Origin of the sequence: Bradyrhizobium valentinum, assembly GCF_001440405.1 — a bacterium.
Taxonomy (GTDB): Bacteria; Pseudomonadota; Alphaproteobacteria; order Rhizobiales; family Xanthobacteraceae; genus Bradyrhizobium; species Bradyrhizobium valentinum.
The window spans coordinates 1-42,364 of record NZ_LLXX01000034.1 but is presented as its reverse complement, the minus strand read 5'-3'; the positions used below and the strand labels follow the sequence as shown (position 1 = coordinate 42,364).

Sequence of the window (42,364 nt, the reverse complement as noted above, 5' to 3'; positions counted from 1 at the left end):
ACCATCGTCGGCTGCTTTGACGAACCGATCCTGCTGCGCCCCGGCGGCTTGCCGCGCGCGGAGATCGAACGCGTGCTGGGCCGCGCGCTGGTGCAGCCGCCGGCAGACACTGAGAGCGACAGCGGGCAACCGCTGGCGCCGGGCATGCTGGCGTCCCACTACGCGCCGCGCGCGCGCGTGCGCCTCAACGCACAATTGCTGGAGCCCGGCGAAGCATTGCTCGCGTTTGGCCTCGGAGCAATTTCGGGAATTGACGCAGCGTCCACGGTGATGAATCTGTCGGAGCGCGGCGATCTTGCGGAGGCCGCCGCCAATCTGTTCGGCCATCTTCGCGCACTCGACGGCAAAGGCGTGCACACCATTGCGGTGATGCCCATTCCGGACGAGGGATTGGGTGAAGCCATCAACGACCGGCTGCGCCGCGCAGCCATGGGGCGAGAATTGAACGGGCGGGAATGAAAGAGAAGAAGAAAATGAATATCGTCCAAGAATCCGTTCAAGGGTCTTCGCAAGCTTCCGTGCCGCCGCTCCCCGCCGAGCTGATCGCAAAATTTCGCGCTATCGTCGGCGACAAATACGCGGTGACCGATGCGGCCGATATCGCGCCTTATGTCACCGAGGAACGCGATCTGTTCCACGGCCGTTCGCCGCTGGTGTTGCGGCCCGGCTCCACGGCGGAAGTGTCCGCGATTTGCAAGCTCGCCAGCGAACACAAAATCGCGCTGGTGCCGCAGGGCGGCAATACCGGCCTGGTCGGCGGCCAGACCCCGCATAATGGCGAGGTCGTCGTCTCGATGCGGCGGCTGGACAAGATCCGCGAGATCGATCCGGCCTCCAACACGATGACCTGCGAGGCCGGCGTCGTGCTGCAGATCGCGCAGCAACGTGCGGCCGAAGCCGGTCGTCTGTTCCCGCTATCGCTCGGCGCGGAAGGAAGCTGCACCATCGGCGGCAACCTCTCCACCAATGCGGGTGGCACCGCTGCATTAGCGTACGGCGTGGCGCGCGAGATGGCGCTCGGGCTCGAGGTCGTGCTCGCCGACGGCCGGATCCTGAACGGGCTGTCGAAGCTGAAGAAGGACAACACCGGCTACGATTTGCGCAATCTCTTCATCGGCGCCGAAGGCACGCTCGGCATCATCACCGCGGCGACGCTCAAGCTGTTTCCGAAGCCGCATGCGGTGGAGACCGCCTATGTCGGTCTCAAATCGCCGGCAGAGGCGCTGAAACTGCTGTCGATCGCCCAGAACGAGGCGGCCGGCAGCCTCACCAGCTTCGAACTGCTCGCCGACATCGCGGTCGATTTCAGCCTGCGCCACGGCATCGACATCCGCGATCCCCTGACATCAAAGCATCCCTGGTACGTGCTGATGGAATTGTCGTCTCCACGCGACGGCGCCCGCGGCGCGCTGGAATCCATCCTCGCTAAGGGCATGGAGGAAGGCATCGTCGACGACGCCGTGATCGCGGCAAATCTCTCCCAGCGCGCCGGGTTCTGGAAGTTGCGCGACGAGATGTCGGCGGCGCAGAAGCCGGAAGGCGGCTCGATCAAGCACGATATATCTGTACCGGTTGCGGCCGTGCCCGCTTTCATCGAGGAGGCCAACGCGGCGGTGGTGAAGCTCATTCCGGGCTCGCGGCCGGTGCCGTTCGGCCATCTCGGCGACGGCAACATCCACTACAATGTCAGCCAGCCGATCGGCGGCGACACCGCCGACTTCATGTCGCGCTGGCATGAGGTGAACGAGGTGGTGTTTGCGATCGTGCTGCAGATGGGCGGATCGATTTCGGCCGAGCACGGCATCGGCGTGCTCAAGCGCGACGAACTGCCCGACGTCAAGGACAAGGTCGCGATCGAATTGATGCGCGGCATCAAGACGATGCTCGATCCCCTCGGCATCATGAATCCGGGCAAGGTGCTGTGACCGTATCAGCGACGAAGCCTATTCCCATGCTCGCCATCGCCGACATCGCGGATGCCGACGTCCCCACCGTGATCGCGCTGTGGCAGGCCTGCGGCCTGACGCGGCCGTGGAACGATCCGGCTGCCGACATCGCGCTCGCCCGGCGCGGGCCGCACTCAACCGTGCTGATCGGCCGCGACGATAATGCGATCGTGGCGACCGCGATGGTCGGCCATGACGGCCATCGCGGCTGGGTCTATTACGTCGCCACCGATCCTACCCTCCGCGCCAAAGGTTATGGCCGCGCCATCATGAATGCGGCCGAGGACTGGCTGCGCGCGGCCGGCGTTCCCAAGCTGCAATTGCTGGTGCGGCCGGAAAACTCTGGCGTCGCTGCGTTCTACCAGTCGATCGGCTTCGGCGAGCAGCAGATCCTGTTTTTCACCAAATGGCTCGACGGCCGCGAGCCGCCGAGCTGAAGGATTTCCATGACCATCTCCGATCGTGTCCGCGTCAAGAACGTCAGCGTGCTCTCCGACCGGCACTATCGGTTGAGCGAAGTCGAGTTCGACTATCGCCGCGGCAACGGCGAATGGCAGACGCAGAAGCGGGAAGTCTTCGACCGTGGTCATGCCGCGACGCTGTTGCCGTACAATGTCGCAAACCGCACCGTCGTGCTGACGCGGCAGTTCCGCCTGCCGGCCTACCTTGCCGGTCATGACGATCTTCTGATCGAGGCCGCCGCCGGCATGCTCGACGACGAGACTCCCGAGAAGCGGATTCGCGCGGAAGCGGAAGAGGAAATCGGCTATCGGCTTCACGATGTGCGCAAGGTGTTCGAGGCCTTCATGAGCCCGGGCTCGGTCACGGAGAAGCTGCACTTTTTCGTCGCCGAATACGAAGCAGCGATGCGCATCAATAGCGGCGGCGGCATCGCCGAGGAAGGCGAAGACATCGAAGTGCTGGAACTGGCGATCGACTCCGCGCTCGCCATGATTTCAGACGGCCGCATCGCCGACGCCAAGACCATCATGCTGCTGCAATACGCGGCGCTGCATATTTTCCGGTGAGGACCAAGGCAAGCGTCAACTCCTCATGGTGAGGAGCGCGTAGCGCGTCTCGAACCATGAGGCCCGGCTGGTGGCCTCAATCCTTCGAGACGCCGCTACGCGGCTCCTCAGGATGAGGTGCGACATTGCGAGAGAACGAGATTGAATCCCCCTCAAAACAACGAGCCCTGCCCGTCATCCTCCGGCACCACCGATGCCGCCTTGCGCGGCGCAGCACGCTTGGCAGGCTTCGGCTCCTCCGCCGCGCGCTCCTCGTCCGTGATCGGCAACAGCAGTTGCTCGTCGTCATTGACCACGCGATTGACGCGGGTGGAAATTTCGTGCCACGCGAACTCGCCCTCAGTCGGCCCGCGCAGCAGCGGCATCACATCCTCGGCGTCGTGGGTGCGCCCGTCGAGCCAGCGCTCGAATTCCTCAGGCGCGATCGTCACCGGCACGCGGTCATGCAGCGTGGCAAGGTCGCGGCTGGCCGGCGCGGTGACGATGGCGACGCTGTCGGTCTCCTCGCCGTTCGGCCCCATCCAGGTCTCCGCGAGCGCGGCAAAGCCGACCGGCCGGCCGTCGCGGCGATGGATGAAGAACGGCCGCTTGCGGCCGCCGGCATCCTGCCATTCGTAATATCCGTCCGCCGGAATCAGGCAGCGCCGCCGCTTGATGGCATATTTGAAGGCAGGCTTATCGAGAACCGTCTCGGAACGCGCATTGATCAGAAGCGTGAATTTACGGGGATCCTTCACCCACGAGGGCACCAGTCCCCAGCGCATCAGCCGGAAGTGGCGACCGCCATTTTCCAGGAGGACAACCGGAACGGGCTGACTAGGCGCGATATTATACCGCGGCGGGAAATTGGGCTGCTCGATATAGCCGAATATCTGCCGAAGCGCCGCCGGCGGCGAGGTAATGACGAAACGTCCGCACATTATCTGACCAAGATAAGCCGCCGTTTAATGGCTGTTAACCCCAGATGTTAACAGTGGGACAGATGACCTCCACGGCCGCCACCCAATTGCAATCCGATTTTCCGATGCCGCCACCGACGGGCCGTATAGACGAGGCCCGCGCGGAGCAGTTGCGCGCCGCCAACATCAATCCGCGCACCGGGCTCGCCACCGACTACCTGAATCATTTCAACGAAGCCATCATGCTGCTCGAAATGGTTCCGGACATGCCGGAATGCGCTGAGGATTTCCTCACCTGGACTCCGCTGTCCTACGCCGAGCATTTTTGGGCCTCCAACTTCAAGGCCCGCGACCTCGCGATCGAGGCCTATGAATGTGCCGACCCTAAGGTCCGTGCCAATTTCGACCATCTCACTGCGACCATGACCTCGATCCTGACCGCGGTGGGCAAGGCGATGCGCGAAGCCCAGCAGGACAGGACCCGCGCCACGCTGGCCGAGCAGGCCACCGCCTGGGTCAAGCCGCTGGTGGCGCTGGCTGGCGGCATCATCAACGGTAACGCCGAGGTCGACGTCGAAGCGGTGATGTCGAACTAACAGCCTCCCGCTTCACGCCACCCTGCCGCATTAGACCTGCGCGGGCCGATCGGGCATGATCGCTTCCACCGCAAGTTCCCTGCTTACCTGGATCACCCCTTGGCTTCCCCAGTTCAGCCGACCCGCCCCGAGCTCGCCGTCAGCGGCGCGATCTTCCGCGACGGCAAGGTCCTCCTGGTCCGCCGCGCCCGCTCGCCGGGCAAGGGTTTTTACTCGTTCCCCGGCGGCCGGGTCGAATTCGGCGAATCCCTGCACAGCGCGCTCCACCGCGAGGTGGACGAGGAAACGGGCCTAAGAATCGAGATTTTGAGCCTGGCAGGCTGGCGCGAAGTGCTGCCCGGGACCTCTGGCGGCGGGCATTACGTGATCATGTCGTTCGCGACCCGCTGGGCGGGCGGGGAGCCGGTCCTGAACGACGAGCACGACGATTTCAAATGGCTGGCGCCGGATGGGCTTGGCGATCTCAAGGTCACCGGCGGCCTCCTGGAGGTCATCGAGGCCGCCCGGAAGCTGGTCTAGGCGGTCGTTCCAGGGCTTCACGCCTTGCCTCGGGCGTCTTGAGGGGGCATATCGGCCCCAATGCTCAAGCACGCCCTCGCCGCCCTCATCCTCATCTCGGCATGCCATGTGGCCCCCGTGCGGGCCCAGGATGCCGCCGCGCCGTTTGACGGCGAACTGCAGCGGCTGGCCGAGATACTCGGCACCCTGCACTATCTCCGGGGCATTTGCGGCGCCAATGAAGGGGCGAAATGGCGCAACGAAATGCAGGCGCTGATCGACGCCGAAACCCCGTCGGGCGACCGCCGCGCCCGCATGATCGCCGGCTTCAACCGCGGCTATAACGGCTTTCAGCAGACCTACCGGACCTGCACGCCGGCCGCTTCGGTCGCGATCCGCCGATATATCGAGGAAGGTTCAAAGATCTCGCGCGACCTCACCGCGCGCTACGCGAACTAGGCAACCATGGACGCAATCTATTTCGACCTCGACGGAACGCTGACGGACCCCAAGCTGGGCATCACCCGCTCGATCCAATACGCGCTGCAAAAGCTCGATCATCATACAATTCCGACCGCGGACGAACTGACCTGGTGCATCGGCCCGCCGCTGCGCGCGAGCTTCGTGCAATTGCTTGGCGGCGATCACGCCGCCGATCGCGCGGTGGCTCTCTACCGCGAGCGATTTTCCGACATCGGCCTGTATGAGAACGGCGTCTACGACGGCATCAGCGAGGTGCTGACGTCGCTATGCGCTTCCGGCCACCGGCTGTTCGTCGCCACAAGCAAGGCGCACGTGTTCGCCGACCGCATTATCGACCATTTCGGCCTGCGCAGCCATTTCGAGCGCGTGTTCGGTGCCGAGCTCGACGGCACGCGCGCGGACAAGTCGCATCTGCTGGAATACGCGCTGAAGGAGACGTCGGTCGATCCGGCCAAAACCCTGATGATCGGCGACCGTAGCCACGACATGGTCGGCGCGAAAAACAACGGCATGAAGGGCATCGGCGTGCTGTACGGCTACGGCAGCCGGGACGAGTTGCTAGAGGCCGGCGCGCACCATATTTGCGCTACTCCGGGCGCGATCCTCGGTTGCATTACGTGAAACGAGCGGGAATTTTTGGCACCGCCTGAAATTCGGCAGCGCCGTTAACCCTTCTTAAAGATGTGGCCTAGGCGGGCTCGCGGCGCATGCTACAGCTTATCGCGTTAGGCTGCGATCCGCCCTGGTTCGCGCGCAGATTTCGTTGAGCTTCATGAGCCGCCCAGCCTCCTTCTCGATCGCCCGCGACCCGCTTCCCGATCACGAACAGAAGCAGACTGCCCTGTGCTACCTCAACGAGGCCTGGGCGGAAGCGCGGCACGAGGGCGTCGATGGCGACTGCCTCGCACAGGCGAGCCTGTTCACGGCGCTGGCCGAACTGGTCTCGACCTATGGCGAGGACGCGGTAGCGAAATTCGCAGAAGGTCTCTCGGCTCGCGTGCGCAACGGCGAGTTTTCGCTGTCGCTGGCGAAGCAATGAACTTGCACAAATGTCATCGCCCGGCTTGACCGGGCGACCCAGTACGCCGTGGCTTCTCGATTCAATCGCTATCGTCTCTGGAATACTGGATCACCCGCCTTCGCGGGTGACGACGACTATGGTTGGCGCGACGCCGCGCCCCTAGCACAGCAGAAACTCTCACGCCTTCAGCGTCTCCAGGAACCGCACCGGCTCGCCGGTGGAAGGCGTCGTTACCTCACCCTGCCACATCACACGCCTGCCGCGCACGAATGTGCCGACAGGCCAACCGGTGACACGCATGCCGTCATAGGGCGTCCAGCCGGCGCGCGAGGCTACCCATTTGTTGGTGATGGTCTCAGAGCGCTTCAGATCGACGATGGTGAAGTCGGCGTCATAGCCTGCCGCAATGCGGCCCTTGCAGGCGATGTTGTAGAGACGCGCGGGGCCGGCGCTCGTCAGATCGACGAAACGGGCCAGCGACAGCCGCCCAGCATTGACGTGGTCGAGCATCAAGGGCACCAGCGTCTGCACCCCGGTCATGCCCGAGGGCGAGGCCGGATAGGTTTTCGCCTTTTCCTCCAGCGTATGCGGGGCGTGGTCGGAACCAAGCACGTCGATGATGCCCTGCTCGATGCCGTACCAGATACCGTCGCGGTGATCGGCCGAGCGCACCGGCGGGTTCATCTGCGCGCGGGTACCGAGCCGCTCGTAGCATTCGGGCGCCGCCATGGTGAGATGATGCGGCGTCGCCTCGCAGGAGGCGACATCCTTGTGGTCGCGCAGATAGTCGATTTCCTGCTTGGTCGAGATGTGCAGGACGTGGATGCGTTTTCCGGTTTCGCGCGCAAGATTGACCAGCCGCTGGGTCGCCATCAGCGCCGCGGTCTCGTCGCGCCATACCGGATGCGAGCGCGGATCGCCCTCGACGCGGAGCGGCTTGCGCTCGTTGAGGCGGTATTCATCCTCGGCATGAAAGGCGGCACGGCGGCGGATCACCTGGAAGATACGGCGCAGGCTCTCGTCATCCTCGACCAGCAGCGCACCGGTGGAGGAGCCGATAAATACCTTCACGCCGGCGCAGCCCGGTGCGCGTTCGAGTTCAGGTAGATCCTGAACGTTCTCGCGCGTGCCACCGACGAAGAAAGCAAAGTCGCAATGCATGCGGTGACGGCCGCGCTTCACCTTGTCGGTGAAGTTGGCTTCCGTGACGGTCAGCGGATCGGTGTTCGGCATTTCGAACACAGCCGTGACGCCACCCATCACGGCACTGCGCGAACCGGTTTCAAGATCTTCCTTATGCGTCTGGCCCGGCTCGCGGAAATGCACCTGCGTGTCCATCACGCCGGGCAGGATGTGCAGGCCCTTGCAGTCGATCGTCTCAGCGGCGGAGGCTTGTCCCAGCCCGCCGACCGCGGCGATCCGGCCGTTGGAAATGCCGATGTCGCGGATGCCCTCGCCGTCCTGATTGACCACGGTGCCGGATTTTAGAATGGTATCAAATCGTTGATTCATCGGAGCTTCAAAGATCCTTGGACGCCCGCGTCAGGCTTTCGCACAGGCCTTGTTGGCGGCACTTTAGCGCCTTAACTTCGCATGGGATATCCGTCACCTGCGTTTCCCCAGGAACTTCAAAAACACGTCAAAAGAGGCCGATTTAGCTTATGAAAGCAGCGTTTCTTCCTGATAGGGGCGTGGTCAAGGTCAGCGGCGAGGATGCCCGCAGCTTCCTCAACGGCCTCGTCACCACAGACATCACGCTGCTCGAGCCCGGCCTTGGCCGGTTCGGCGCGCTGCTGACGCCGCAGGGCAAGATCACGGCCGACTTCCTGATCACGGAAGCGCCGGCCGGCCATGGCGGCGGATTCCTGATCGATACGCCCCGCGCGCTGGCGCAGAACCTCGCCGACAAGCTCGGCTTCTACAAGCTGCGCGCCAAGGTCGCGGTGGAAAATATCTCGGGCAGCATGGGCGTGCTGGCGGCATGGGACGGCGAGCCTGCGATGAAGCCCGATCTGGCGTTTGCCGATCCGCGGCTTGAGGCGCTGGGCTGGCGCATCCTCGTGCCCGAAGAGCTCAAGCAGAAGGTGGCCGATCTGATCGGCGCCGATCTCGTCGACAGCGATGCCTATGAGGCCCATCGCATCGCCATGGGCGTGCCGCGCGGCGGGCTCGATTTCATGTACAGCGACGCGTTTCCGCACGAGACGAATATGGATCGCCTGCACGGCGTCGACTTCGACAAGGGCTGCTATGTCGGCCAGGAGGTGGTGTCACGGATGCAGCATCGCGGCACCGCGCGCACACGGATCGTGCGGATTACGCTCGAAGACTTTTCGCCAGAGACGGGCGTTGCCGTTCTCGGCGGCGACAAGCAGGTCGGCGCCATGGGATCGACCGCCAGCGGCCATGGCCTCGCGCTGGTCCGGATCGACCGCGTTGCGGACGCACTCGATGCGGGACATTCGTTGACGGCCGGCGGCCTTGCGATCCGGCTGACCGACCCGAACGACGTTCGCACCCCACCGAAGCAGACCGTCGCATGAGCAAATCTGCGCGCCTGCACCCCGACGGCAAGATACGGTGCCCGTGGCCCGGCGAAGACCCGTTCTACATGGCCTATCACGACACCGAGTGGGGGGTGCCCGAATATGACGACCGGGCGCTCTATGAGAAGCTGATCCTCGACGGCTTCCAGGCCGGGCTGTCGTGGATCACGATTTTGCGCAAGCGCGAAAATTTTCGCAAAGCCTTCGACGACTTCCAGCCGGAGAAGATCGCGCGTTACAACGCTAAAAAGATTCACGCCCTGATGAACGATGCTGGCATCGTGCGCAACCGCGCCAAGATCGAAGGCGCCGTCAACAGCGCCAAGGCCTATCTGAAGATCATGGAAGAAGGCGCGGGCTTCTCCAAGTTCCTGTGGGACTTCGTCGACGGCAAGCCCCTCGTCAACCAGTTCAAGACCACGGCCAGCGTGCCGGCGTCGACGCCGGTCTCTGTCAAGATTTCAAAGGAGCTCGGCGCGCGCGGCTTCAAATTCGTCGGCCCGACCATCGTCTACGCCTTCATGCAGGCCACCGGCATGGTCAACGACCACCTGGTCACGTGCTTCTGCCACGAGACCTGCGGCGGCAAACTTCGCAAGCCGCGCCTCAAGGCCAAATGACGGCGAGAAAATCGTCCAGCATCGCCAATCGCGCCTGGCAGCGGATGCTGTCGGGGCGGCGGCTCGATCTGCTGGACCCCTCCCCGCTCGATATCGAGATCGCCGACATCGCCCATGGCCTGGCGCGCGTTGCGCGCTGGAACGGGCAGACCAGCGGCGCGCATATTTTCTCGGTGGCGCAGCACACGCTGCTGGTGGAAACCGTCATGCGCGAGCAGATGCCGCGCGTCGACGTACGCTTCCGGCTCGCTGCGCTGCTGCACGACGCACCGGAATATGTCATCGGCGACATGATCTCGCCGTTCAAGGCGGTGCTCGGCGGCGACTACAAGGTGGTGGAGAAGCGCCTGCTGGCGGCGATCCATATTCGCTTCGGCCTGCCGCCAATTCTTGCCGATGAAATCACCAAAGCCATCAAGGCGGCCGATCGCGGCGCGGCCTATCTCGAAGCCACCCATCTGGCAGGATTTTCACACGCCGAGGCGAAGCGCCTGTTCGGCAGAGATCCCGGCCTGCCCGAGGCCACCGTGCGCGACTATCTGACGCCGTGGACCGCGGCCCGGGCCGAGAAGCAGTTTTTGGCCCGATTCAAGCTGCTCCTCGCTTGAACGGCTCACGCAAACCTGCTTTCACCGACGCACCCGCGGGCCTATAATTGCGACAAAGCCTGCCAAAGAATGCTTCCAGGGATCGCCATGCTTCACGTCTGTTCGCTTGCCGCACTTCCCGAGATCGTCAAAGCCACTGGCGCCAGCCACATTCTCACCGTGATGGCCAATGTCGATCAGGTGCTCCGTCCAGCATCGGTGCTCGAGGCCAACCATCTGAAAGTGTCGATGGACGACATCACCGAGCACATGGACGGTTTTGTCGCGCCGGCAGATCATCATATCGAAAGGGTGCTGAACTTCGTCCGCAATTGGGACCGCAGCGCGCCGATGGTGGTGCATTGCTATGCCGGCATCAGCCGCTCGACGGCAAGCGCCTTTGCGGCCGCCTGCGCGCTCAATCCGCACCGCGACGAGATCGAGATCGCGAGGCAGATTCGCGCCCGCTCCCCGATCGCCTCCCCCAACCGGCTGATCGTCAGCCTCGCCGACAAGGCGCTGGGACGCGAGGGCCGGATGCTGCGCGCACTCGACGAAATGGGCCCCGGCAGCATGACCGTCGAGGGCCGGCCGTTCCGCGTCGATCTGGAATAGCGGCAGATTTGAACTTTTAGCGGACAAAGGCGCACACAGGATTGCAACCGGGCTGCCGACGTGGCCGGTTAACGGTCTGACGCGCCCGCCTGGAGGCTCCATGTTCGACGACCCCTTCGTTTTTTTCGCGCTCGTGATCGCGATCGTCGCCCTCATCTTCGCGCGCAAGGCCATGAATGAGGTGGCGGAGTTGCGCGCGCGCCTGGAAGCCATCCAGGCGGCACCGGCGACAGCGGCAGCGCCCGTGCCTCCGCCGCTCACGCCATTTGAAGCGTTCGAGCAGACCTTGCCGCCGGCCTCGGCCGAGGCCGCACCGACACCGCCGCCCATCGTCCCGGACGTAGAATCCACAGCGCCCGTTGCGCCTTCCGAGACCCCAGAGCAGGCCGCGGGCGGTGCGCCGCCACCGCCACTGCCGCAGCCCGACCGCGGCTTCGAGGAGACGATCGGCACCCGCTGGGTGGTGTGGGTCGGCGGGCTGACGCTCGCGCTCGGCGGATTCTTCATGGTTCGATATTCGATCGAGGCCGGCCTGCTCGGCCCGGGTGTGCGCACGATGCTGGGGGGCGTGTTCGCGCTCGCCTTGCTGCTGGCTGGTGAATGGACGCGCCGCAAGGAGAGCGTGTCTTCCATTGCGACCCTGCCGATCGCCAACATTCCGGCCATTCTGACCGCTGCCGGAACGGCAGTAGCGTTTGCTACGGTGTACGCCGCCTATGCGCTGTATGGCTTCCTGGTGCCCGCGACTGCGTTCATCCTGCTCGGGCTGGTGGCGCTCGGCACGCTGGCCGCAGCGCTGCTGCATGGCCCGGCGCTCGCCGGCCTTGGCGTCGTCGGCGCCTTCGTAACCCCGATCCTGGTCTCATCCGACAAGCCGGACTTCTGGGCGCTCTACATCTATCTCGCGATCGTCACCGCCGCGGCCTTCGGTCTTGCGCGCGTCAGGCTGTGGCGCTGGCTCGCCGTTACCACCATCGCGTTTGCGCTGCTGTGGACCTTCCCCTGCCTGCAATGCGGCCCATCGATGGTCGGCCCGCATGCGTTCCACGTGCTCGCCGGTTTCATTCTCGCCGCGCTGCTCGTGGTATGCGGTTTCATGTTCGGCCCGCCCGCCGACGAGGGGCAGGTCGAGCCGATCTCATCCGGCTCGCTTGCGGCCTATCTGCTCGGCGCAACCTTGATCGTGCTGAACAGCTTCCATGCTGACGCTGCGATGATCGTGTTCGGCCTGCTGGTGGCCGGCAGCCTCGTGGTCGCCTGGCGCAGCGATGCCGCCGCCGGCGCCGTCGGAGCCGCCGCCGCGTTGGTCTTTGTAGTGTTCGCCGAATGGGCCGTTCGCGCCAATCCCGACATGCTGGTGCTGCCCGGCGGCCCGTTGTCAGACATCGGGCCGAATGTCACCGACGGATCGGTGTCGCTGCACCTGATCTCGGCTGCGATCTTCGCCGTCGGCTTCGGCGTGGCGGGATTCCTCGCGCAGAACCGCTTCATTGGACCGATCATACCGGTGATCTGGTCGGCCGCCGCAGTCTTCACGCCGCTGGCGCTTCTGGTCGCGCTCTACGCCCGCATCGCGCATCTTGACCGCTCGATTCCGTTTGCGATTCTCGCGGTCGTGCTGGCTGTGGCCTATGCCGCCGCGACCGAGATCCTCAGCAAACGCGATGACCGTCCGGGACTACAGGCCTCGATCGCGCTGTTTGCGACCGGCACGCTCGCAGCGCTGGCGCTCGCGCTTACCTTTGCGCTGGAAAAAGGCTGGCTGACAATTGCGCTGGCTTTGATGTCGGCAGGCACCGCCTGGATTTCGACGCAGCGGCCGATCCCGTTCCTGCGCGCGCTCGCTGCCGTCCTCGCCGGCATCGTGGTGCTGCGGATCGGCTACGAGCCGCGCATTGTTGGCCAAGCTGTCGGCACCACGCCGATCTTCAACTGGCTGTTGTGGGGCTACGGCATTCCCGCTCTCTCCTTCTGGGCCGGCAGCATCTTCCTGCGCCGTGGCGGCGATGACGCACCGCTGCGGACGGTGGAGGCGGCGGCGATTCTGTTCACGGTGCTGCTCGCGTTCATGGAGATCCGTCATGCCGTCAATAATGGCGACGTCTATCGCCAGAGTGCCGGTCTGACCGAGGTCGCGCTGCAGGTCTGTGTCACGCTGGCGATGGCGATCGGACTGGAGCGCCTGCGCATCCGCACCGGCAGCGTCATCCACAATGCCGGCGCGATCCTGCTGACGGCCTTCGCCGGCCTCGCGGCGCTGTTCGGGCTGTTGCTGCTGGAAAACCCGATTCTCTGGCACATCGACGTCGGCGGCATCGTCATCAACCTCCTGCTGCTCGGCTACGCCCTGCCCGCGGTGCTCGCGCTGCTATTGTCCTATGCCGTTGCCGGCCGCCGACCGGTCGCCTACGCCAACACGATTGCGGCCGGAGCGCTCGTTCTCGCGCTTGCCTATGTGACGTTTGAGATCAGGCGAATCTATCACGGCCCGGCGATCTCTGTCGGCCCGACCACCGGTGCCGAACAATACACCTATTCGATCGCGTACCTGGCGTTCGGCGTCGTACTGCTCGGCGTTGGCATTCTTTTCAACTCGCAACGCGCACGGCTGGCGTCCGCGATCGTCATCGGACTAACGATCCTGAAAGCCTTCCTGATCGACATGTCGGCACTGACCGGCGTCTATCGCGCGCTGTCGTTCATGTGTCTCGGCCTAGTGTTGGTGGCGATCGGCTGGCTGTACCAGCGGATCCTGTTTCGCAGGCAAGCGGCAGCGCCGGCCGCACCAACAGGGAGTTGATCAACTAGAGCGTTTTCACGCGAAAGCCTGCCCCGGACTTGATCCGGGGTGGAAACCTGTTCGCGTGACGAAAACGCGTCAAGTCAAGAATCTAGCTCTGGTTCGATACCATCGAAACCGCGCTAGGCGGCACGGACCGATTCGAGGAATTTGGCGACCTCGATCTTGAGACGGTTGCTATCGCCAGACAGCAACTGCGCCGCGGAGAGAACATGCGACGAGGCGGTCTCCGTCTCGGTCGCGCCGCGCTGCACATCGGTGATGTTGGCGGAAACCATCTGTGTCCCCATCGCCGCCTGCTGTACGTTACGAGAGATTTCCTGCGTCGCCGCGCCCTGCTCTTCCACGGCGGCCGCGATCGCCGAGGAAATTTCGGACAGCTTTCCAATGGTGCCCGAGATTTCCTGGATGGCGCCGACCGAATCCTGGGTCGCAGCCTGGATGCCAGTGATCTGCTGACCGATCTCGCCGGTCGCCTTGGCGGTCTGTTCGGCCAGCGCCTTCACTTCGGACGCGACAACCGCGAAGCCGCGGCCGGCTTCGCCGGCGCGTGCCGCCTCGATGGTGGCGTTGAGGGCAAGCAGGTTGGTCTGGCCCGCGATGTTGTTGATCAGCTCGATCACGTCGCCGATGCGGGCGGCGGCCTTGGACAATTCACCGACCCGATCGTTTGTCCGGCTAGCCTGATCCACGGCGTCGCTCGCCATCCGCGCAGACTCTTGCACCTGGCGGCTGATCTCATTGATCGAGGACGCCATTTCCTCGGTGGCGGACGCGACCGACTGGACGTTGGTGGAAGCCTCCTCCGATGCCGCCGAGACGGTAGTCGCGAGTTCCTGCGCACGCTCCGCGGTCGAGGTCAGCGTGTCAGCCGAAGCCTCGAGCTCGGTTGAGGCCGACGAAACGGTTTCGACGATCTCGCCGATCATGGCTTCGAAGTCGCGTGTGATGCGATCGACACGGCGGCCGCGCTCGATCTTGGCTTCGGCGTCGCGCGCGGCGGCTTCGTCGGCTGCCTTCTTGGCAACGAGCGCATCCTTGAACACCTGCAAGGCGTCCGCCATCGCGCCGATCTCGGTCTTCTCACCACGGCGCGTCACTTCGGCGGTCAGATCCCCGCTTCCGAGCGCCTGCATCGGCTTCACGATGGAAGCAATTCCGCTCGAGAGGTCGCGGACCAGATAGATCCCGACGCCGACACCGCAAATCACGACGGCAGCGACGATGCCCAGAACGGTCCAGAACGCGAAATTGTAACCTTCCGCGGCCTGCCGGGTCGCGGTGTCCGCACGTGTATTGTTGAGGTTGATGGATTTTTCCAGGAGCGCATCGGATTCGGCAGCGATGACCGCGACCTTCTTGGAGATGGCCTCGCTGGCCTCATGCGGAATCCGTCCCACGCTCTGACGCGACAACTCGATCACGTCCTGAACGCCGGTCATGTATCTGTCCCAGGCACGCGTCCAGTTCTCGTATATCGAGCGCTCTTCGGAAGTCGAAATCAACGGCTCGTAAGCCTTGCGGTCTTTCGCGATCCTTTCGAGGATACCGGCCAGCCTCTTGTCGTTGGCAGCCTTCGCCTCCAGAGTTTCCGCCATAACATGGGCACGGAGCGCAACACGAAACAGATTGATATCCGCGCGCAGTTCACCGAGCACCCGGACGCTCGGAAGCCAGCTCGAGGCGATCTCCACCGTATGGGCGTTGATCGCTTGCATGCTGCGGATCGCCAGCAGGCCCAAGCCGGACATCGCAATCAGCATGAATGCGATCACAGCGATGACCTTGGCGCGGATGGACAGTGCGGACATGGCTGGCTCTCTCAAGCGTTGGAGACAGGCGCCGCAGATTATGAAGGATTGCCGTCAATCTTCGATGCGCCGGGAATATTCGGCAACGGTACGCATCGGGTCGCAAGCGATGGTTAATTCGGAAGTCCGTAAGAATACCCGGGCGCAGGGCGAACGCCGGATTGAGCACTAACTAACGGATTCCGCGACAAGGCGAATCCTGAACACCGGCTTCTTGGCTTCGTCCAGAAGCTCCATCTGCCATTCGGCGTTCTGTTTCAGGCTGCGCGAAAGGCTGCCGAGGAGGTTGCCGCAAACCTTGGTCATCTCGGTCCAGGCGGCCTCGCGGCTTTCGAATTCGGATCCCTGATCGGACGCACCTGCGTAGCGACCGTGGCTGATCCGAAAAAAATATAGCGGCATGATCGATCTCATGTGTTGGGCCGCCTCCCGGCCTTCTCTGCCGGTCACCACTTTGGGATGAGATTCGCTACCAGGGCGTGAATCCGCTAGCCCGTATGACTACGGGATCGGGTGCGCCGGATGAGGCTGGATGTGGGATGATTCAGCGGCCGCGCGATGGCTCTCGGACCGGCCGCACGCCCATTCGATCTCGAGCTTATTTGCCGTCCTGGCCTAGGCGCCGTTTCCGCGATCAATCGGTCGAGCGGCGCAGCTCCGGGGCGCTCTCGGCCTTCGCCGGTTCAGACTTGGCCTGCTCCGCCTTCGGCTCGGATTTCACCGGCTCGAGTTTGGCGCTTTCGACCGCCGGCGTTTCGACCCGCGTCGTTACCTCGGCACGTGCGTCAGTCGCCGCGCGCGCCGGCTCCTCCCGACGATGCAGCGAACGCGGCCGCGCCACAGAGCGCGCCATCAGCATCTGCGAGGCGCCCTGATGGCGGAAATCGCAATAGGCAAAGCCCATGCCCGAGACGGAGCCGCGGAACGAGCGATCGTCGCGCTTGTCGAGATTGAAGCACGGCTCGAACGGAAGACCCTTGATCGAAGCGCAAACGGCCTGGCCGCGAATCTGCAACGTGTTGCCGGGCAGGCGCACATGACGGATCGGGCCCGAGCCACTGAACTGGATAGAACCGGCTGCACCGAGATCATCGAGGATGCGGCCGGCGCCACGGGTGCCGTCGAAACAGGTAAAGGCGAAAACCTTGCCGGTCACAAACCGGCGCGCCTCGTCAGCATTCATGCTCCCGGCCAGCGCAGGAACGATCATCGCACTGGCCGTGACGGCCCCCAGAACCAAACGCGCAAGCATGCAGCTACTCCAACTTAACAAGAGCGCGGGCGCCCGCCTTGGCTTGAGCATGAAAACCGGGACCCCAATCTGCCGGACCATGCTGCAGGCCTCTTTACCCGCTGCTTACCATATCAACCGTGGCAACATTGGAGCAGGTTAGTTGGCAAAGTCTGAACGCCGTTAGACAATTTTTACCACGATTCGACCGCGGACCTGTCCAGCGAGGATTTGCGCGCCCGCCCCGATGACCTGGTCAAGGCCAATTTCGTGAGTAATTTCAGCGAGTTTACCCTTGTCCAAATCGCTGGCAAGGCGGTTCCATGCAAGCTTGCGCTGGGGCAACGGACACATCACGGAATCGATGCCCAGAAGGCACACTCCACGCAAAATAAACGGCGCGACCGAGGACGGCAGATCCATACCTGCGGCAAGGCCGCAGGCCGCGACGGCACCGCCATATTTCGTCATCGAGAGCAGGTTGGCGAGTGTGGTCGACCCGACGCTGTCGACGCCGCCGGCCCAGCGCTCCTTGGCCAACGACTTGGCGGGTCCTGCGAGTTCGGCACGGTCGATCACCTCGGCTGCGCCGAGGCCTTTGAGATAATCGGCTTCCGACATCCGCCCGGTGGACGCGATGACGTGGTAGCCGAGTTTGGAGAGCACAGCGGTGGCGACCGAGCCGACGCCACCGGCGGCACCGGTCACCACGACCGCGCCGCTCGAAGGCGTCAGGCCGTGCTTCTCCAGCGCCAGCACCGACAGCATCGCGGTGTAGCCGGCGGTGCCGATCGCCATCGCCTCACGCGTCGAAATTCCATCGGGCAGCCGCACCAGCCAGTCACCCCTGACGCGCGCCTTCTCGGCATAGGCGCCGAGATGGGTCTCGCCCATGCCCCAGCCGTTGCAGACGACCTTGTCGCCCGCCTTCCACTCCGGATGCGAGGATTGTTCGACGGTGCCCGCAAAGTCGATACCGGCGATCATCGGGAAGCGCCGCACCACAGGGGCCTTGCCGGTGACGGCCAGACCATCCTTGTAGTTCAGCGTCGACCATTCGACCGCAACGGTGACGTCGCCTTCCATCAACTCGGCTTCGTCGAACTGCGTCAGCGCGGCGGTGGTTCCCTTCTCTGCCTTGTCGATCCTGATGGCTTTGAACGTTCCCATGGCAAACCTCCCCGGACTGTTCTGTGTCGGGAGTGTTTACCGCATCAGGCGGGTTGTGCAACCGGGCGCGCGACCGGCTGCTCGACGATCGGCAGGTTGATCAGCGCCGACAGCACACCAAACATGATCGAGAGCCACCAGATCGGCGTATAGGAGCCGAACTGCTCGAACACGACGCCGCCGAGCCAGACACCAAGGAAGCCGCCGACCTGATGGCTGACGAAGGCGAAGCCGTACAGCGTTGCGAACCACCTGGTGCCGAACATCAGCGCCACCAGCGCCGAGGTCGGTGGCACCGTCGAGAGCCAGGTGAGGCCAGTAACTGCGCCGAATACGATCGCCGAGAAGGTGGTGATCGGAAACGAGATGAACGCCATGATCGACAGTGCGCGGGCAAAATAGATCAGCGAGAGGATGTAGCGCTTCGGATACTTGTTCTGCAGCCAGCCGACGCTGAGCGATCCGATGATGTTGAAGAGGCCGATGGCCGCGACCACCCAGCCGCCGGTCTGCGCTGAGACGCCACGATCGGCGAGATAGGCCGGAAGGTGCACCGTGATGAAGGCGAGCTGGAAGCCGCAGGTGAAGAAGCCGAGCACCAGCAATACATAGGAGCGATGGCCGAACGCCTCCGCCAGCGCCGTCTTGAACGATTGCTGGTCCGCGGCGGGAACGTTCGACGACGATGACGTCGTCGCCGGTGGCGTCGCGATCGCAAGCGACAGCGGTATTATCAAGAGCATCAGCAAGGCGAACACCGTCAGCGCCGCCTGCCAGCCGAAATTGTCGATCATCGCGACGCCGAACGGCGCGAACAGGAATTGCCCGAACGAGCCGGCCGCAGTGCCGGCGCCGAGCGCAAAGCCGCGCCGTTCGGGCGGCAGCAGCTTGCTGAATGCCGACAGCACCAGGTTGAACGAACAGCCTGATAGACCGAAGCCGATCAGGACGCCGGCGCCGAGATCGAGCGAAAGCGGCGCCGTGGAATAACGCATCAGGAGCAGACCGCCGGCATAGAGCAGCGCGCCGACGATCATCACCCGCAGGATGCCGAAGCGATCGGCGATGGCACCCGCGATCGGCTGGCCGAGACCCCACAATAGATTCTGCAGCGCCAGCGCGAGGCCGAAAACGTCGCGCCCCCAAGCGAACTCGCGGCTCATCGGCTGGACGAAAAAGCCGAGGCTCGAGCGCGGCCCAAAGCTTAGCAGCGCGATCGCGCAGCCGCAGATGATGATGACAAGCGGGGTGCGCCAGGCGCCAAGGCCGGAGGATGGACGAAGCTCACCGCTGGTAACAGCCATCTATTTCCCCCTTGGACAATCCGCGCCCGGGACCGCCAGGCGAAACGTTACGGTGAGTTAATGCAGATGCATGAAAAGCCCAAGGGGGCGCCATAGAAAAATTTTCCGCTGCAGGGCAGCTCTGCAAAATTAGCGAGGGCAATGAGTACAATTTTGCAGGGGAACGGTTCGCCACGATGTCGTCCCTGCGAACGCAGGGACCCATACGCCGCGGCGGACGGAATGGACAGGAGGGGAGACGGCTTTACTTGAGCAAGCTATGGCGGTGCGTTCGCTGACGCGGAGCGTCTGCCATCGCGCTTCATCGAAAGATCACGCGGTATGGGTCCCAGTGTTCGCAGGAACGACGGACGTTACCGTTTCGCGCTGGCCTGCTCGGCCGAGCTTTGTGCGGCTTCGGCGAGCTTGGCGGAGATCGCCGCGGTCTCGGCGGCCGTGCCCCAGCTCGGCGCATCGCTGCCGTTGCCCCAGGCGCGCGGCCGGTAGAACGTGTGTACGCCGGTCTTGTACGTCTTCTTCATTTCATTGACCCAGGACGGGCGCACCCAATAAGCGTGGTAGTGCGTCGACTTGTCGACCTCCGGCAGCCAGAGCTGGCCGTCGAGCATCGCTTTCGCGATTCTTTGCGCGCGCTCCCACATCTCAGGCTCGCGAATGACGTCCTTGTTGTTGTCGCAGGCAAAGGTGAACTGGCACGCCAAATGACGGTGCTTGTTCTGGTAGACCACGCCGCACACAGTTTCGGGATATCTACCGGAGAAGGCGCGGTTCAGCACCACCTGCGCCACCGCGATCTGGCCCCGCACCGCTTCGCCGCGGGCTTCGAAATAGACGGCTTCAGCCAGGCACTTCTCCGACTTGGCGCGCGACTTTTCGTCGAACAAGCCAAGACGCTCGGCCGGCGTCTTGGCACGCTGGTTGTCGGCGTTGACTTCGCCCTTCGGCGCGACGCTCTCGCCCATGTCGCCGGCTCGCACCGGACCGTCGGCGTCGACCGGCAGCGAGGCCATCACCTTCATGTCGGGATCGGGACGCGCGGCCGGCATCACGATGACAGGCTCTTCGCCGGGCTGCCATCGCTCGATGCTTTCGGGCGAGCCGAGCGAGGAGCCAAAGAACAGGCTCGAGGTCTTGAACGAGAAGCCATCACGTGGGGGCGCAGGAGCAAGCGCGGGCGCTTCCCGAGGAGGCTTGAGATCGTCAACCGGTTTGGTTTCGAGTGAGAGCGACATATCGTATTGTTCAAGCGGCGGCGCGCTCAGGGCGGCCTGCAGCTCGGGATCGAGCGGCGCGCGCTCGACCGACGGCATCGTTTCGGTGGTCTTGGCGCCCTTGACCGAGGCATTTGATGTCGCGGGATCCTCGATCGCCGGCGCGCGCTCGGCAGGGATTGCGGTCTCCGCAGGCGGTGGCGGTGTCACGATGAGCCGATCACCTTTCAGTGTGCGATCGACCTTGGGAAAATCGGCGGCGTGATAACGCGGCGGCGAAGCGACGAGCGGGTTGCGCGTCACAGATCCCGTGATGTCGATGCCTTGATTGTCGAGGCGGGCCAGTCGGTAGGTGGCAGTTTGCGGCGAGAAGGTTCCGATCGGACGGCCGAAGGAGAACGTTGCGACCTGGATAGTGCCGGCGGAGGAGAACACCCGCTTCTGCCAGCGCTCGGCGACGCCGGGCTGGCGCGCCAGCAGCGAGGCTATATCCTGATATCCGATCTCGGTCGGCATCAATGCGAAGACGCAGAGACCGAGACCGAAGGACGCAAATCGCGCGCCCTTCGGCTGGTTACGCAACACAAACATCGGTACGCTCACGCAACGCTTACAAGGATCGAACGTCAGTACATCCGTGCAATTCGACCTTTTTTGTTGGTATCGAATTTAGGTTGCCGGGGAGTTAATCGGCGTGGCCTGCGTGTTACACGCAAGAGATCGCGCGGATTTCGCCTGACGCATGAGAAGGGTTGGTAAACAGGCACGTGATGAAAGTGGTAAACATCTCGTCAACGAAGATGATGAAGAAAATCGGCGCGTCCGTGTGACGACTGGAACTCATGATCGCGACCGTCATTCCGGGGCGATGCGAAGCATCGAACCCGGAATCTCGAGATTCCGGGTCTGGTCCTTCGGACCATCCCGGAATGACGCCTCGCGTTATGTGCAAAAGAAAATGGCCGGGAAAATCCCGACCACTCCAATCTCTCTGGCTGCGAAGCTTACGCCTGGCTTGCGACCGTCTTGCCGAGCGCGGCCTGCGCGGCGGCAAGACGTGCAATCGGCACCCGATAGGGCGAGCAGGAGACGTAGTCGAGACCGATCTCGTGGCAGAACGCCACCGATGCGGGATCGCCGCCATGCTCGCCGCAAATGCCGACCTTGAGGCCGGGCCGGGCTTTGCGGCCGCGGGTGACGCCGATCTTCACGAGTTCACCGACGCCATCGCGATCGACCGAGATGAACGGATCGATTTCCAGGATTCCCTTGCTGACATAGGTGCCGAGGAAGCTTGCGGCGTCGTCGCGGCTGATGCCGTAGGTGGTCTGGGTCAGGTCGTTGGTGCCGAACGAGAAGAACTCCGCGGTCTGCGCGACGTCGCCGGCCATCAGGCAGGCGCGCGGCAACTCGATCATGGTGCCGACCTGGTAGGCCAGCTTCTTGCCGGTCTCCTTCATCACCGACTGCGCGGTGGCGTCGATCCGCGCCTTGACCAGGTCGAACTCGGCCTTGGTCGCGATCAGCGGCACCATCACCTCGAGGCCTACCGCCTTGCCGGTGCGCTTTTCCGCTTCGACCGCCGCCTCGAAGATCGCGCGCGACTGCATCTCGGCGATTTCAGGATAGGCAATGGCGAGGCGGCAGCCGCGGAAGCCCAGCATCGGGTTGAACTCGGCGAGATCGCGGGCGCGATCGGCGAGCTTGCGCGGATCGGTGTTCATCGCGCGCGCGACTTCCTCGATCTCGGCTTGAGTGTGCGGCAGGAACTCGTGCAACGGCGGATCGAGCAGGCGGATGGTGACGGGCAGCCCCTTCATGATCTCGAACAGCTCGACGAAATCCGCGCGCTGCATCGGCAGCAGCTTCGACAGCGCGGCACGGCGCGACTGCTCGTCCTCGGAAAGGATCATCTCGCGTACGGTGCGGATGCGGGTTTCCTCGAAGAACATATGCTCGGTGCGGCACAGGCCGATCCCCTCGCCGCCGAATTTTATCGCGGTGCGCGCATCTTCCGGCGTGTCGGCGTTGACGCGAACGCCGAGCTTGCGAACCTGATCGGCCCAGCCCATCAGCGTGCCGAATTCGCCCGACAGCTTCGGCTCGATCATCGGCATCCGGCCGGCCAAGACCTGGCCGAGCGAACCATCGATGGTGATGACATCGCCGGTCTTGAAGGTCCGGGAGCCGACGCTCATCGTGCCGCGGCCGTAGTCGACGCGAATGGCGCCGCAGCCGGAGACGCAGGGCTTGCCCATGCCGCGCGCGACCACCGCGGCGTGCGAGGTCATGCCGCCGCGGGTGGTCAGGATGCCTTCGGCGGCGTGCATGCCGTGAATGTCTTCCGGGCTGGTCTCGACCCGCACCAGAATGACGTTGCGGCCGTCGGCCTGCAGCTTGGCGGCTTCATCCGACGAGAACACGATCTCGCCCGATGCGGCCCCCGGCGAGGCCGGCAGGCCCGTCGCGATCACGTCGCGCTTGGCGGCGGGATCGATGGTCGGATGCAGCAATTGATCCAGCGAAGCCGGATCGATCCGCATCACCGCATCCTTCTTCGAGATCAGGCCTTCATTGGCGAGCTCAACCGCGATGCGCAGCGCCGCTTTCGCCGTGCGCTTGCCGCCGCGGGTCTGCAGCATCCACAACTTGCCCTGCTCGACCGTGAACTCCATGTCCTGCATGTCGCGGTAGTGCTTTTCGAGCAGTGTGTAGAACCGCGTCAACTCCTTGAACGCCTCCGGCATCGCACTTTCCATCGACGGCTTGTCGGAGCCGGATTCCTGGCGCGCTTCCTCGGTAATGTCCTGCGGCGTGCGAATGCCCGCCACCACGTCCTCGCCCTGCGCGTTGATCAGGAATTCGCCGTAGAGCTTGCTCTCGCCGGTCGAGGGATTGCGCGTGAACGCGACACCGGTCGCGGACGTCTCGCCCATATTGCCGAACACCATGGCCTGCACGTTGACCGCGGTGCCCCATGACTCCGGGATATCGTGCAGGCGCCGGTAGGTCACCGCACGCGTATTCATCCACGATGAGAACACCGCGCCGATCGCGCCCCACAATTGCTCGTGCGGATCCTGCGGAAAATCCTTGCCGGTCTCGCGCGCCACCGCTTCCTTGTACTTGCCGACCAGTTCAACCCAGTCGTCGCCGGTGAGATCAGTGTCGAGCGTATAGCCCTGGCCGTCCTTGAAGGTGTCGAGGATGTCCTCGAAGTGATGATGCTCGAAGCCCAGCACTACGTCCGAATACATCGTGATGAAGCGGCGATAACTGTCGTAGGCGAAGCGACGATCGCCCGATAGTTCGGCGAGCGCTTCGACCGTGCGATCGTTGAGGCCAAGATTGAGCACGGTGTCCATCATGCCCGGCATCGAGGCGCGGCCGCCGGAGCGGACCGACACCAGAAGCGGATTCTTCGAATCGCCGAACGCCTTGCCGGTCAGCTTGCCGACGTGATCGAGCGCCTTCTCGACCTGCGCCTTCAATGCGGGCGGATAGGATTTGTCGTGCGCGTAGAAGTACGTGCAAACCGAGGTCGGAATGGTGAACCCGGGAGGCACCGGCAGGCCGAGATTGGCCATTTCGGCGAGGTTGGCGCCCTTGCCGCCGAGCAGGTCGCGCAGGCCCGCTTTGCCCTCCGCCTTGCCGTCTCCGAAGGTATAGACCCACTTTCCGGATTTTGCCGCCTCGGTGACGGGCTTGCCGACCACAGGCTTCTTGGCGGGCTTGGCCTTGGCGACCGGCTTGGCCGGCGCCTTCTTCAGCGCCTTGCGGGCGGAAGGAGCAGCAGCGGCTTTTCGGGCCGATGGCTTTGATTTCGCTGCAGATTTCGCTGCAGCCTTCTTGGACTTCGCGACGGCTTTGGCCATGGATTCCAACTATCCGAAAAAGGGAGAAAGATGCGCGCCTTACACCATTTTGAGGGGTTCCGCGCAAGCTGCGAAACCCTGCTTTCCTTCGCTAGAACCGAAACATCTTGAGCACACCGAGACCGACCAGCCCGACGAAAATCAGGTAAATCGCTACGATGTAATTGAGGAGCCGCGGCATGATCAGGATGAAAATCCCTGCGACAAGGGCGACGATCGCAGGCAGTTGCGCGGCGGTGATGGTCATTGGAATCTCCGGCTGATGGGGAATCGAATCGAGGGTGGCAACTTAACCGCTGGCGCGGTTCCGGAATAGCAAGACGCTTACCGGTTCAATGGGTTCCAGCCTCCGCAACAATTCCCCAGAAATGCCTCTGATGAGGCCGCGGTTTTCAGGAACAATGCAGCACGGGATGAATTGGCCCGCATTGTGTGCGCTGGCGGAAGCCGGCGCCTCTTCTCGCGAAGGAGTTGACCATGCGGAACAGACTATTTGCCATTGCGGCGATCGCCGGCGCGATGGCTGCCCCGATCGCGGCTCAGGCGCAGACTACCATCGGCACCGCCGGCGGCAGCACGGTCGTCATCGGTGAACATGAAGGCATCACCGCCGACCAGCGTCCGGCCTTTCGCGAATACATTGTACGTGAACGCGTGCCGAACTACACGATTTCCGAGCGTGTGACGGTTGGCGCCGTGCTGCCGGAAACCGGCGTGACCTATTACGACGTGCCGCAATCGTTTAGCGTGACGCCCTATCGCTACACCGTGGTGAACGGCCAGACAATATTGGTCGAACCGCGCTCACGTCGTATCGTTCAGGTGGTCGATTGACCTTCAGTAGCCTGAACGATTAGTCCGGGCGCCGCGCAAGCGGATGTGCGCGAGATACGACCGGACAAAGACCCCGCCCGGCGTCCCCTCCGGGCGGGGTTTTGTTTGTTGTACGCGGCTGACACGTGCAGCCTAACGGCGTAGCAACCATCAGACCCTCATGGTGAGGAGGCGCGTTAGCGCCGTCTCCGGACGATGCTTCGCATCGCCGGGAGAACCATGCGGCCCCAGCCGGGGCCTTCATCCTTCGAGACGCGCGAAGACGCGCTCCTCAGGATGAGGTCTGGCAGGCTGGCAGGTGTGGGCGGACAAATCGCTTTGCCTACCTTGCAACTATTCCCTGATCTCCAGTCCCGGCTTCTTCACCACGAGCCGGTGGATCTTCTTTCCCGACGAGGCGCTGACCGCCTCTTCATCGAGCAACACCGTCGTCGTCTTCAATTCCGCCAGCACCAAGGCGGCATCGAACGCCACGTAAAGCCGTCCCTGTGCATCGCGTTGATCGGCGCCCTCGGTGACGCGCCAGCTCAGATAGAGAATGCCGCTGGGCTTGACGATATCGAGCAGACGGCGAACCGATGCCGCAATCTGCTTGCGGTCGAGATGCATGATCACGGTTTCGCACAGGACGTTGTCGAACGTGCCGACGCCGCGCAGGTCGGGCAATTCGGCATGTGCGAACTTGAGCGATGGATATCGCCGGCGTGCCTCGTTGAGCAGGCCTTCCGAGGCATCGAAGCCCACGGCCGAAAAACCGTTCGCGTGGAGCCAGGCGACCTCGCGGCCGCAGCCGCAGCCGATATCGGCCGAGGTGCCGCCGCGCACGAAAAACCGCTCGACGATTTCCTGCAGGTCGACGGGCGCCGGCTGATCGACCCAGTCCTTCGCGAACGCCGCCGCATCCAAGTCGTAAGCGGCGAGCGTCTGACGATCCATGATCTAGCCTTCGATCTTCGAAAAATCCGCAACCGCACGGGTCGCCGCACGGATTTCATTCAGAAGCTTTAGTCGGTTCTCGCGCACCTTGGGTTCATCGTCATTGACCTTGACCTTGTCGAAGAACGCATCGACGGCCGGACGCAGCTTTGCCATCGCGCTCATCGCGGTGGCGAAATCTTCCCTGGCAACAGCGGCTGCGGCCTCATGCTTAACCTGATCGATCGCCTGAGCGAGCGCCTTTTCCTCAGGCAAATTGTACAGCCCGGCATCCGGCGCGCCGTCGAACGTGCGCTTGTCCTTTTTCTCCTCGATCGAGAGGATGTTACTCGCACGCTTGGTCCCCGCAAGCAGGTTTTTGCCGTCGTCGGTGTCGAGGAACTTGCCGAGCGCCTCGACGCGACGGACCAACGAGACAAGACCGACCTCCCCACCGCGAAGATGGAGCACCGCCTCTACCAGATCATGGCGCCTACCCTGGTCGCGAAGCTGAACGGTAAGGCGATCCTCGAAGAAATCTTGGAAAGAGTCGCCGATGTCGGAAATAGGTTCGTCGGAGAGATCTGCACGAATTCTCTTGATGTGCCCTTCGAGAAGGCCCCGAGGATATAAATCCACTCCACGCTCAATCGCGATACGAATGATGCCCAACGCCGCTCGTCGCAATGCGTATGGGTCTTTGCTTCCCGTCGGCTTTTCATCGATCGCCCAGAAGCCAACCAGCGTATCGATCTTGTCGGCCAGCGCGACCGCTAGACTCACGGGATCAGTCGGCACGCGATCGGCGGGCCCTTGCGGCCTGTAGTGCTCCTCGCTCGCCGCGGCGACGGAGGCGTCTTCGCCCTGCGCCAGAGCGTAGTACTTCCCCATCAAGCCTTGCAGCTCAGGGAATTCGCCGACGACTTCGGTGAGCAGATCGGCTTTCGCCAGATGCGCGGCGCGCTTGGCCTTTTCGACATCGGCGCCGACCAGCGGCGCGATCTCGGCGGCCAGCCGCTCGATGCGCTTGATCCGCTCGGCTTGCGTGCCGAGCTTTTCGTGAAACACGATCTGCTCGAACTTCGGCAAGCGAGCTTCGAGCTTCGTCTTCAGGTCGGTCTCGTAGAAGAATTTCGCATCGCTCAGCCGCGCGCGGATGACGCGCTCGTTACCGCCAATGATGGTCTTGCCGCCGTCCGTAGCCTCGATGTTGGCGGTGAGGATGAACTTGTTGGTGAGCTTGCCCGTCTTGTCAGGATCCTTGGGATCGCTGACCACAAAACATTTCTGGTTGTTGCGGATGGTGGCGCGGATCACTTCATCCGGGATCGTGAGATACTCCTCGTCGAAAGACCCCATCAACGCGACCGGCCATTCGACGAGGCCTGCGACCTCGTCCGCCAGCGCCTGGTCCTCGACCAGCTCAAAGCCCTGCGCGAACGCCAATTGCTTGGCGTCGGCCAGGATAATGTCCCTGCGCGCCTGAAGGTCGAGCACGACCTTTGCCGCCTTCAGCTTGGCTTCGTAATCCTCGAAACGGCGCACGGAGATCGCAGCGGGCGCCATGAACCGATGGCCGAAGGTGGTCTGACCGGCCTCGATGCCGTCGACGGAAAACTTCACCACGTCGGGCTCTTCGGTCTCGGGCCCAAAGGTCGCGATGATCGAATGCAGCGGCCGCACCCAGGAGAGCGAGCCCGACTTGGTCGACCGTTCGCCCCAGCGCATCGATTTCGGCCACGGGAAAGTCCTGATGATGACCGGCAGAATCTCGGCGAGCACGTCGATGGTGGCGCGTCCCGGCTTTTCGATCAGCGCGATGTAGAAATCGCCCTTCTTCGGGTCGGTTTGAATCTTGGCATCTTCGATCCGGGCAAGCCCGGTCGCTTTCAAGAATCCCTGCATCGCCGCATCGGGCCCGCCGACGCGGGGGCCGCGGCGCTCTTCCTTCAGGTCGGATTGCCGCATCGGAATGCCGTGCACGGTCAGCGCGAGCCGCCGCGGCGTCGCGAATGCTTTTGCGCCTTCATAGACCAGGCCCTCGGCGACGAGCTTGTCGGTGACCATGCGGCGCAGATCGTCCGCCGCCTTCGCCTGCATGCGCGCGGGGATTTCCTCGGAGAACAGCTCCAGCAGAAGATCAGGCATCAGACCGCCCTGCCCGCTTCGGTGTGAACCCAGGCTTCGCCGCAGGCTTTTGCCAGTTCGCGCACGCGCATGATGTAGCTCTGCCGCTCGGTCACCGAGATCACGCCGCGGGCGTCGAGCAGATTGAAGACATGGCTCGCCTTGATGCACTGGTCGTACGCCGGCAGCGCCATCAGATGTTCTTTCTGATTGCTGGTCTCTTTCCATCCGGCCGCGAGATATTTCCGGCAGGCTTCTTCCGCCATCGTGAACTGCTTGAATAGCATCTCGGAATCGGAATGCTCGAAATTGTGACGGGAATATTCCTGTTCGGCCTGCAGGAACACGTCGCCGTAAGTCACTTTATCGGCACCCTCTCGACCATTGAAATTGAGATCGTAGACGCGGTCGACGCCCTGCACATACATCGCCAGGCGCTCCAGCCCGTATGTCAGTTCACCCGCAACAGGCGCGCATTCGACGCCCGCGACCTGCTGGAAGTAGGTGAACTGGCTGACTTCCATGCCGTCGCACCAGCACTCCCAGCCCAGTCCCCAGGCGCCGAGCGTCGGGCTTTCCCAATCGTCCTCGACAAAGCGGATGTCGTGCAGGCTCGAATCGATGCCGATCGCGGCCAGCGACCTCAGGTACAGATCCTGAAGGTTCGGCGGCGACGGCTTCATGATCACCTGAAACTGATAATAGTGCTGCAGCCGGTTGGGATTTTCGCCGTAACGGCCGTCCTTCGGCCGGCGCGAGGGCTGAACATAGGCTGCGTTCCAGCGCTTGGGCCCAAGCGCGCGCAGCGTCGTCGCGGGATGGAACGTGCCAGCGCCCATTTCCATGTCGTAGGGCTGCAGGATCACGCAGCCCTGCTCTGCCCAGAACCGCTGGAGAGCAAGGATGAAGCCCTGGAACGAACGTTCCGGGCGCATATGGGCAGGCAAAGCGTCCATCGGCAGAATCGGTCTCGCGAGGGGGTTTTGAAGCGCGCGGGACCGTATCGACGCGGAGGCAGGGAATCAAGGCGATGGGGCCTTGTATTCCTCGTGGTGAGGAGCGCGGCAGCGCCGCGCGTCTCGAACCATGAGGCGAGGCCCCGATTGTGCGGCCATCCTTCGAGACGCGGGCTCACGCCCGCTCCTCAGGATGAGGGCCGGCGGCTAACCCGGCCGATAAGCTCCCGTGACGGGGTCGCGGCGCAGCGTCGGAATATCGGCCGTCTGGGCCGCCTCGGTGACGCGCGCCAGGCGCGCCTCCTCCAGTTCCCTGTTGATGCGGACGGCGGTCTTGTAGGCCCAGCGGACCACGGCAAGCCCACCCAGGGCACCCGCGAATGCGATCAGCGGCGGCATCGGTCGATCCTTGTCGTTCACGTGTCAGCCCCCAATGCCCACATTGTCGCCCAAGCGGGCCTGCGCCGCAATTCCGCTTTTGGGACTAAATGGCGCGGCTCGTTGACCTCCAGTTGATCGCTAGAACCCGAATCTGGCCCAAATTGCCCGGGTTTCGAGCGCCGAAATCAGTTCATCCGGCAATCCGCCGATACCGTCGAAGGCGGCCAACGAGCCCGCCCCCGGCGACCTCCGGCCCAACAGCCCGGCCAGCATCCCACTTGCGGGCGCGATGACGGGCGTCAGCACCTTCTCGCCATAGCGCTCGCGCAGCGTCGAGCGGAGATCGCCGATCTTATCCGCAAGGCCCAGCGACACGGACCTCTCGCCCGCCCAGTACTCGCCGGTAAACAAGACGTCGTCGGCGTCCTTGAGGCGCGCACCGCGGCTGCCTTTTACCAGCGCGATAAAGATAGCGTGGATCTCGCGCTGAAGCGCCTTTAGGCGTGCAACGTCATCGGGGTCTTCCGGCAGGAACGGATCGAGCATCGCCTTGTGCTCGCCTGCCGTGTAGAGCCGCCGCTCCACTCCAATTCGTTTGAGCAGGTCCTGAAAACCGAAACTGCCGCCGACCACACCGATCGAGCCGAGGATCGAGGACGGATCGCAGAATATCTCGTCACCGGCGCAGGCGATCATGTAGCCGCCGGATGCCGCGACGTCCTCGACGAACACCAGCACCGGCAGTTTCTTTTCTGCGGCAAGCTGCCTGATCCGCAAATAGATCTGGCGCGATTGCACCGGCGAGCCGCCGGGCGAATTGATCACCACCGCCACCGCCTTGGCGTGCTTGGTGGCGAAAGCACGTTCGAGCGTCCTGGCGATGCCCGCCAGCGTCAAGCCCGGCCGCAACGGCGTTACTGCACCGATGACACCCGACAGGCGCACCACCGGAACAACTACGGCGTCGCGCCGGAATCTTGCCGGAATGAGTTGCTTCACCCTGTCAATAAGGTTCGGCAATCCCGCGCGATCACTTATTTGTTGAGTCATGCCGTTACCTCGAATTAACCATTTTTTATCGCACCACTGTCATTGCAAAGGCCGAAACGCCTTTTTGGCCGGAACGCCTTTTGCCTTGCAGACGTTAAAGCTGCAATGGCGCAGCGGAGACTGACATGAAAATCTACCTGCTGATAATGCTCATCGGCAGCCTTCTGGCCGCGATCCACTTTACATCGGCGCCCAAACAACAGTCAGAGACGCTTCCGCAATAGTGTCCTGTTCCAGGAATTGGGCGTGCGCGCCACCTTTACGGGTTCGCGAGCGGTAAGCTCCCCTTCCCGGCCAGAACCTCCTGCACCCTTTTGTTGGGCACCCCTTGCTCGTCATTGAGCATCAGGGCGGGAAGGATTTGCGTCGGCGCCCGCCCACCCTTGGTGGCGCGAATCAGGATGCGGTTGGCAGGCCCCCGCGCGTCGCCATGGACCGCCAGGACCTGCAAGCTCCCGAAACCGTGATCGAGCGCCGAGAGCACCTCGGCAATTCCGTCGGCGCGCCAGATCAGTGTCAGCGTCCCCCTCGACCTGAGAATGCGCCGCGCGGCGTGAACCCATTTTGAGAGCGTCGCTGCGGTCGCCATATGCGCGGTCCCGCGCGCCGTGTCCGGCGAGATGCGATGCCGCGCGGGATCGTTGAAGGGCGGATTCATCAGCACCGCATCGACGCTATCAGGAGCAAGTCCGGCAGCGGCAAAGGCTGTGGCATCAGCTTCCACATCGAGCACGATCACGTCGGCTTGAATCGCATTCGCATCCGCATTGGCGCGCGCAAGGCCCGCCAGCGCCGCATCGATCTCGACCAGGACCAGGTCGATGCCGGCCACGCGCCGGGCAACCGCCAGGCCGGCAACCCCGACGCCGGCGCCTAGATCAGCGACCCGGTCGCCCGAACGGGCCGGGGTCGCCGCCGCCAGCAGCACCGCATCGTGACCGGCGCGATGTCCCGATTTCAGTTGCATCAAACGCAATTGCCCGCCGAGAAACGCATCCTCGGTGAGTTCGAGGACGGGGTCAGTCATCGGCGCGTAATTCGTGAGCCAGGCCCGCCTCCGTCAGTAGCTGGCGCGCCGCGCGATTGTCGTCCTCATGGACCAGGATGCGGCGCGGCAGGATGCCGATCGATCCCTCGATCACGCTCATGTTCTGGTCCAGCACCAGATGATGGATATTGGCGCCGTCGAGCAGCGCACCGACCGCGGAAACCAGCACGATATCGTTGGTCCTGACCAATTCCCGCAATTTGCGCTCTCCTTATCCCTGGCTGGGAGGGCAATGCGGCTCCTGTCAACCGCTACGCGCCCTCTACGTGCCCTTGCCGCCATAGCCCGCACTTTCTATTGTAGATTAAGGATAGTGCGAATTGGCCAAATTTGGAGACCCGCGTGGCGGTTATTGTACCTTTCGAGAGCCCGAACGCTTCGATAGATGCGCTGGTCGGGCTCGTCGCCGCCGACATGGAGCGGGTCAACGCCACGATCCTGTCGCGGACGGGGTCGGAAGTCACCATGATTCCGGAGGTCGCCAACCACCTGATCTCTTCCGGTGGCAAACGTCTCCGCCCGATGCTGACGCTGGCGATGGCAAGCCTCACCGGCTATTCCGGCGATGGTCATATCAAGCTCGCCGCCTCCGTCGAGTTCATGCACACCGCAACGCTGTTGCATGACGACGTGGTCGACGAGAGCGAGCTGCGCCGCGGCAAGCTGTCGGCGCGGATGCTGTGGGGCAACGAGGCGAGCGTGCTGGTCGGCGATTTCCTGCTCGGCCAGGCCTTCCGCATGATGGTCGAGGTCGGCTCGCTGCGCGCGCTGGACATCCTCTCCTCCGCAGCAGCCACCATCGCCGAAGGCGAGGTGATGCAGCTTGCGGCGGCCAAGAACACCGCGACCACCGAGGACGAATACCTCGCGGTCATCAGGGGCAAGACGGCCGAACTGTTCGCCGCCGCCTGCGAGGTCGGACCGGTGATCGCCAACCGGCCGAAGGCCGAGCAGACAGCATGCCGCTCGGTCGGCATGAATCTCGGCATCGCATTCCAGCTCGTCGACGACGTGCTGGACTATGGCGGCAAGGCCGCAAAACTCGGCAAGAACATCGGCGACGATTTCCGCGAAGGCAAGATCACGCTGCCGGTGGTGCTGGCATTCCGCCGCGGCAATGACAGCGAGCGCAAGTTCTGGATCAAGGCGTTGGAGCGCGGCGAGATCGGCGACAGCGATCTCGATCATGCAATTGGCCTGATGACCAAGCACCGCGCGCTGGAAGATACGATCAGCCGCGCCCAGCATTACGGCGCGATGGCCGTCGACGCGCTGGCGCTGTTCCCGGCCTCGCCGATGAAAACCGCGCTCGAACAGGTCGTGGCGTTCTGTCTGGCAAGGTCGCATTGATTCCGCTTCCGTCATACCCCGCGACGGCGGGGTATCCAGTACGCCGCGGCCTATCGATTCGATCACTGACGTCTCTGGAATACTGGATCACCCGCCTTCGCGGGTGATGACAGCGCTCTACCCATCCTACAAGAGAGATTGCATTGAACGGTACTAACTTCACATTGTTTCTCCTGGCCGCGCTCATCGTTGCCGCCGTGCCCGGTCCTGGAATCTTTTACGTCGCGGCACGGACGCTGTCCGGCGGCAAAAGCGCCGGCTTCGCCTCGACATTTGGAACGGCGCTCGGCGGGCTCGTGCATGTGGTCGCGGGCGCGCTTGGGGTCTCGGCGATCATCCTGGCCAGCGCCGAGCTGTTCACCGCGCTCAAATTTGCAGGCGCGCTCTATCTGGTCTGGCTTGGCCTCAAGACGTTTCGCGAGGCGCGTAACCTGATGCCGCAACAAGCCGTCGCGGTCGGTACGCAACGGGCGTTTCGGGAAGGCGTGCTGGTCGAAGCCTTGAACCCCAAGACCGCGGCGTTCTTCCTGGCCTTCATTCCGCAATTCCTCGACCCGGCCGGCAGCTATCCGGCGCTGCAGTTCATGGCGCTGGGCCTGATCTCGGTCGCGCTGAACACGCTTGTCGATATCATCGTGGTGATGATGGCCGCCACGGCGCGCGGTGGTCTCACGCGAAGGCCGAACTTCCTTCAACGATTGCGACAGGGCTCGGGGCTGTTCATCGCGGGCCTCGGTGTTTCGCTGGCGCTGGCGCGGCGGCCTAGCTCCGTAGGATGGGTAGAGCGCAGCGAAACCCATCACCTTCATTCGGGCCAAATCGATGGGTATCGCTTTCGCTCCACTCATCTTACGAGAGCATCTCAGCTCAGCGTTCCCGCATGCACCCACCATCCCGGGTGATCGCGCCGGATTTTCTCCGCCGCGCGGCCGGCCTCGGCGGTGTTCTCATAGATCGCAAAGCAGGTGGCGCCCGATCCGGACATCCGCGCCAGCCAGGCGCCGTCGGTGGCGTTGAGCGCCGAGATGACCTCACCGATCACGGGCTGGACGCGCATGGCGGGCGCTTCCAGATCGTTCGAACTGGCGGCAAGCGCTTCAACCCAATCTTCGAGCGATGCCTTCTCGTCGGGCCACCGGTCCTGCAGCAGCACGTCGGTGGCGCCGACCAATAGTTCGCCATTGCGCAGGCCGAGCGCGTTGAAGACGTCGCGGGTCGCGACGGGAACGCCGGGATTGACCATCACGCAGGGCATTTTCGGCAGACTGAGCGGCTGCAGCGTCTCGCCGACGCCGGTCATGACGCAGCCGCGCGACTTGACGCAGACCGGCACGTCCGCGCCGGTCAGTTCCGCAACCTCGATGATGCGGGGGTCGTCGAGCGCGAGCCCGTTCAACTGCGAAAGCAGCCGTAGCGCCGCCGCGGCGTCGGCCGAGCCTCCGCCGATCCCGGCGGCAACCGGCAAGACCTTGTCGAGCGAGAAACTGCCGGTCTTCATATTCGGTACGCGCTCGGCCAACAGACGCGCGGCCTTGAGCACCAGATTGTCCGACGTCTCGCCGCAGGCCTGCGCCAGCGGTCCCGACAACTTCAAATTAAGATCGTGACCGGGCGTCAGCGTCAGCCGATCGGCGCAATCGGCGAACGCCACCACGCTTTCGAGATCATGGTAGCCGTCCGCACGACGACCATTCACCTGCAAGGTCAGGTTGACCTTGGCGCGCCCTTCATCACTCAGTCCCGGCATTGCCGAACAGCCCCCAAAGTCCTTGCCTCAGCCGCCCCTGCCGTCTTCTTTCTTCTTGTCGGCGGAAGCCGCAGAAGAGGTATCTTCGGGCAGACCGTTGGCAATCTTGGCCTCGATCTTCGGCAGTTCCTCCGCCTCGGGCTTGAGGTCGCGGGCATGGGCCCACTGGAATTTGGCTTCCAGCGTCCGCCCGACGCGCCAATAGGCATCGCCGAGATGGTCGTTGATGGTCGGATCTTCGGGCTTGAGATCGATCGCGCGCTCGAGGTTCTTCACCGCGTCTTCAAAGTTGCCGATCCGGTAAAACGCCCAGCCCAGCGAATCCACGATGTAGCCGTCGTCGGGACGCTGGTCGACGGCGCGCCTGATCATCTTCATGCCTTCATCGAGATTGATGCCCTGGTCGATCCAGGAATAGCCGAGATAGTTCAGGACATGCGGCTGCTCGGGCTGCAGCTCCAGCGCCTTGCGCATGTCGGCCTCGGCCTTGCTCCACTGCTTGGAGCGCTCCTCGCATATGCCGCGATAATAGTAGGTGACCCAGGTATTTTTGTCCGTCACCCCGGGCATCGCGTCGATCGCCAGTGTATAGGTGTTGGCGCAATCGTTGAATTTCTTTCGGCCGCGCTCGATGTTGCCGAGCGCCATGATGGCCTCGATATCCTTCGGCGCCTCGGCGGTGACGCCCTTGAGTATCTTGATCGCCTCGTCGCTGCGGTCGGCGGCGTCGAGATTGGTGGCAAGCTGGATCTGCGCATTGCGCTTGAGCGGCGAACTCGCCGGCATGCGCTCGTAGACCTTGATCGCCATCTGGGGCTTCTTCACGGACTCGTAGAGATCGGCGAGCGACAGCAGCGCCAACGGATGATTGGGCTGCAGGTAGAGTGCGAGCTGCAAATAGACCAGCGCCAGATCCTCGCCGCCGCGGCGGGTCAGTGTAGCGCCGATCCCGTAGAGCGCTTCGGCCGCGCCGGCTTGCGCCGAATCGACCAGCGCCGGCAGCTTCTTGCCGGCCCGGGTGTCGCGCAGGCCTTCCAGCACCAGCGGATGCCGCGGCAGCTTCTTGTCGAACGCCTCGTAAATGCCGGCCGCCGCCGCGCCGTCCTTGTTGCGCGACAACCAGCGCGCATAGGCGTCGGACACGCGCAGCATCGAATCGTCGAGCTTGTAGGCGCGCTCGAACCGCGCGCCGGCATCCTTGTCCTTGCCCGAGATCTCGAGGATCATGCCGGTATGGAGATCCTTGAAGATCGGATACCATTCGGGGCCGGTCAGCTTGTCGATATTGGCGACCGCCGCCTTGGCATCGCCTGCGCCATAGCTCGCCCATCCCGACAGCAGCGTCGCCACGAGGTCGGTGATCGGTCCGCGGATCGACTGGTTGATGTTGAGCTGCGCGGCCGCATACTTCTTCTGCTTGAGGTCACGGACGCCGACTACCAGCCGCGCGACCCGGTTCGCCTTGTCCATCGTCAGGATGCGATCGGCGAGCTTGACCGCCTCATCGATGTCGCCATCGGCGAGCGAGGAGATGAAGGCGCGGTCCAGCAGTTCGTTGTTCTTCGGATCGGTGCGCAGCGCGGAGCGATAGAACGCCGCCGCCGAAGCCGCATCGCGCTCGACACTGGCGTGGCGCGCGGCCAGATAGCTGCCGGACGTCGTCAGCGATTTCAGATCGGACTTGGTGGGGAATTGCGCGGCGTTATCGGCCGTGTGTTCAGGCGTCTGCGCCGAAACCGCAGCCGGCGCGGCCAGTGCGGCGAGAGTAATTGCGGCGAAGGTCCAACGATTCATACGAGTGGAAAGCATCACGTTCGCCTAGCTCCAGGATGTATGGCAGGATCGTTACCGATCGGTCTCGAATGCAAACCCAAGCGGCGGCATCTCGGGCAGCGACAATGCCGCTTTTGGCCCTCAACCGCAAGGATACGGGTTGGCGAATCGATTGGCAGATTAGGCCCTTAGGGCTCCGATTTAGCCAGCACAACCCGGAAACGCTTTTACTGTGGCGGTATCGTGGCCGGAGGCGGTATCAACCTCCTCCAACTCACGCAATCGTGGTCAATACGGCCTCTCTCTACATACCTTGATAGTTGGGTCCGCCGCCACCCTCCGGCGGAACCCAGGTGATGTTGCCGTTCGGGTCCTTCACGTCGCAGGTTTTGCAGTGGACGCAGTTCTGGGCGTTGATCTGGAAGCGCGGGCCTGCGGCCTCCTCGACCCACTCATAAACGCCGGCCGGGCAATAGCGGTTCGAAGGTCCCGCATAGACATCGTGCTCGGACGCCTTTTGCAGGTTCATGTCGGCGACCTTGAGATGAACCGGCTGGTCCTCTTCATGGTTGGTGTTGGAGAGGAACACCGAGGACAGCTTGTCGAAGGTCAGCTTGCCGTCCGGCTTGGGATAGGCGATCGGGGTGTGCGCCTTCGCCGCATCCAGCGTCTTGCGGTCGGGCTTGGCGTGCGACTGGGTTCCGAACAGCGAGAAGCCCAGCGTGTTGCACCACATGTCGAACCCGCCGAGCGCCACGCCGATGATGGTGCCAAACTTCGACCATAGCGGCTTGACGTTGCGGACCCGGTACAGGTCCTTACCCACGGCGGAATCCCGCCAGGCGTTATCGTAGCTGACCAGTTCGTCATTGGCGCGGCCGGCGCCGAGCGCCGCGGCGACATGTTCGGCCGCGAGCATGCCGCTGCCCATCGCATTGTGCACGCCCTTGATGCGCGGCACGTTGACGAAACCCGCTGCGCAGCCGATCAGCGCGCCGCCCGGGAAACTCAGACGCGGCACCGACTGATAGCCGCCCTCGGTGATGGCGCGCGCGCCATAGCCGATCCGCCTGCCGCCTTCGAACACGGTCCGAATCGAGGGATGCGTCTTGAAGCGCTGGAATTCGTCGAACGGCGACAGATACGGATCGTCGTAATTGAGATGCACGACGAAGCCGACCGCCACCTTGTTGTCGTCGTAGTGGTAGAGGAACGAGCCGCCGCCGGTCGAATTGTTGAGCGGCCAGCCGAACGAGTGCTGGATCAGGCCCTTCTGGTGCTTGGACGGATCGATCTCCCAGACTTCCTTCAACCCGATGCCGAATTTCGACGGCTCGCTGTTGGCATCGAGCGAGTATTTCGCGATCAACTGCTTGCTCAGGCTGCCGCGCGCGCCTTCGGCGAACAGTGTGTATTTGCCGAGCAGTTCCATGCCGCGCGTGAAAGAATCCTTGAGGCTGCCATCCCTGGCGATGCCCATGTCGCCGGTCGCGATGCCCCGCACCGCGCCGTTGTCGTCGTACAGCACTTCTGCCGCGGCAAAGCCCGGATAGATTTCGACGCCGAGCGCCTCCGCCTTCGGCCCCAGCCAGCGGCAGACATCGCCGAGCGAACCGATATAGCAGTGATGGTTGTTCATCAGCGGCGGCATGGCGAAGTTGGGCAGCCGGATCGCGCTGGTTGCCGTGGTCCAGTAGAAACGGTCGTCCTTTACCTGGGTCTTCAGCGGGCAATCAGCGTCCTCGCGCCAATCCGGAATTAGCTTGTCGAGGGAGATCGGATCGATCACGGCGCCTGACAGAATATGCGCTCCGACCTCGGAACCCTTCTCCACCACAACGATGCTGAGGTCGGCATTGAGCTGCTTCAGCCGGATCGCCGCAGCCAGGCCTGACGGGCCGGCGCCGACGATCACGACGTCGAATTCCATGGATTCGCGGGGAGGAAGCTCTTCTGCACTCATGATCTGATCTCAGCCCAATTGAGAACGGCTCTAAAGGCTCGTTGTTTCCGATTTTTGCGGGGAGGACAACCATGGAAATGCAATGCGAGGCGTTTCACGCCGGCGCGATCCATATTAGATTGGCATAATGGATCTGATCCCCGAACCCGCGCCCAATATTCGGCAATTGCTGGCCTTTTATCTGGAGGCCGGGGTCGATTGCGCGCTGGCGGAGGAGCCGGTCGATCGGCTTACCGAGCCCGACATCCCCGCCGCCACTACCCCGGTCCGCGAGGCTGCGCCGCCCCGCCCGGTGAGGGAAATGCCCGCAGCGATGCCGGCGGTTCCGCGCAGCGAAATAGCGCCGGCGCCGGAAGCGGCCATCGCCATCGCGCGCGAAGCGGCACGAGCGGCCCCAACGCTGGAAGCGTTGCGCGCGTTGCTCGAAAATTTCGAGGGCTGCGCGCTCCGAACCACCGCGACGCGGCTGGTGTTTGCCGACGGCAATCCGCAAGCCCGCATCATGTTCGTTGGCGAGGCGCCCGGGCGCGACGAAGACATCGAGGGCCTGCCCTTCGTCGGACGTTCCGGCAAGTTGCTTGACCGGATGATCGCCGCGATCGGGCTCGACCGCAGCAAGGCCTACATCGCCAACGTGATCCCCTGGCGACCGCCCGGGAACCGGACGCCAACGCCGCAGGAAACGCAAATCTGCCTGCCGTTCATCCAGCGGCAAATCGAGCTTGTGAACCCGGATGTGCTCGTGACGCTCGGCAACCCCTCGACACAAACGCTATTGTCGACCCGCGAGGGCATCATGAAGACGCGCGGGAAATGGTTCAACTACGACACCGGCACACGCACCATCCGCGCCATGGCGACGTTCCACCCGGCCTATTTGTTGCGCTCTCCGTCCTACAAGCGAATGTCGTGGCAAGATCTGCGCTCCATTGCGAAGGCGCTGGAGACCAGTCCGCCGCAATGATGGGGCCGCGGCATGAATGAGAGAGCCGAGCGCTATCGCGATTTTTTCGACCTGCAGCTTCGTTTTGCCGAGGCTATCGCCGAAACAAAGTCGATGCCAATCGCCGAGGCGGTGTTGCTCTACACCAATTTTCATCGCCGGTTCGGCCTTGGAGACGTCACCCGGGATGGACTGAACCCGCAATGGCGCGAATATGCTCACGGGCTTTCAAGGCTTGGCACACATGAGCAACGCGCCGGCTGGACGCAGCAGTTCTATACGCAAGCCCCTGAAGAACGACCGGCGTTTCCCGATCACGTATTCGGCTGCTTCGATTTCCACGCCAGCGACGACAGCGGGATCGTTCGCCTACACTTCTACAACCGCGATACCCTGGGCTCATTGAGCAGAGGCAGGACCGGAGAACGACAGCGCGAGCTCGCGAACATGTTTGCCAGCATCAGGCAACGCTTCCCTGATGCCCGGCATGTCGAGGGCCGTTCATGGCTTTACGGCATCGAGGCCTATCGCCGCCTGTTTCCTGAGGAATATGTTCGATCGCGCGTGGTGATGGAGCATGACAGGCGATTTCAGGGAATGGCGCGATGGGGGCAATTTCTCGATCGGCGCGGAAACGTGAAGCCGGCTCTGAAAGAGACATTTCTTCATAACATTGGGCGATTGGACGCCACCAGGCTTTGGGAAGTCTTCCCGCTTCCATCTTTTCGGGTCAGCGCACCGATCGATGCCTTCTACGTTCGCTATGAAATTCAAATTTGAAGCCGCGGCGCCGCGGGCCTAGGCCTACGGCGCCTTCGGCCGCACGATGGCCCAGCCGATGCGCAATAACGGCTGGCGTCCGTTCACCATCCATTCGAAGGCGCGCGGCACTTCTGGTACGAGACCCGGAAACCGCTGCGCGATATCCGGCGGTGGCATGCCTGACGTGTCGGAAGCGCGCCAGACCACGACGCCGCCGGTCTGGTTGAATTTTGCGACCGACAGCCACGGCGTTCGTTCCGGCGTGGCATCAAGCAACAGATGCGGGCGCCCGGCGCTCATCGCGATGAAACTCGCCAGTTGCGGATCGCCGGCCACGGCGCGCAGCCGCTGATTGGTTCGGCGTTCGAAATTGTCGCCGAAGAAATGCGCAATCGCTTTCGCCGGCAGCAAGGTCGGCACTTCGGCAGCGCCGGTCCACGGCAGAACAAACGTGGTTGCAATCACCGCGAGGGCGGGAGCGGCGACCGCCGCGGCCCAGACCGTGCGCAACACACGCTGACGCCGCAGGTGGATCAGATCGCCGGTCGCCACGATCACGGCAAGCCCGGACATCAGCAATGCAACGCCCGCGCCGCCCACGACGTGGTCCAGATTGAACAGCCCGGCCAGCAAACTTCCGAGCAGCGCCGGGACGATGGCGAAAAAAAACACGAAGTCGCGCGCCAGCGGATCGACCGGCGGCCGGTAGATGATCGGAGCTTCTTCGGCATGGCGGGCGAACCAGCCGGAATTGAGGATCACCAGCAGCACGATGGCGGACATCGCAAGCACCAGGCCGACGAGCAGCCAGCCCCATTGCAGGGCGCGCGCGCCGAGATCGGAGATCGCCGGCCAGGGCGGCATTGCCAGTGCGTCGGCGCGGAGCAGCCAGATCAGATAGGGCAGCACCAGAACCGCAATCACGAGCAGCGCATAGAGCGGATCGAGCGACATCAGCACCCGCCGCCCCCGCACGGTGGCAACGGCAAATCCAGCGAGCAGCAGCAGTAGCCCCGGCGCGGCTGACGTCGTCAGCAGCAAAAGTCCGGCCTCGATCGACCAGGCAAACCACGCGTTGCGCCGGTTCTGGCCGATCAATTGCCAGGAATGCAGCAAAAGCAGCGCCCATAGCGGGCGTGCGAGCACCAGCGGGCCGAACTCGACGCCGGGCGAACTGAAGGCCACCACCGTCATCGAGAGCAGGACCGCGAGCACCGCCTGCTGTCCGCCGACAATCGCGCGGGCCAGTTGATAGTAGATCCAGAAGGTAACGACGGCGCAGACCTGAGCCAGCAGGTAGACGCCGAACATGTTGTTGCCGGCGGCGCGGAAGGCGATATCGGCGAGCCAGAACGCCAGCGGCGGACCGAGCCAGGTTCCGACCTGGTATTCCCGGCCGAAGGCCAGCACGGTCGCAAGGTCCCCGGGTGGGCTCGGATAGAGCAGCATCGGCAGGACCAGCCACAGTCCGGCCTGGACCAGCACCACGATCCAGACCACCAGCCGCGGCCGGGCGCGGATCAGTTCGACAACGAGCGAGGTGAAGCGCATGAAACGTCCGAATGCCCGGGCCGAGCAGCCCTTTCCCCAGGACGTTTGATAGAGGGCACGAGCCGCCGAGGCAACCGGCCTCAGATCGTGGCCGAGATATCGGAAGTGACCTCCCCGTCCACGGCGAAGAGATCAGGTTCGATCGTTTCTTCGGCCGTCTCGGGATAATGTTTCAACCGCGCGGCAATGACGGGAGCGAAAAAGCGGCGGTGGTGGATGCTCGGGCCTAACCGGTCCAGCGCCTCGCGGTGTTCCGGCACGGCATAGCCCTTGTGGGTTTCGAAACCATAGCCCGGGCAATCCAGCGCCAATGCGCTCATCAGGCGGTCGCGCGTCACCTTGGCGATGATCGAGGCGGCCGCGATCGACACGACAAGCCCGTCGCCGCCGATCACCGCATCGCAGTCGCAAGGCGCATCGATCCTGTCGCGGCCGTCGACGAACACATGCTTCGGCATTTCGGGCAACGCGCGCACGGCCCGCGCCAGCGCCCAGAGCGAGGCGCGCAAGATATTGTCGCGATCGATCCGTGCCGGCGAGGCAAAGGCGACCGCAAAGGACGATGTCGCGCAGATCTCCTCGAATAGTTCCTCGCGGCGCTCCGCCGTCAGCCGCTTGGAATCGTCGATACCTTTGGGGATTCGCTTGGGATCGAGCACGACGGCGGCCGCCACCACCGGCCCCGCCAGCGGACCGCGCCCGGCCTCGTCGCAGCCGGCCACC

Annotated in this window: 40 protein-coding genes and 1 pseudogene; 19 read left to right on the top strand and 22 right to left on the bottom strand. The window is 63.5% G+C overall.

All coding sequences use genetic code 11. The features are described 5' to 3' along the window. The 4 genes from CP49_RS06830 to CP49_RS06815 form a co-directional block, all read left to right on the top strand. On the top strand, positions 1–459 hold a 459-nt coding region (locus tag CP49_RS06830; protein ID WP_276326832.1), incomplete at its 5' end, for a Sua5 family C-terminal domain-containing protein. Positions 460–473: 14 nt separating this feature from the next. Next, entirely contained in the window at positions 474–1,925 is a 1,452-nt protein-coding gene (locus tag CP49_RS06825; protein ID WP_057849534.1) for an FAD-binding oxidoreductase, read from the top strand. 26 nt (positions 1,926–1,951) lie between these two features. Then, on the top strand, positions 1,952–2,383 hold the full coding sequence (locus tag CP49_RS06820; protein ID WP_057849528.1) for a GNAT family acetyltransferase: 432 nt from the start codon (positions 1,952–1,954) through the stop codon (positions 2,381–2,383). 9 nt (positions 2,384–2,392) lie between these two features. Further along, the gene (locus CP49_RS06815) at positions 2,393–2,974 is read left to right on the top strand and encodes an NUDIX hydrolase (protein ID WP_057849527.1); all 582 of its coding nucleotides are present in this window, start codon (positions 2,393–2,395) and stop codon (positions 2,972–2,974) included. A gap of 152 nt (positions 2,975–3,126) precedes the next feature. Here CP49_RS06815 and CP49_RS06810 read toward each other — a convergent pair whose 3' ends face one another. Continuing rightward, positions 3,127–3,894, bottom strand: coding sequence for an SOS response-associated peptidase (locus CP49_RS06810; RefSeq protein WP_057849526.1), 768 nt, complete (start codon positions 3,892–3,894; stop codon positions 3,127–3,129). A gap of 62 nt (positions 3,895–3,956) precedes the next feature. On the opposite strand from CP49_RS06810, the gene CP49_RS06805 reads away from it, so the two are divergent. The 5 genes from CP49_RS06805 to CP49_RS06785 all read left to right on the top strand — a co-directional run bounded on the left by CP49_RS06805 (position 3,957) and on the right by CP49_RS06785 (position 6,489). After that, positions 3,957–4,469: a hypothetical protein gene (locus CP49_RS06805; protein ID WP_057849525.1), complete on the top strand. Its 513-nt coding sequence runs from the start codon at positions 3,957–3,959 to the stop codon at positions 4,467–4,469. Between the two features lie 99 nt (positions 4,470–4,568). Next, complete coding sequence (locus CP49_RS06800) at positions 4,569–4,988, top strand: NUDIX hydrolase (protein ID WP_057849524.1); 420 nt, start codon at positions 4,569–4,571, stop codon at positions 4,986–4,988. A 60-nt stretch (positions 4,989–5,048) separates the two neighbouring features. After that, on the top strand, positions 5,049–5,426 hold the full coding sequence (locus CP49_RS06795; RefSeq protein WP_057849523.1) for a TIGR02301 family protein: 378 nt from the start codon (positions 5,049–5,051) through the stop codon (positions 5,424–5,426). A gap of 6 nt (positions 5,427–5,432) precedes the next feature. Continuing rightward, positions 5,433–6,071, top strand: coding sequence for an HAD family hydrolase (locus tag CP49_RS06790; RefSeq protein WP_057849522.1), 639 nt, complete (start codon positions 5,433–5,435; stop codon positions 6,069–6,071). Positions 6,072–6,222: 151 nt separating this feature from the next. After that, positions 6,223–6,489 (top strand): hypothetical protein, encoded by a 267-nt coding sequence (locus tag CP49_RS06785; RefSeq protein ID WP_057849521.1) that lies wholly within the window; start codon positions 6,223–6,225, stop codon positions 6,487–6,489. A 159-nt stretch (positions 6,490–6,648) separates the two neighbouring features. Here CP49_RS06785 and CP49_RS06780 read toward each other — a convergent pair whose 3' ends face one another. After that, a complete protein-coding gene (locus CP49_RS06780) occupies positions 6,649–7,983 on the bottom strand; it encodes a dihydroorotase (RefSeq protein WP_057849520.1) in 1,335 nt (444 codons plus the stop codon). 149 nt (positions 7,984–8,132) lie between these two features. Here CP49_RS06780 and ygfZ point away from each other — a divergent pair, with 149 nt between their 5' ends. From ygfZ to CP49_RS06755, 5 genes are all read left to right on the top strand, one after another. Then, on the top strand, positions 8,133–9,014 hold the full coding sequence (gene ygfZ, locus CP49_RS06775; protein ID WP_057849519.1) for a CAF17-like 4Fe-4S cluster assembly/insertion protein YgfZ: 882 nt from the start codon (positions 8,133–8,135) through the stop codon (positions 9,012–9,014). Beyond that, positions 9,011–9,637: a DNA-3-methyladenine glycosylase I gene (locus CP49_RS06770; protein WP_057849518.1), complete on the top strand. Its 627-nt coding sequence runs from the start codon at positions 9,011–9,013 to the stop codon at positions 9,635–9,637. Before ygfZ ends, CP49_RS06770 begins: the two co-directional genes overlap by 4 nt. Beyond that, complete coding sequence (locus CP49_RS06765; RefSeq protein ID WP_057849517.1) at positions 9,634–10,245, top strand: YfbR-like 5'-deoxynucleotidase; 612 nt, start codon at positions 9,634–9,636, stop codon at positions 10,243–10,245. The genes CP49_RS06770 and CP49_RS06765 overlap by 4 nt, the downstream gene beginning before the upstream one ends. A gap of 87 nt (positions 10,246–10,332) precedes the next feature. Then, positions 10,333–10,839, top strand: a complete 507-nt coding sequence (locus CP49_RS06760; RefSeq protein ID WP_057849516.1) for a tyrosine phosphatase family protein — start codon at positions 10,333–10,335, stop codon at positions 10,837–10,839. A gap of 100 nt (positions 10,840–10,939) precedes the next feature. After that, complete coding sequence (locus CP49_RS06755) at positions 10,940–13,639, top strand: DUF2339 domain-containing protein (protein WP_057849515.1); 2,700 nt, start codon at positions 10,940–10,942, stop codon at positions 13,637–13,639. Positions 13,640–13,761: 122 nt separating this feature from the next. Here CP49_RS06755 and CP49_RS06750 read toward each other — a convergent pair whose 3' ends face one another. The 8 genes from CP49_RS06750 to CP49_RS42310 all read right to left on the bottom strand — a co-directional run bounded on the left by CP49_RS06750 (position 13,762) and on the right by CP49_RS42310 (position 24,488). After that, positions 13,762–15,450, bottom strand: a complete 1,689-nt coding sequence (locus CP49_RS06750) for a methyl-accepting chemotaxis protein (RefSeq protein WP_057849514.1) — start codon at positions 15,448–15,450, stop codon at positions 13,762–13,764. 168 nt (positions 15,451–15,618) lie between these two features. Beyond that, a complete protein-coding gene (locus tag CP49_RS06745) occupies positions 15,619–15,852 on the bottom strand; it encodes a DUF6894 family protein (protein ID WP_057849533.1) in 234 nt (77 codons plus the stop codon). A 232-nt stretch (positions 15,853–16,084) separates the two neighbouring features. After that, positions 16,085–16,702: a hypothetical protein gene (locus CP49_RS06740; RefSeq protein ID WP_057849513.1), complete on the bottom strand. Its 618-nt coding sequence runs from the start codon at positions 16,700–16,702 to the stop codon at positions 16,085–16,087. Between the two features lie 162 nt (positions 16,703–16,864). Continuing rightward, positions 16,865–17,851: an acrylyl-CoA reductase (NADPH) gene (gene acuI, locus CP49_RS06735; RefSeq protein WP_057849512.1), complete on the bottom strand. Its 987-nt coding sequence runs from the start codon at positions 17,849–17,851 to the stop codon at positions 16,865–16,867. A gap of 44 nt (positions 17,852–17,895) precedes the next feature. Next, entirely contained in the window at positions 17,896–19,155 is a 1,260-nt protein-coding gene (locus tag CP49_RS06730; RefSeq protein ID WP_057849511.1) for an MFS transporter, read from the bottom strand. Between the two features lie 353 nt (positions 19,156–19,508). Then, positions 19,509–20,957, bottom strand: coding sequence for a cell wall hydrolase (locus tag CP49_RS06725; protein ID WP_057849510.1), 1,449 nt, complete (start codon positions 20,955–20,957; stop codon positions 19,509–19,511). Positions 20,958–21,370: 413 nt separating this feature from the next. Then, positions 21,371–24,241 carry a pyruvate, phosphate dikinase gene (gene ppdK, locus CP49_RS06720; RefSeq protein WP_057849509.1) on the bottom strand — a complete coding sequence of 957 codons (2,871 nt, stop codon included), beginning with the start codon at positions 24,239–24,241 and terminating at the stop codon, positions 21,371–21,373. 91 nt (positions 24,242–24,332) lie between these two features. Next, the gene (locus CP49_RS42310) at positions 24,333–24,488 is read right to left on the bottom strand and encodes a DUF3096 domain-containing protein (RefSeq protein WP_082645887.1); all 156 of its coding nucleotides are present in this window, start codon (positions 24,486–24,488) and stop codon (positions 24,333–24,335) included. A gap of 230 nt (positions 24,489–24,718) precedes the next feature. Here CP49_RS42310 and CP49_RS06715 point away from each other — a divergent pair, with 230 nt between their 5' ends. Beyond that, positions 24,719–25,075, top strand: coding sequence for a DUF1236 domain-containing protein (locus tag CP49_RS06715; protein ID WP_057849532.1), 357 nt, complete (start codon positions 24,719–24,721; stop codon positions 25,073–25,075). 333 nt (positions 25,076–25,408) lie between these two features. Here CP49_RS06715 and CP49_RS06710 read toward each other — a convergent pair whose 3' ends face one another. The 7 genes from CP49_RS06710 to CP49_RS06680 form a co-directional block, all read right to left on the bottom strand. Further along, the gene (locus CP49_RS06710) at positions 25,409–26,011 is read right to left on the bottom strand and encodes a class I SAM-dependent methyltransferase (protein WP_057849508.1); all 603 of its coding nucleotides are present in this window, start codon (positions 26,009–26,011) and stop codon (positions 25,409–25,411) included. 3 nt (positions 26,012–26,014) lie between these two features. Beyond that, the gene (gene glyS, locus CP49_RS06705) at positions 26,015–28,138 is read right to left on the bottom strand and encodes a glycine--tRNA ligase subunit beta (protein WP_057849507.1); all 2,124 of its coding nucleotides are present in this window, start codon (positions 28,136–28,138) and stop codon (positions 26,015–26,017) included. Further along, positions 28,138–29,073 carry a glycine--tRNA ligase subunit alpha gene (locus CP49_RS06700; RefSeq protein WP_057849506.1) on the bottom strand — a complete coding sequence of 312 codons (936 nt, stop codon included), beginning with the start codon at positions 29,071–29,073 and terminating at the stop codon, positions 28,138–28,140. The genes glyS and CP49_RS06700 overlap by 1 nt, the downstream gene beginning before the upstream one ends. Before the next feature lie 207 nt (positions 29,074–29,280). Continuing rightward, the gene (locus CP49_RS06695; RefSeq protein WP_057849531.1) at positions 29,281–29,472 is read right to left on the bottom strand and encodes a hypothetical protein; all 192 of its coding nucleotides are present in this window, start codon (positions 29,470–29,472) and stop codon (positions 29,281–29,283) included. Between the two features lie 120 nt (positions 29,473–29,592). Further along, positions 29,593–30,504, bottom strand: a complete 912-nt coding sequence (locus CP49_RS06690) for a S49 family peptidase (protein WP_057849505.1) — start codon at positions 30,502–30,504, stop codon at positions 29,593–29,595. Between the two features lie 259 nt (positions 30,505–30,763). Then, positions 30,764–31,531, bottom strand: coding sequence for a tRNA1(Val) (adenine(37)-N6)-methyltransferase (locus CP49_RS06685; protein WP_057849504.1), 768 nt, complete (start codon positions 31,529–31,531; stop codon positions 30,764–30,766). Next, positions 31,524–31,751: a putative signal transducing protein gene (locus CP49_RS06680; RefSeq protein ID WP_057849503.1), complete on the bottom strand. Its 228-nt coding sequence runs from the start codon at positions 31,749–31,751 to the stop codon at positions 31,524–31,526. Before CP49_RS06680 ends, CP49_RS06685 begins: the two co-directional genes overlap by 8 nt. A gap of 143 nt (positions 31,752–31,894) precedes the next feature. Between CP49_RS06680 and CP49_RS06675 the strand changes: the two genes are divergently transcribed. Both CP49_RS06675 and CP49_RS06670 read left to right on the top strand, forming a co-directional pair. Further along, positions 31,895–32,902 (top strand): polyprenyl synthetase family protein, encoded by a 1,008-nt coding sequence (locus CP49_RS06675; RefSeq protein ID WP_057849530.1) that lies wholly within the window; start codon positions 31,895–31,897, stop codon positions 32,900–32,902. A gap of 143 nt (positions 32,903–33,045) precedes the next feature. Further along, positions 33,046–33,666 (top strand): annotated as a pseudogene (locus CP49_RS06670) (LysE family translocator); the annotation flags it as partial. 98 nt (positions 33,667–33,764) lie between these two features. Here CP49_RS06670 and CP49_RS06665 read toward each other — a convergent pair. The 3 genes from CP49_RS06665 to CP49_RS06655 all read right to left on the bottom strand — a co-directional run bounded on the left by CP49_RS06665 (position 33,765) and on the right by CP49_RS06655 (position 38,385). Continuing rightward, a complete protein-coding gene (locus CP49_RS06665; protein WP_057849502.1) occupies positions 33,765–34,649 on the bottom strand; it encodes a 4-(cytidine 5'-diphospho)-2-C-methyl-D-erythritol kinase in 885 nt (294 codons plus the stop codon). A gap of 27 nt (positions 34,650–34,676) precedes the next feature. Further along, complete coding sequence (locus tag CP49_RS06660) at positions 34,677–36,458, bottom strand: tetratricopeptide repeat protein (protein ID WP_057849501.1); 1,782 nt, start codon at positions 36,456–36,458, stop codon at positions 34,677–34,679. 268 nt (positions 36,459–36,726) lie between these two features. Then, positions 36,727–38,385 carry an electron transfer flavoprotein-ubiquinone oxidoreductase gene (locus CP49_RS06655; RefSeq protein WP_057849500.1) on the bottom strand — a complete coding sequence of 553 codons (1,659 nt, stop codon included), beginning with the start codon at positions 38,383–38,385 and terminating at the stop codon, positions 36,727–36,729. Positions 38,386–38,518: 133 nt separating this feature from the next. On the opposite strand from CP49_RS06655, the gene CP49_RS06650 reads away from it, so the two are divergent. Continuing rightward, positions 38,519–39,349 (top strand): uracil-DNA glycosylase, encoded by an 831-nt coding sequence (locus tag CP49_RS06650; RefSeq protein ID WP_057849529.1) that lies wholly within the window; start codon positions 38,519–38,521, stop codon positions 39,347–39,349. A gap of 12 nt (positions 39,350–39,361) precedes the next feature. Further along, positions 39,362–40,108 (top strand): hypothetical protein, encoded by a 747-nt coding sequence (locus CP49_RS06645; protein WP_057849499.1) that lies wholly within the window; start codon positions 39,362–39,364, stop codon positions 40,106–40,108. 24 nt (positions 40,109–40,132) lie between these two features. On the opposite strand, the gene CP49_RS06640 is transcribed toward CP49_RS06645, so the two are convergent. Next, positions 40,133–41,641: a glycosyltransferase family 39 protein gene (locus CP49_RS06640; protein WP_057849498.1), complete on the bottom strand. Its 1,509-nt coding sequence runs from the start codon at positions 41,639–41,641 to the stop codon at positions 40,133–40,135. A gap of 80 nt (positions 41,642–41,721) precedes the next feature. After that, positions 41,722–42,364 (bottom strand): ribonuclease HII (locus tag CP49_RS06635; protein WP_057849497.1); only part of this gene is annotated, 643 nt, incomplete at its 5' end.

Bases quoted from the DNA above. Each gene is read 5' to 3' on its own strand.
- CP49_RS06780 (WP_057849520.1), bottom strand. From the start codon at position 7,983: ATGAATCAACGATTTGATACCATTCTAAAATCCGGCACCGTGGTCAAT.
- ppdK (WP_057849509.1), bottom strand. From the start codon at position 24,241: ATGGCCAAAGCCGTCGCGAAGTCCAAGAAGGCTGCAGCGAAATCTGCA.
- CP49_RS06785 (WP_057849521.1), top strand. From the start codon at position 6,223: ATGAGCCGCCCAGCCTCCTTCTCGATCGCCCGCGACCCGCTTCCCGAT.
- CP49_RS06770 (WP_057849518.1), top strand. From the start codon at position 9,011: ATGAGCAAATCTGCGCGCCTGCACCCCGACGGCAAGATACGGTGCCCG.
- CP49_RS42310 (WP_082645887.1), bottom strand. From the start codon at position 24,488: ATGACCATCACCGCCGCGCAACTGCCTGCGATCGTCGCCCTTGTCGCA.
- CP49_RS06665 (WP_057849502.1), bottom strand. From the start codon at position 34,649: ATGCCGGGACTGAGTGATGAAGGGCGCGCCAAGGTCAACCTGACCTTG.
- CP49_RS06655 (WP_057849500.1), bottom strand. From the start codon at position 38,385: ATGAGTGCAGAAGAGCTTCCTCCCCGCGAATCCATGGAATTCGACGTC.
- ygfZ (WP_057849519.1), top strand. From the start codon at position 8,133: ATGAAAGCAGCGTTTCTTCCTGATAGGGGCGTGGTCAAGGTCAGCGGC.
- CP49_RS06825 (WP_057849534.1), top strand. From the start codon at position 474: ATGAATATCGTCCAAGAATCCGTTCAAGGGTCTTCGCAAGCTTCCGTG.
- CP49_RS06645 (WP_057849499.1), top strand. From the start codon at position 39,362: ATGAATGAGAGAGCCGAGCGCTATCGCGATTTTTTCGACCTGCAGCTT.
- CP49_RS06820 (WP_057849528.1), top strand. From the start codon at position 1,952: ATGCTCGCCATCGCCGACATCGCGGATGCCGACGTCCCCACCGTGATC.
- CP49_RS06765 (WP_057849517.1), top strand. From the start codon at position 9,634: ATGACGGCGAGAAAATCGTCCAGCATCGCCAATCGCGCCTGGCAGCGG.
- CP49_RS06700 (WP_057849506.1), bottom strand. From the start codon at position 29,073: ATGGACGCTTTGCCTGCCCATATGCGCCCGGAACGTTCGTTCCAGGGC.
- CP49_RS06730 (WP_057849511.1), bottom strand. From the start codon at position 19,155: ATGGCTGTTACCAGCGGTGAGCTTCGTCCATCCTCCGGCCTTGGCGCC.
- CP49_RS06815 (WP_057849527.1), top strand. From the start codon at position 2,393: ATGACCATCTCCGATCGTGTCCGCGTCAAGAACGTCAGCGTGCTCTCC.
- CP49_RS06710 (WP_057849508.1), bottom strand. From the start codon at position 26,011: ATGGATCGTCAGACGCTCGCCGCTTACGACTTGGATGCGGCGGCGTTC.
- CP49_RS06810 (WP_057849526.1), bottom strand. From the start codon at position 3,894: ATGTGCGGACGTTTCGTCATTACCTCGCCGCCGGCGGCGCTTCGGCAG.
- CP49_RS06795 (WP_057849523.1), top strand. From the start codon at position 5,049: ATGCTCAAGCACGCCCTCGCCGCCCTCATCCTCATCTCGGCATGCCAT.
- CP49_RS06755 (WP_057849515.1), top strand. From the start codon at position 10,940: ATGTTCGACGACCCCTTCGTTTTTTTCGCGCTCGTGATCGCGATCGTC.
- CP49_RS06760 (WP_057849516.1), top strand. From the start codon at position 10,333: ATGCTTCACGTCTGTTCGCTTGCCGCACTTCCCGAGATCGTCAAAGCC.
- CP49_RS06725 (WP_057849510.1), bottom strand. From the start codon at position 20,957: ATGTTTGTGTTGCGTAACCAGCCGAAGGGCGCGCGATTTGCGTCCTTC.
- glyS (WP_057849507.1), bottom strand. From the start codon at position 28,138: ATGCCTGATCTTCTGCTGGAGCTGTTCTCCGAGGAAATCCCCGCGCGC.
- CP49_RS06660 (WP_057849501.1), bottom strand. From the start codon at position 36,458: ATGCTTTCCACTCGTATGAATCGTTGGACCTTCGCCGCAATTACTCTC.
- CP49_RS06690 (WP_057849505.1), bottom strand. From the start codon at position 30,504: ATGACTCAACAAATAAGTGATCGCGCGGGATTGCCGAACCTTATTGAC.
- CP49_RS06740 (WP_057849513.1), bottom strand. From the start codon at position 16,702: ATGCTTGCGCGTTTGGTTCTGGGGGCCGTCACGGCCAGTGCGATGATC.
- acuI (WP_057849512.1), bottom strand. From the start codon at position 17,851: ATGGGAACGTTCAAAGCCATCAGGATCGACAAGGCAGAGAAGGGAACC.
- CP49_RS06715 (WP_057849532.1), top strand. From the start codon at position 24,719: ATGCGGAACAGACTATTTGCCATTGCGGCGATCGCCGGCGCGATGGCT.
- CP49_RS06745 (WP_057849533.1), bottom strand. From the start codon at position 15,852: ATGCCGCTATATTTTTTTCGGATCAGCCACGGTCGCTACGCAGGTGCG.
- CP49_RS06750 (WP_057849514.1), bottom strand. From the start codon at position 15,450: ATGTCCGCACTGTCCATCCGCGCCAAGGTCATCGCTGTGATCGCATTC.
- CP49_RS06805 (WP_057849525.1), top strand. From the start codon at position 3,957: ATGACCTCCACGGCCGCCACCCAATTGCAATCCGATTTTCCGATGCCG.
- CP49_RS06695 (WP_057849531.1), bottom strand. From the start codon at position 29,472: ATGCCGCCGCTGATCGCATTCGCGGGTGCCCTGGGTGGGCTTGCCGTG.
- CP49_RS06640 (WP_057849498.1), bottom strand. From the start codon at position 41,641: ATGCGCTTCACCTCGCTCGTTGTCGAACTGATCCGCGCCCGGCCGCGG.
- CP49_RS06790 (WP_057849522.1), top strand. From the start codon at position 5,433: ATGGACGCAATCTATTTCGACCTCGACGGAACGCTGACGGACCCCAAG.
- CP49_RS06685 (WP_057849504.1), bottom strand. From the start codon at position 31,531: ATGACTGACCCCGTCCTCGAACTCACCGAGGATGCGTTTCTCGGCGGG.